General features: G+C 67.7%; 54 protein-coding genes, 1 pseudogene and 1 riboswitch (2 of these 56 cut by a window edge). Of the genes and pseudogenes, 15 read left to right on the forward strand and 40 right to left on the reverse strand.

Annotation, left to right across the window (positions count from 1 at the left end; all coding sequences use genetic code 11):
* Both JYG32_RS13575 and JYG32_RS13580 read right to left on the reverse strand, forming a co-directional pair.
* Nucleotides 1–22, reverse strand: partial view of an SIS domain-containing protein gene (locus JYG32_RS13575; RefSeq protein ID WP_174383410.1) — the beginning only. The gene continues 563 nt to the left of window position 1, outside the view; the window shows 22 of its 585 coding nt (coding positions 1–22); its start codon is at nt 20–22; its stop codon lies beyond the left edge, outside the window.
* A gap of 126 nt (nt 23–148) precedes the next feature.
* Entirely contained in the window at nt 149–577 is a 429-nt protein-coding gene (locus JYG32_RS13580) for a YraN family protein (protein WP_174383415.1), read from the reverse strand.
* A gap of 46 nt (nt 578–623) precedes the next feature.
* On the opposite strand from JYG32_RS13580, the gene rsmI reads away from it, so the two are divergent.
* Nucleotides 624–1,502 carry a 16S rRNA (cytidine(1402)-2'-O)-methyltransferase gene (rsmI, locus tag JYG32_RS13585; protein ID WP_213263812.1) on the forward strand — a complete coding sequence of 293 codons (879 nt, stop codon included), beginning with the start codon at nt 624–626 and terminating at the stop codon, nt 1,500–1,502.
* Nucleotides 1,503–1,580: 78 nt separating this feature from the next.
* Here rsmI and JYG32_RS13590 read toward each other — a convergent pair whose 3' ends face one another.
* A complete protein-coding gene (locus JYG32_RS13590) occupies nt 1,581–2,192 on the reverse strand; it encodes a septal ring lytic transglycosylase RlpA family protein (RefSeq protein ID WP_174383412.1) in 612 nt (203 codons plus the stop codon).
* A gap of 653 nt (nt 2,193–2,845) precedes the next feature.
* Between JYG32_RS13590 and JYG32_RS13595 the strand changes: the two genes are divergently transcribed.
* The 3 genes from JYG32_RS13595 to JYG32_RS13605 all read left to right on the forward strand — a co-directional run bounded on the left by JYG32_RS13595 (nt 2,846) and on the right by JYG32_RS13605 (nt 4,696).
* Nucleotides 2,846–3,490: an MBL fold metallo-hydrolase gene (locus tag JYG32_RS13595; RefSeq protein WP_174383413.1), complete on the forward strand. Its 645-nt coding sequence runs from the start codon at nt 2,846–2,848 to the stop codon at nt 3,488–3,490.
* The gene (locus JYG32_RS13600) at nt 3,487–4,146 is read left to right on the forward strand and encodes an exonuclease (protein ID WP_213263813.1); all 660 of its coding nucleotides are present in this window, start codon (nt 3,487–3,489) and stop codon (nt 4,144–4,146) included. The genes JYG32_RS13595 and JYG32_RS13600 overlap by 4 nt, the downstream gene beginning before the upstream one ends.
* A gap of 79 nt (nt 4,147–4,225) precedes the next feature.
* Nucleotides 4,226–4,696, forward strand: coding sequence for an Lrp/AsnC family transcriptional regulator (locus JYG32_RS13605; RefSeq protein WP_006477376.1), 471 nt, complete (start codon nt 4,226–4,228; stop codon nt 4,694–4,696).
* 42 nt (nt 4,697–4,738) lie between these two features.
* Here JYG32_RS13605 and JYG32_RS13610 read toward each other — a convergent pair whose 3' ends face one another.
* The 3 genes from JYG32_RS13610 to JYG32_RS13620 form a co-directional block, all read right to left on the reverse strand.
* A complete protein-coding gene (locus JYG32_RS13610) occupies nt 4,739–5,896 on the reverse strand; it encodes a cation diffusion facilitator family transporter (protein ID WP_213263814.1) in 1,158 nt (385 codons plus the stop codon).
* A gap of 240 nt (nt 5,897–6,136) precedes the next feature.
* Nucleotides 6,137–6,430: an H-NS family nucleoid-associated regulatory protein gene (locus JYG32_RS13615; RefSeq protein ID WP_006491875.1), complete on the reverse strand. Its 294-nt coding sequence runs from the start codon at nt 6,428–6,430 to the stop codon at nt 6,137–6,139.
* Between the two features lie 355 nt (nt 6,431–6,785).
* Nucleotides 6,786–7,445, reverse strand: a complete 660-nt coding sequence (locus JYG32_RS13620; protein ID WP_213263815.1) for a HugZ family protein — start codon at nt 7,443–7,445, stop codon at nt 6,786–6,788.
* 317 nt (nt 7,446–7,762) lie between these two features.
* Here JYG32_RS13620 and JYG32_RS13625 point away from each other — a divergent pair, with 317 nt between their 5' ends.
* The gene (locus JYG32_RS13625; protein ID WP_174383761.1) at nt 7,763–8,980 is read left to right on the forward strand and encodes an MFS transporter; all 1,218 of its coding nucleotides are present in this window, start codon (nt 7,763–7,765) and stop codon (nt 8,978–8,980) included.
* A gap of 85 nt (nt 8,981–9,065) precedes the next feature.
* On the opposite strand, the gene JYG32_RS13630 is transcribed toward JYG32_RS13625, so the two are convergent.
* Nucleotides 9,066–10,208 (reverse strand): branched-chain amino acid ABC transporter substrate-binding protein, encoded by a 1,143-nt coding sequence (locus tag JYG32_RS13630; protein WP_174383762.1) that lies wholly within the window; start codon nt 10,206–10,208, stop codon nt 9,066–9,068.
* Nucleotides 10,209–10,626: 418 nt separating this feature from the next.
* Nucleotides 10,627–11,706: an NAD(P)H-dependent flavin oxidoreductase gene (locus JYG32_RS13635; RefSeq protein WP_213263816.1), complete on the reverse strand. Its 1,080-nt coding sequence runs from the start codon at nt 11,704–11,706 to the stop codon at nt 10,627–10,629.
* A gap of 247 nt (nt 11,707–11,953) precedes the next feature.
* Between JYG32_RS13635 and JYG32_RS13640 the strand changes: the two genes are divergently transcribed.
* Nucleotides 11,954–12,646: a dienelactone hydrolase family protein gene (locus JYG32_RS13640; RefSeq protein WP_174383764.1), complete on the forward strand. Its 693-nt coding sequence runs from the start codon at nt 11,954–11,956 to the stop codon at nt 12,644–12,646.
* An 81-nt stretch (nt 12,647–12,727) separates the two neighbouring features.
* On the forward strand, nt 12,728–14,206 hold the full coding sequence (locus JYG32_RS13645) for an amidase (RefSeq protein ID WP_213263817.1): 1,479 nt from the start codon (nt 12,728–12,730) through the stop codon (nt 14,204–14,206).
* A 90-nt stretch (nt 14,207–14,296) separates the two neighbouring features.
* On the opposite strand, the gene metF is transcribed toward JYG32_RS13645, so the two are convergent.
* From metF to flhD, 24 genes are all read right to left on the reverse strand, one after another.
* A complete protein-coding gene (gene metF / locus JYG32_RS13650) occupies nt 14,297–15,127 on the reverse strand; it encodes a methylenetetrahydrofolate reductase [NAD(P)H] (RefSeq protein WP_213263818.1) in 831 nt (276 codons plus the stop codon).
* A 51-nt stretch (nt 15,128–15,178) separates the two neighbouring features.
* Nucleotides 15,179–15,532: a phage holin family protein gene (locus JYG32_RS13655; RefSeq protein ID WP_006477367.1), complete on the reverse strand. Its 354-nt coding sequence runs from the start codon at nt 15,530–15,532 to the stop codon at nt 15,179–15,181.
* Nucleotides 15,533–15,636: 104 nt separating this feature from the next.
* Complete coding sequence (ahcY, locus tag JYG32_RS13660) at nt 15,637–17,055, reverse strand: adenosylhomocysteinase (protein WP_174383767.1); 1,419 nt, start codon at nt 17,053–17,055, stop codon at nt 15,637–15,639.
* Between the two features lie 32 nt (nt 17,056–17,087).
* A riboswitch (S-adenosyl-L-homocysteine riboswitch) is annotated at nt 17,088–17,215 on the reverse strand.
* 94 nt (nt 17,216–17,309) lie between these two features.
* The gene (locus JYG32_RS13665; protein WP_034183990.1) at nt 17,310–18,044 is read right to left on the reverse strand and encodes an RNA polymerase sigma factor FliA; all 735 of its coding nucleotides are present in this window, start codon (nt 18,042–18,044) and stop codon (nt 17,310–17,312) included.
* 22 nt (nt 18,045–18,066) lie between these two features.
* Entirely contained in the window at nt 18,067–18,885 is an 819-nt protein-coding gene (locus JYG32_RS13670) for a MinD/ParA family ATP-binding protein (RefSeq protein WP_213263819.1), read from the reverse strand.
* Nucleotides 18,878–20,626 carry a flagellar biosynthesis protein FlhF gene (gene flhF, locus JYG32_RS13675; protein ID WP_213263820.1) on the reverse strand — a complete coding sequence of 583 codons (1,749 nt, stop codon included), beginning with the start codon at nt 20,624–20,626 and terminating at the stop codon, nt 18,878–18,880. The genes JYG32_RS13670 and flhF overlap by 8 nt, the downstream gene beginning before the upstream one ends.
* On the reverse strand, nt 20,623–22,722 hold the full coding sequence (gene flhA / locus JYG32_RS13680; RefSeq protein WP_174384083.1) for a flagellar biosynthesis protein FlhA: 2,100 nt from the start codon (nt 22,720–22,722) through the stop codon (nt 20,623–20,625). The genes flhF and flhA overlap by 4 nt, the downstream gene beginning before the upstream one ends.
* Entirely contained in the window at nt 22,719–23,918 is a 1,200-nt protein-coding gene (gene flhB, locus JYG32_RS13685) for a flagellar biosynthesis protein FlhB (RefSeq protein WP_213263821.1), read from the reverse strand. Before flhB ends, flhA begins: the two co-directional genes overlap by 4 nt.
* A 329-nt stretch (nt 23,919–24,247) precedes the next feature.
* Nucleotides 24,248–24,628: a DUF805 domain-containing protein gene (locus tag JYG32_RS13690; RefSeq protein ID WP_174384085.1), complete on the reverse strand. Its 381-nt coding sequence runs from the start codon at nt 24,626–24,628 to the stop codon at nt 24,248–24,250.
* Between the two features lie 440 nt (nt 24,629–25,068).
* Nucleotides 25,069–26,325 carry a DUF3443 domain-containing protein gene (locus JYG32_RS13695; RefSeq protein ID WP_213263822.1) on the reverse strand — a complete coding sequence of 419 codons (1,257 nt, stop codon included), beginning with the start codon at nt 26,323–26,325 and terminating at the stop codon, nt 25,069–25,071.
* Between the two features lie 16 nt (nt 26,326–26,341).
* Nucleotides 26,342–26,845 (reverse strand): DUF2844 domain-containing protein, encoded by a 504-nt coding sequence (locus JYG32_RS13700; RefSeq protein WP_174384087.1) that lies wholly within the window; start codon nt 26,843–26,845, stop codon nt 26,342–26,344.
* Between the two features lie 263 nt (nt 26,846–27,108).
* Complete coding sequence (gene cheZ / locus JYG32_RS13705) at nt 27,109–27,840, reverse strand: protein phosphatase CheZ (RefSeq protein WP_213263823.1); 732 nt, start codon at nt 27,838–27,840, stop codon at nt 27,109–27,111.
* A gap of 1 nt (nt 27,841) precedes the next feature.
* Nucleotides 27,842–28,237, reverse strand: a complete 396-nt coding sequence (cheY, locus tag JYG32_RS13710; protein WP_034183905.1) for a chemotaxis response regulator CheY — start codon at nt 28,235–28,237, stop codon at nt 27,842–27,844.
* A gap of 67 nt (nt 28,238–28,304) precedes the next feature.
* Nucleotides 28,305–29,396 (reverse strand): protein-glutamate methylesterase/protein-glutamine glutaminase, encoded by a 1,092-nt coding sequence (locus tag JYG32_RS13715; RefSeq protein WP_213263824.1) that lies wholly within the window; start codon nt 29,394–29,396, stop codon nt 28,305–28,307.
* Complete coding sequence (cheD, locus tag JYG32_RS13720; protein ID WP_213263825.1) at nt 29,393–30,172, reverse strand: chemoreceptor glutamine deamidase CheD; 780 nt, start codon at nt 30,170–30,172, stop codon at nt 29,393–29,395. The genes JYG32_RS13715 and cheD overlap by 4 nt, the downstream gene beginning before the upstream one ends.
* Nucleotides 30,169–31,161, reverse strand: a complete 993-nt coding sequence (locus JYG32_RS13725; RefSeq protein ID WP_213263826.1) for a CheR family methyltransferase — start codon at nt 31,159–31,161, stop codon at nt 30,169–30,171. The genes cheD and JYG32_RS13725 overlap by 4 nt, the downstream gene beginning before the upstream one ends.
* Before the next feature lie 3 nt (nt 31,162–31,164).
* Entirely contained in the window at nt 31,165–33,129 is a 1,965-nt protein-coding gene (locus tag JYG32_RS13730) for a methyl-accepting chemotaxis protein (RefSeq protein ID WP_213263827.1), read from the reverse strand.
* 37 nt (nt 33,130–33,166) lie between these two features.
* On the reverse strand, nt 33,167–33,682 hold the full coding sequence (gene cheW, locus JYG32_RS13735) for a chemotaxis protein CheW (RefSeq protein ID WP_166963782.1): 516 nt from the start codon (nt 33,680–33,682) through the stop codon (nt 33,167–33,169).
* A gap of 47 nt (nt 33,683–33,729) precedes the next feature.
* Entirely contained in the window at nt 33,730–36,000 is a 2,271-nt protein-coding gene (gene cheA, locus JYG32_RS13740; RefSeq protein ID WP_213263828.1) for a chemotaxis protein CheA, read from the reverse strand.
* A gap of 37 nt (nt 36,001–36,037) precedes the next feature.
* Nucleotides 36,038–36,415, reverse strand: a complete 378-nt coding sequence (locus JYG32_RS13745) for a response regulator (protein ID WP_174384117.1) — start codon at nt 36,413–36,415, stop codon at nt 36,038–36,040.
* A gap of 107 nt (nt 36,416–36,522) precedes the next feature.
* Entirely contained in the window at nt 36,523–37,542 is a 1,020-nt protein-coding gene (gene motB, locus JYG32_RS13750; protein WP_213263829.1) for a flagellar motor protein MotB, read from the reverse strand.
* A 13-nt stretch (nt 37,543–37,555) separates the two neighbouring features.
* Complete coding sequence (motA, locus tag JYG32_RS13755; protein ID WP_011350592.1) at nt 37,556–38,416, reverse strand: flagellar motor stator protein MotA; 861 nt, start codon at nt 38,414–38,416, stop codon at nt 37,556–37,558.
* A gap of 168 nt (nt 38,417–38,584) precedes the next feature.
* Nucleotides 38,585–39,139: a flagellar transcriptional regulator FlhC gene (flhC, locus tag JYG32_RS13760; protein WP_011350591.1), complete on the reverse strand. Its 555-nt coding sequence runs from the start codon at nt 39,137–39,139 to the stop codon at nt 38,585–38,587.
* A 92-nt stretch (nt 39,140–39,231) separates the two neighbouring features.
* Nucleotides 39,232–39,552, reverse strand: a complete 321-nt coding sequence (flhD, locus tag JYG32_RS13765) for a flagellar transcriptional regulator FlhD (protein ID WP_249744545.1) — start codon at nt 39,550–39,552, stop codon at nt 39,232–39,234.
* 667 nt (nt 39,553–40,219) lie between these two features.
* Here flhD and JYG32_RS13770 point away from each other — a divergent pair.
* Nucleotides 40,220–41,284 (forward strand): glycosyltransferase family 4 protein, encoded by a 1,065-nt coding sequence (locus tag JYG32_RS13770; RefSeq protein ID WP_213263830.1) that lies wholly within the window; start codon nt 40,220–40,222, stop codon nt 41,282–41,284.
* Between the two features lie 111 nt (nt 41,285–41,395).
* Here the strand turns inward: JYG32_RS13770 and JYG32_RS13775 are convergent, their stop codons facing one another.
* Entirely contained in the window at nt 41,396–41,692 is a 297-nt protein-coding gene (locus tag JYG32_RS13775; protein ID WP_174384121.1) for an H-NS histone family protein, read from the reverse strand.
* 299 nt (nt 41,693–41,991) lie between these two features.
* On the opposite strand from JYG32_RS13775, the gene aqpZ reads away from it, so the two are divergent.
* The gene (gene aqpZ / locus JYG32_RS13780; protein ID WP_213263831.1) at nt 41,992–42,732 is read left to right on the forward strand and encodes an aquaporin Z; all 741 of its coding nucleotides are present in this window, start codon (nt 41,992–41,994) and stop codon (nt 42,730–42,732) included.
* Nucleotides 42,733–42,863: 131 nt separating this feature from the next.
* Here the strand turns inward: aqpZ and JYG32_RS13785 are convergent, their stop codons facing one another.
* Both JYG32_RS13785 and JYG32_RS13790 read right to left on the reverse strand, forming a co-directional pair.
* Nucleotides 42,864–43,688: a Cof-type HAD-IIB family hydrolase gene (locus JYG32_RS13785; RefSeq protein ID WP_213263832.1), complete on the reverse strand. Its 825-nt coding sequence runs from the start codon at nt 43,686–43,688 to the stop codon at nt 42,864–42,866.
* 148 nt (nt 43,689–43,836) lie between these two features.
* Nucleotides 43,837–44,718 (reverse strand): BadF/BadG/BcrA/BcrD ATPase family protein, encoded by an 882-nt coding sequence (locus JYG32_RS13790; protein WP_213263833.1) that lies wholly within the window; start codon nt 44,716–44,718, stop codon nt 43,837–43,839.
* Between the two features lie 142 nt (nt 44,719–44,860).
* Here JYG32_RS13790 and JYG32_RS13795 point away from each other — a divergent pair, with 142 nt between their 5' ends.
* Nucleotides 44,861–45,463 carry a DNA-3-methyladenine glycosylase I gene (locus tag JYG32_RS13795; protein ID WP_174383233.1) on the forward strand — a complete coding sequence of 201 codons (603 nt, stop codon included), beginning with the start codon at nt 44,861–44,863 and terminating at the stop codon, nt 45,461–45,463.
* A gap of 48 nt (nt 45,464–45,511) precedes the next feature.
* On the opposite strand, the pseudogene JYG32_RS13800 reads toward JYG32_RS13795, so the two are convergent.
* Both JYG32_RS13800 and rpsU read right to left on the reverse strand, forming a co-directional pair.
* Nucleotides 45,512–45,721 (reverse strand): annotated as a pseudogene (locus tag JYG32_RS13800) (PepSY domain-containing protein); the annotation flags it as partial.
* Nucleotides 45,722–45,917: 196 nt separating this feature from the next.
* The gene (rpsU, locus tag JYG32_RS13805) at nt 45,918–46,130 is read right to left on the reverse strand and encodes a 30S ribosomal protein S21 (RefSeq protein ID WP_006401410.1); all 213 of its coding nucleotides are present in this window, start codon (nt 46,128–46,130) and stop codon (nt 45,918–45,920) included.
* Between the two features lie 519 nt (nt 46,131–46,649).
* Between rpsU and JYG32_RS13810 the strand changes: the two genes are divergently transcribed.
* From JYG32_RS13810 to vioA, 5 genes are all read left to right on the forward strand, one after another.
* Nucleotides 46,650–47,807 carry a flagellin gene (locus tag JYG32_RS13810; protein ID WP_174383234.1) on the forward strand — a complete coding sequence of 386 codons (1,158 nt, stop codon included), beginning with the start codon at nt 46,650–46,652 and terminating at the stop codon, nt 47,805–47,807.
* Between the two features lie 132 nt (nt 47,808–47,939).
* Complete coding sequence (gene fliD, locus JYG32_RS13815) at nt 47,940–49,457, forward strand: flagellar filament capping protein FliD (RefSeq protein ID WP_213263834.1); 1,518 nt, start codon at nt 47,940–47,942, stop codon at nt 49,455–49,457.
* Nucleotides 49,458–49,482: 25 nt separating this feature from the next.
* Nucleotides 49,483–49,782, forward strand: coding sequence for a flagellar protein FliT (locus JYG32_RS13820; RefSeq protein ID WP_174383236.1), 300 nt, complete (start codon nt 49,483–49,485; stop codon nt 49,780–49,782).
* Between the two features lie 252 nt (nt 49,783–50,034).
* Entirely contained in the window at nt 50,035–52,383 is a 2,349-nt protein-coding gene (locus JYG32_RS13825) for a tetratricopeptide repeat protein (RefSeq protein WP_213263835.1), read from the forward strand.
* Nucleotides 52,384–52,411: 28 nt separating this feature from the next.
* Nucleotides 52,412–53,554, forward strand: coding sequence for a dTDP-4-amino-4,6-dideoxy-D-glucose aminotransferase VioA (gene vioA, locus JYG32_RS13830; RefSeq protein WP_213263836.1), 1,143 nt, complete (start codon nt 52,412–52,414; stop codon nt 53,552–53,554).
* A gap of 10 nt (nt 53,555–53,564) precedes the next feature.
* Here vioA and JYG32_RS13835 read toward each other — a convergent pair whose 3' ends face one another.
* The 3 genes from JYG32_RS13835 to JYG32_RS13845 all read right to left on the reverse strand — a co-directional run.
* A complete protein-coding gene (locus JYG32_RS13835; RefSeq protein WP_213263837.1) occupies nt 53,565–54,227 on the reverse strand; it encodes an acetyltransferase in 663 nt (220 codons plus the stop codon).
* An 88-nt stretch (nt 54,228–54,315) separates the two neighbouring features.
* Nucleotides 54,316–56,265 carry a tetratricopeptide repeat protein gene (locus tag JYG32_RS13840; protein ID WP_213263838.1) on the reverse strand — a complete coding sequence of 650 codons (1,950 nt, stop codon included), beginning with the start codon at nt 56,263–56,265 and terminating at the stop codon, nt 54,316–54,318.
* Between the two features lie 228 nt (nt 56,266–56,493).
* On the reverse strand, nt 56,494–56,577 hold the end of the coding sequence (locus JYG32_RS13845; RefSeq protein ID WP_213263839.1) for a TIGR04222 domain-containing membrane protein. The gene runs 1,587 nt beyond the window's last position; the window shows 84 of its 1,671 coding nt (coding positions 1,588–1,671); the start codon falls outside the window, past its right edge; the stop codon is at nt 56,494–56,496.

The raw sequence follows: 56,577 nt of genomic DNA on the forward strand, positions 1-56,577 counted from the left end.
GCTGAATACGTTCGACTGACATCGATTCCTGGTGAACTGGGCGCGTGGCACGCATCGCGCGACATCGTGGGTGCGGCGAGTTTACCGTACTCCGGCGCCCTCTCCGGGGGTCCGGCAAGAACTCTTTACATCTCGTCACAGCTCGCGGCTACGCATCGTCGGTACGAAATGCGTCGCGCAGCCACACGAGCCGCCCGGCCTCGAACGCGACGACGTCGAAACGGCACGCGGCACCGGCACCGTGCCGCGCCCAGAACTGGAGCGCCGCCGCGACCAGACGCCGACGCTTGCGCCAGCCGACGCTCGCGGCCGCGCCGCCATGGCGGACGCTGCGGCGCGCGCGCACTTCGACGAACACGAGCACGCCGTCAGGCTCGCGCATCACGAGATCGAGCTCGCCGCCGCGCATCGTCACGTTCGCCGCGACGAACACGAGACCGCGGCGTTCGAGAAACTGCCGCGCACGCTGCTCGAATGCCGCGCCGACCGGTTTGGATCGCGCCGCACCGGAAAAGTTGTCGCCCGCGCGCGGCAAACCGCGCCCGCCATCCGGCCGCACCGGCGCCGCGTGGCACAATGCCGTCCTTGTTCCGCTTGCGCCGCGATTGCGCGCATTGCCTGCCATGACTGCCCTCCTCGAACTCGCGCATACGCAGCACTACCCGAGCGCCACGCTCTACGTGGTCGCCACGCCGATCGGCAACACCGCCGACATCACGCTGCGCGCGCTGCACGTGCTCGGCCTCGCCGACCGCATCGCGGCCGAAGACACCCGCAACACGGGCCAGCTCCTCGCCCGCTACGGGATATCGAAGCCGCTCGTCGCCGTGCACGAGCACAACGAACGCGAAGCCGCGCAGCGCGTGATCGAACTGCTGCGCGCCGGCGAACGCGTGGCCTACGTATCGGACGCCGGCACGCCCGGCATCTCCGACCCCGGCGCACGACTCGTCGACGCGGTGCGCGACGCGGGCTTCACGGTGATCCCGCTGCCGGGCGCGAGCGCGGCCGTGACCGCGCTGAGCGTGGCCGGCGACTGGGCCGGCGCATTCACGTTCGCGGGCTTCCTGCCGCCGAAGGCCAAACAGCGCGCGACCGCGCTGCAGGCGCTGGTGTCGCACCCGTATGCACTGGTGTTCTACGAAGCGCCGCACCGGATCGCCGAATGCGTCGCCGCGCTCGCCGACGCATTCGGCCCCGCGCGCCGGCTGCTGATCGCGCGCGAGCTCACCAAGCTACACGAGCAGTTGTTCCAGGGCACCCTGGCCGAAGGACAGACCTGGCTCGCCGGCGACGCGAACCGGCAGCGCGGCGAATTCGTGCTGGTCGTCGAAGGCGCGCCGGCGACGAGCGGCGAACCCGACGACACCGCGCACGACGCGCTGCTCAGGCTGCTGCTGGAAGAAGTGCCGGTGAAGAGCGCGGCCAAACTCGCGGCCGCGCTGACGGGCGCGTCGCGCAACTCGCTGTATGCGCGTGCGCTCGTGCTGAAGGAAGGCTGACGCGCGGCGGCACCGCGCGGAAACGACAAAGGGCTGCCGGAAGGCAGCCCTTTGTGCATGTGCGGACGATCCGCCGCGTTACTTCGTCGAAACCGACGCGAGCATTTCGTCGCGTGCGTCGCGCGCTTCCTGCGGCGACAGCCCTTCGATCTTCACGCGGCCCGTGCCGGCGTGCACGAGGCCGATCACTTTGGCGGCCGCATACGACAGGTCGAGCACACGGCCGCGCTTGAACGGCCCGCGATCGTTGACCTTCACGACGACCCACTTGCCGGTCGACGCGTTCGTCACCTTGATGTACGACGACAACGGCAGCGTGCGGTGCGCGGCGGTGAGCGCGTTCATGTTGAAACGCTCGCCGTTCGCGGTGCGGCGGCCGTGGAAATCCCTCCCGTACCACGACGCCCGGCCGGTCTGGCGGAAGTCGGACACGTCCTTGCCGTCGATCGGCTCAGCCTCCGCCAGCGACGACTTCTTCGCGTCCTTGGCGTCGGCAGCCGGCATCGATGCCAGCGCGGAATCGAAATTCAGTTGCTGCTTGTCGTTGTCCGCCTTCGCGGCAGCGGCCGTCTTGTCGACCGCGTTCTTCTGGTTCGCGCTTCCGGTGGTCTGGCTGGGTGGCACCGCGCAGCCCGTCAACGCAAAAAATAATGCAATGGTCCCGAATCGACTCGGAAATCGTACGTTCATCGACGTGTCGCCTTCTGGTTCGGGCCGCTTCTTCAACGCGCTGCTTCGCAACGCAGACACGCGGCCCGGACGGCAAATGCGTGCACGCCCCGCTCGGATGCGAGCAGGCGGCTAGCATGGGCGCGGCTTTCGTCTTGCCGCAACCGTCCTGATTAGCTTTCACGTCTGGCGCAACCTGTCCCCAACAGCCTGACCAGACCCCACATGCCGCCATCGAACATGGCTTCACGTTCGCGCGCGTCGATACGACCAACGCACAGGAACGGCGGCACAGGCCTCATCCGGCGGCGCGGCAGCAGGGCCGCAGGCGGGCGCGCAGCACCCGGCCGGACAAGACGTGAGCACCGAATGCTCGGTGCTGGATACACCGCCGGACTCCCCGGCGGCTGATGCTTGACGGCGAATTCGACGCCCATTTAACGGGGCCGAAACACCAGCGAATTGCGCGAAACTCACGCTCAATGGGGCGCATTATACATAAATCAAAACACCATCTCGAAAAGCGGCCCGGCCGGACCATTGATTCTCTCTATGGCGGTAACAATCGACATGCCCCGGGATTGCCCGTAGACGCGCGTCGCGCGGTGCGCCACTCGGGCGGCAGGCAGCGCGCGCGACCGGTACAATCGCTCCTTTTAGCCGCCGGTGCCTCCATGAAAGTCACGCTCATTCCGGTCACGCCGTTCCAGCAGAACTGCTCGCTGCTCGTCTGCGAGAAGACGGGCCGCGCCGCCGTCGTCGATCCGGGCGGCGACCTCGACCGGATCGAACAGGAAGTCGCGCGGCAGAACGTGCAGGTCGAGAAGGTGCTGCTCACGCACGGGCACATCGATCACTGCGCGGGCGCGAAGACGCTCGCGACGCACTACGGCGTGCCGATCGAGGGGCCGCAGGAAGAGGAGCGCTTCTGGATCGAGAAGCTGCCGATGCAGAGCGAGCGCTTCGGCTTCCCGGCCGCCGAAACCTTCGAGCCCGACCACTGGCTGAACGACGGCGACACCGTGCAGTTCGGCGACGAGACGCTCGAGGTCTATCACTGCCCGGGCCACACGCCGGGCCACGTCGTGTTCTTCAGCCGCGCGCATCGCGTCGCGATCGTCGGCGACGTGCTGTTCGCCGGCTCCATCGGCCGTACCGATTTCCCGCGCGGCAATCATGAGGATCTCGTGCGTTCGATCAAGGAAAAGCTGTGGCCGCTCGGCGACGACGTCACGTTCGTGCCGGGCCACGGCCCGGTGTCGACGTTCGGCGACGAGCGCCGCACGAACCCGTTCGTGTCCGACAAGGTGTACGGATGAACCAGACCGCGATCCAGGAAATCTACGTCAGCACCGACGTCGAGGCCGACGGCCCGATTCCCGGCCCGCACTCGATGCTGAGCTTCGCATCGGCCGCCTATACCGAGGACAAGCAGTTGATCGCGACGTTCTCGGCGAACCTCGAGACGCTGCCCGGCGCGCAGGCGCATCCGGTGCAGGAAGCGTGGTGGAAGACGGAGCCCGACGCATGGGCCGCGTGCCGGCGCGACCTGCTGGCGCCCGAGGCGGCGCTGGTCGCGTACGTCGACTGGGTCGAGGCGCTGCCCGGCAAGCCCGTGTTCGTCGCGATGCCGGCCGGTTTCGACTTCACGTTCATGTTCTGGTACATGATGCGCTTCGCGGGACGCTGCCCGTTCTCGTGGTCGGCGCTCGACATCAAGACGCTCGCGTTCGCGATGACGGGGCTGCCGTACCGCAAGGCGATCAAGCCGCGCTTTCCGAAGCACTGGTTCGACGACCATCCGCACACGCACGTCGCGCTCGACGACGCGATCGAGCAGGGCGCGCTGTTCTGCAACATGCTCGCCGACCTGCGCCGGCAGCAGGCCGCGCTCGCGGGCCTCGCCGTGTCGGACACCGATCGGTCGGAAAACGCGGGGGCGGGACAAAACCCCACGGATCCACGAGCAAATTAGCGAATCTCGCTCAACAGCGCCACGCCAGATTGCCTTTCCTTTCCCGGCCCTCTAACATTCAGCGTGTTGTAGCTGCCGCATGGAGGCGCAGGTGACGCTCGATTCCTTTTCGCAAAAAATCCTTCGCCTGTTGCAGCTCGACGCGCGCCGCTCCGTGCAGGAAATCTCCGACCAGGTCGGCCTGTCGAGCACGCCGTGCTGGCGCCGCATCAAGGACATGGAACAGTCGGGCGTGATCCAGCGCTACACGGCGCTGCTCGATCGCGAGAAACTCGGCCTGCACGTCTGCGCGCTCGCGCACGTGCACCTGACCCGCCACAACGAAGGCGGCGTCGAGCAGTTCGAGCGCGAAATCGCGACCTGCCCGGAAGTCACCGAGTGCTACAGCACGACCGGCGAAGCCGATTACATCCTCAAGATCGTCGCGCCCGACATCAAGGCCTACGACGTGTTCCTGCACGAACGCATCTTCAAGATCCCGGCCGTGTCGCAGGTGCGCACGAGCGTCGTGCTGCGCGAAATCAAGTTCGACACGCAACTGCCGCTGTAACGCGCGGGCCCGCACGGTCCGCCCGCATTCGCGGGCGTCACGTCACGCCTGCACGGGCATCGCGCGCGTGAAGCCGATCCGGCGCGCGCCGAACTCGCGCTTGAGCGCGTCGACGTCGAGCCGGCCGGCCAGCGCCGCATCGGTGTCGCCCGGCTCGCTGGCGAGCGTCACGTCGATCTCGAGCCCCGTACTCAGGTAATGCAGGTTGATCGCCTCCGCACGCAGCCGGCGCTGCGCGAGCGCGGCCTCGAGCCGTGCCGCGATCTCGCCGCGCGGCGGCAGCGCGAGCGCCGGACGGCGCGCCGCGTCGTTCTCGGGGTCGACGTGGATCAGCGCATCGAGCACGCGCGAGTCGGTCAGCACGCGTGCGCGCGCGGTCTCGGCGATGTAATGCCCTTCGGAGACGGAGATCTTCGGATCGACGAGGATGTGCGCGTCAACGAGCGCGGCATCGCCCATCTTGCGCGTGCGCAAGTCGTGCACGTCGCGCACGCCGGGCGTCGCCGCGAGCAGCGCGCGAATCTCGGCCGTGTCGGTCGTGTCGAGCGCGCGGTCGGAGAGGTCCTGCAGCGCGTCATAGCCGAACGTCCAGCCCATCCGCGCGACCATGAAGCCGACGATCGCCGCCGCGATCGGGTCGAGCAGCCGCACGCCGGCCAGGCTGCCGACGATGCCGATTGCGACGACGAGCGACGACGCGGCGTCCGAGCGCGCATGCCATGCATTCGCGACGAGCATCGCCGAGCGCACGCGCCGCGCCTCGCGCAGCATGTAGCGAAACAGCGCTTCTTTCGACACGAGCACCGTCAGCGCGACGATCAGCGCGGAAAAATGGACGGCCGGGATGTTTTCGAGATTAACGAGACGATCACCGGCGCGCCAGAGCATGCCGATTCCGACCGCAATCAGGATCGCGCCGAGAAACAGCGACGCGACCGTCTCGTAGCGGCTGTGTCCGTAATTGTGGTCGGCATCCGGCGATGCGCCGCTATGCCGATTCGCAACCAGCACGACGAAATCCGAGATCAAATCGGAAATCGAATGCACACCGTCGGCAATCAATGCCTGCGAATGCGCAATCGTACCGACGACGATCTGAAATGTCGCAAGCACGACATTCAGCACAATACTGACGAACGTGCTCTTGCGCGCAACCGCGTGCTTTTCTGCGCTTTGCGCGTCGCTGGAAAACGTGGACATGAAATATGAGATATCGGTGTGCGGTACGCAATTCTATCAAAGGCGCCTCGCGCCCCCCGCCAATACCCACAAATTTCTTATTTAAATCAACCGCTTATACGAACGTGTCGCATTTTCATTCACACGGAATTATTACGTTTCCATGACACTTTCCGCGTACCGGCCGGGCGTCCGGAAACAAAAAAGCCGCGCTCCTGAACGGACACGCGGCTCTTTTGAGCAGACAATTTAAACAAACGTTTAAATTGCGAACTGTTCGCGGTTCTTGCCTGCGATCCAGCGCGGCGGCTTGCCGCGGCCCGACCACGTCGCGCCCGTTTCCGGATCGCGGTATTTCGCGGCCACGCCTGCGCGCGGACGGCCAACCTTACCTGCCTTCGCGCGGCTGAGACCGAGTTCGGCGAGCGAAAAGCCGTAGTCGGCAATTTTCTGCTTCACGTCATTCAGCACTTCAGCGTATTCACGCGACTTCGCTTCTTCGATTTGCTTCTCCAGCTTCTCCCGCTGGGCCAGCAGGTCCTTGTAAGAAGACATAGTTTCCCTTTCTATCTGACTAATGGCGCCGGTCTACAGCCAGCTCACCATTCATGAAATATATGTGCCTCGGATTTTCGAAGGCAGAGATTAGCACAAAAAAGATTTGATAGAAGCGAGATTCATGGAAATCCCGAGACCAATTGTAATTGGCACATGTCATTTTGACCGGCCGCGGCCTTTTCTCAAATTTTTACGTTCCTCCACAGAGATTAGGACATTAGCGATTGCCTATTAGGTCTATCAACATACGCAATTACCCTGCATATGAAAAATCAAAGCTTTCATAGGACGACAGGTTTGCGAAAATCGGATGGCGCAGCTTGCCGAACGGACAAACCTGCTACCCGCGACGTCACGCCACATCCCGCGCACATGCGAGCAGCCGCTCGCGCAACGCGCCGGCATCGGCCGGCGGCGCGTCGAACGGCGTGCGCACGCGGCGGCCGTCGCATCGCCAGTCGGCGCCGTGGCGATCGACGCCGAGCAAGTCGAGCCCGTCGCGGCGCGCATCGCCGGCATCGTATGCGTCCCACAGCGCCTGTTCCTGGTCGAACCCGAGCGGCGGCAGCGCATCGAGATGCGTGCCGTCGACCCAGCCCATGCGCCCGAAGCCGCCGATATAGCGCAGCCGCTCGATATCGAGCGCCCAGAACGTGAAATCGCCGAGCGCGAGATAGCGCGCGGCATCCGGCTCGTAGCGCCGGTATCGCGCGGTGACGTGCGGATCGTCGCCGAGCGGCACGAACCGGCCGAGCAGCGTCGCGCGTTCGGCGTTCAGCACGTCGCCGTCGGGCGCGTCGACGACGAGGAAACCCGCGCGCGGATCGGCGGCGAGATTGCGCGTGTGCTCGGCGAGGTCGCTTACGAGGATCACGGGCCGATGGTTTGCATCGGGTGCAAACGGGACGACCGTCGGATACGGGAAGCCCTGCGGATCGCGCGCATGGGTGGCAAGCGTGCCGAGCGCGCAGCGGTGCAGCAGATGCAGGGCGAAGGCGGGATCGATGTTCAAGAGGACTCCTGCGGTCGAAAGGCGGCGCGACGGGCACGCCGCGTGCGCTTCGATGTTACCCGCGGGCGCTGCGTGCGGCGTATCGGTCGAACGGCCGATGCGGCACCAGGCACCGGACGGGCGGTGCGCTGCCGCGACGTGGCCGGATCGCAGGATCGCAGGATCATCGGATCGCCCGTTCGCCCGTTCGCCCGTTCGCCCGTTCGCCGGATCATCGCCCGAACGGGCAGCACCCGGCAGGATCGTAAGCGGTTCGATAGAATCGGACGATTCCGACGGACGCCGCGTGCGTCCGCGCATTTCTTGACGAGCCTTCCGTGTCCGAATCCTCCTCCCCCGAATCGTCGTCCCCGTTCGCCGCGCCGCCCGACGCGCATCGCGTGCTGTCGCTCCCGGCCCGCCAGCGTGCGCGCACGGCGTCAATGGCGCTGTTCTTCGTCGCCGGCATGATGTACGCGTCGTGGGGCGTGCACGTGCCGACCGTGCGCGACAAGTTCGCGCTGAGCCCCGGGCTGCTGTCGATCGCGCTGTTCGCGGTCGCCGGCGGCTCGATCGCCGCGATGCTGACCATCGCACGCTGGATCGCGCGCGTCGGTTCGCGCACCGCATGCGTCGCGGGCGGGCTCGTGATGTCCGCGTGCGCGGCGCTGATCCTCGTCGTGCCCGACTACTGGATGCTGCTCGGCGTCCTCGCGCTGTTCGGCTTCTCGATGGCGACGCTCGACGTCGCGATGAACGCCGAGGCCAGCGCGGTCGAGATCGCGCTCGGCAAACCGATCATGTCGTCGCTGCACGGGATGTTCAGCATCGGCGGGATGTCGGGCGCGGCGGCCGGCGGCGCGCTGCTGTCGGCCGGCATGGCGCCGGCCGTGCATCTCGCGCTCGCGGCGGCGGTGAGCGCCGCTGTGCTCGTGGCCGCGAGCCCGGCCGTGCTGCCGCATGTGCCGCACCACGAACACGCGCACGGCGGCGGCAACCGCTGGCGCTCGCCCGCGCTGTGGATGCTCGGCGGCATCGCGCTCGTCGCGCTGATCGCCGAAGGCGCGATGTACGACTGGGCGACGGTCTACATGCGCGACGTCGTCGCGGCGAGCCCCGCGCTCGCGAGCGCCGCGTATGCGGCGTTCTCGGGCGGGATGGCCATCGCACGCTTCGCGGGCGACGCCGTGCGTGCCCGCTTCGGCGCGCCGCAGCTCGTGTTCGCGAGTGCGTCGCTCGCGTGTGCGGGAATGATCGGCGCGCTGCTGCTGCCTTATTCGGCCGCCGTGCTGACCGGTTTCACGCTGATGGGCCTCGGCCTCGCGAACATGATGCCCGTGCTGTTCGCAGCCGCCGCGCGCGTGAAAGGCATCCACGCGGCTGAAGGGCTCGCGCATGTGGCCGGGCTTGCGTATTTCGGACTGCTGTTCGGTCCGGTCGTGATCGGCGCGGTCGCGCAGGCCGCGAACCTGACGATCGGACTGTCGGTCGTCGCACTGTGCGCGGCGCTCGTCGCGGCGATCGCGCCGAGGGTGCTCGCGCACCTGAAGATCTGACGGCACGGCGCACGCCGCCCAAAAAGAAAGCGCGCATGCGTTGCCGCATGCGCGCTTTCGCCCCTTCTGTTGACCGCTTTTTGCGTTACATCTTCACTTCGTCGAGCAGCGTCTTCTTGCCGCCCTTGTAGTTGTACAGCGAGATCACGCCGTGCTGCAGATCGCCCTTCGAATCGAAGGTCGTCGTGCCGATCACGCCCGTGTAGTTCGTCGCCGGCATCGCCGCGAGGATCTTCGCGGGATCCGTCGAGTTCGAACGCTTCATCGCGTCGACGACGATGTACACGGCGTCGTACGTGAACGGTGCGTAGATCTGGATCGGCTGGCCGAAGCGCTTCTCGAACTTCGCCTTGAACGCGCTGCCGCCCGGCATCTTCTCGAGCGAAGCGCCCGCTTCCGAGCACACGACGTTGTCGGTCGCGTCGCCGGCCAGGTCGGCCAGCTTTTCCGTGCACACGCCGTCGCCCGCGAAGATCTTCGCGCGCACGCCAAGCTGCTTCGCCTGCTTCGCGAACGGGCCGCCGGTGGCGTCCATGCCGCCGTACATGATCGCGTCGGGGTTCTCACCCTTGATCTTGGTCAGAATCGCGCGGAAGTCGACCGCCTTGTCGTTGGTCGCGTCGTGCGACACCACCTTCAGGCCGAGCGCCTTCGCCTTCTTCTCGAACTCGTTCGCGAGACCCTGGCCGTACGCGGTCGAATCGTCGACCACCGCGACGCTCTTGATGCCCTTCGAATGCGCGTAGTTCGCGAGCGCCGGGCCCTGCTGCGCATCGGTCGCGACGACGCGGTACGTCGTCTTGAAGCCTTGCAGCGTGTAGGCCGGGTTGGTCGCCGACGGCGAGATCTGCACGATGCCCGCATCGCTGTAGATCTTCGACGCCGGGATCGACGTGCCCGAGTTCAGGTGACCGATCACCGCGACGACCTTGTCGTCGACGAGCTTCTGCGCCACTTGCGTGGCCTGCCGCGGGTCGGCCGCGTCATCCTGCGGGTCGAGTTGCAGCGTGATCTTCTGGCCGCCGACCGTGAGACCCTTGGCGTTGATCTCCTCGACGGCGAGACGCGCGCCGTTTTCGTTGTCCTTGCCCAAGTGTGCAATGCCGCCCGTCAAGGGCGCGACGTGGCCGATCTTGACGACTTGATCGGCGGCCGCGTTGCTTGCAGCAGCAACGCACAGCATCGCCGCAGCGGTGATCGGCAACAGCTTCTGCATTTTGATATTCATGTAAGTCTCCAGTTTCGGTCCCAATAAACGCCATCGCCCGGTGCCCCGCTGCCATCCCTGTGTTTGCAATCACTGGACGATTCGCCGGTTGCATCGTTCATGCACTTGGCCTCAAGCACGTGAAAACAGCCGCTTTTAGCAGCCACCCGCCCGTACTTGCGCGCAAGTGTAGGTGATCAAATTAATTTGTGGGACTTTTTTGGGGTAGTGGTAACACTACTGATATCCGCACTTTGGAACGATGACTCGAATATCTCCGCAAGCCCCGCCGGATAAGGGTTTCCGCTAATTTCCGGCGGCTTGTCGAAAGGTCGTTTCAAAAGATTCCCGGGACATTTCGATTCGGTATTTTGTGCCCGCGATCATTGAATGAAACGCGCGTGACAACGCGCGCGTTTCGTCGTTCGATACGAACGATTCAGGCGGCCGACGCGCGCCATTCTGTGTCGAGCGCAGCGACGAGCTGCGACGTCGTCAGCGCATCGCCGCGCCGCCGCGCGAGCGGCGCGCCCTGCCCGGCCCACAGCGACAGGTAGTCGCCATCGTTCGCGCGTGCGGCGGCCTGGCGCAGCGGCTGCGTCAGCGCGTTCTGCACCGGGTACGGCGCGGCGTCGGCCACGCGTTCGCCGAGCCGCGCCATCAGCGTGTTGCGCAGCCCGCGCGCGTGGCGGCCGGTGATCGCGCGCGTGACCTGCGTCGACGTATCCGCGCTCGCCAGGAGGCGCGCCTTCCAGTCCGCCGCGATCGCGCTTTCCGTGCAGGTCAGGAACGCCGTGCCGAGCTGTGCGCCCTGCGCGCCGAGCGCGAGCGCGGCCGCGATCCCGCGGCCGTCCATGATGCCGCCCGCGGCGAGCACGGGCAGCCCCGTCGCGTCGACGAGCTGCGGCACGAGCGCGAACGTGCCGATCAGCGCATCGTCGGCAGCACCGATGAACGTGCCGCGATGGCCGCCCGCCTCGGCGCCCTGCGCGGACAGCGCGTCGGCGCCGGCCGCCTGCCACGCGAGCCCTTCGGCGACGTGCGTCGCGGTGCCGATCACATAGGTGCCGGCGGCCTTCAGGCGCGCAACATCGGCCGCGTCGAGCACGCCGAACGTGAAGCTCGCGACCGGTACGCGCAGCGACACGAGCGCATCGAGCTGCGCGCGGAAGTCGGGCGCATAACGCGCGGGCGCGGCGCCCGGCGGCAGCCCGAGCGCCGCGTTCAGCGGGTCGATCGCCGCGAGTGCGCGCGCGACGGTTGCCGCGTCGGGCGCGGCGTCCGGCAGCACGAACAGGTTGACCGCGAACGGGCGATCGGTCGCCGCGCGGATCGCCGCGACCTCGGTCGCGAGACGATCGGGCTCGAACGCGCCGGCGCCGAGGCTGCCGAGCGCGCCGGCGTTCGATGCGGCGGCGACCATCGCGGCCGTGGTCGCGCCGACCATCGGCGCCTGCACGAGCGGCAGGCGCAGGCCGAAGCGTTCGGAAAAGGGCGTGGAATACGGACGGGCAGGCATGACGAATCCTTCGATGACGATGCGCGAAAGCGCTTTGTAAAAGCCGGCACATCGACTCTATCGAAGCGGCTCGACGCCGAAAAATGAATAATCGAGATCGAAACGATCGCTGCGCGAGAAGCGGGCGCGCGCAGCAGGCGCGCACTTTGCGCGTGCCCTGCAACGGCAGACGATTGGTGGCACACTAGGCCGCCCTCTTCCACCCCGGGGCGCGCGCGGCGCACCCCGTTCGCCAGGAGTTCAAAACGTGACAGCCCAATGGATCGACATCCCGACCGGTAACGACAGCTTCGGCGGCTATCTCGCGCTGCCCAAGCGCGGCAAGGGCCCTGCCGTCATCATCATCCAGGAGATCTTCGGCGTGAACTCGCACATCCGCGCGGTCGCCGACCAGTACGCGTCCGACGGCTTCGTCGCGCTCGCGCCGGACGTGTTCTGGCGCACGCAGCCGCGCGTCGAGCTGACCTACGAAGGCGCGGATCGCGACAAGGGCATCGAGCTGATGAAAAAGACCGACGTGGGCCTCGCGGTCGCGGACATCGGCGCGGCCGCCGACGCGCTGCGCGCGCGCCCGGAAGTGGCCGGCAAGATCGCCGCGATCGGCTACTGCTTCGGCGGCCAGCTCGCATACCGCGCGGCCGCGACCGGCAAGCTCGACGCGGCGGTCGCGTATTACGGCGGCGGCATCCAGAACGCGCTCGACCTCGCCGGCAAGGTCACGCAACCGATCCTGTTCCACTACGCGGAAAACGACCACGGGATCCCGCTCTCGGCCGTCGACCAGGTGAAGGCCGCGTTCGCCGGCCACGGCCACGCGTCCTTCCACGTGTACCCGGGCGCCGAGCACGGCTTCAACTGCACGGACCGCGCGTCGTACAACCAGCGCGCGTCGGCGCTCGCGCACGGCCGCACGCTGACGTTCCTCGCCGAGCACCTGTAAAAATGCCCCGCCGCGGGCCCATCGCGCCGGGCCCGCGTTATGCTCCCACCATTGCCACGCGTCACAACGGGGGTGACAGCGATGCACTCGGACTATCTCGCGCATGACGCGATCGGCCTCGCCGCGCTCGTGCGCGACCGCAAGGCAAGCCCGCGCGAACTGCTCGATGCCGCGATCGGCCAGGCCGAAGCGGTCAATGGCGCGATCAACGCGATCGTGCTGCAGGACTACGAAGCCGCGCGCGAGCGCGCAACCTCCACGCCCGAACCCGGCGCCGACGCGCCGTTCGCGGGCGTGCCGTATCTCGTCAAGGATCTCGGCGCGGCGGTCGCCGGGCTGCCGCTGTCGATGGGCAGCCGGCACTACCGGTACTACGTGCCCGCCGACGATTCGCCGGTGATCGCCCGTAGCCGCGCGGCCGGCCTCAACGTGTTCGGCAAGACCAACACGTCGGAGATCGGCCAGATGCCGTACACGGAACCCGAACTGTTCGGCGCGTGCCGCAACCCATGGAATCTCGATCACACGCCGGGCGGCTCGAGCGGCGGCGCGGCGGCGGCCATCGCGGCCGGCATCGTGCCGCTCGCGCATGCGTCCGACGGCGGCGGCTCGATCCGCATTCCGGCATCGTGCTGCGGGCTGTTCGGCCTGAAGCCGAGCCGCAATCCGGTACTCGTCGACCAGCCGTCGAACGGCGAGCTCGTCGTCCAGCATGCGGTGTCGCGCAGCGTGCGCGACAGTGCGCTGCTGCTCGACGTGACGACCGGCCAGACGCTGCCGCACGGCGCGCCCGGCACGTTCCTCGGCGAACTCGATACGCCGCCCGGCCCGCTGCGGATCGGCCTCGTCGTCGACCCGATGCTCGCGCCGGCACTCGCCGACGACACGCGCGCGGCACTCGACGACGCGGCCGCGCTGCTCGAATCGCTCGGCCACCACGTCGAGCCGGCGACGCTGCGCGTCGACTACGCGCGCGCGGCCGAAACCTTCCTCACGCTGTGGGCGACGATCGCCGAGGAGATGGTGCTCGGCGCGCGTGAGCTGACCGGCCGCGTGCCGCGCCGCGGCGAATTCGAAGCGGCGACGTGGGCGATGGCCGTGGTCGGCCGGCGCCTCGCGCGCACACGCCTGCCGGACGTGCTCGAGTGGCAGCGCCAGCTCACCGTGCAGGTCGCCGGCCTCGTGTCGCGCTACGACGCGATCCTGTGCGCGTCGCTCGCGGGACCGCCGGTGAAGATCGGCGAATTGCAGCCGACGCCGTTCGAATCGGCGCAGATGAAGCTGCTCGCCGCGCTGCCGGTGAAGCCGCTGCTGAAGGAAATGCTCGCGAAGTCGTCGGAGAAGGCGTTCGCGTGGGCCGGCTGCACCGAGCTGTTCAACCTGACGGGCCAGCCGGCGATGTCGGTACCGCTCTACTGGAATGCGCGCGGGCTGCCGATCGGCGTGCAGTTCGTCGCGCGCCACGCCGACGACGCGTTGCTGCTCAGGCTCGCGCGGCAGCTCGAACAGGCGCGGCCGTGGTTCGACCGCCGCCCGCCGCTGATGCGGGCGCAGCGCTGACGCGCGCGGCCGCTTCTCAACGCAAGCAGCAAAAAAAGCCCCGCCGGCAACACCGGTGGGGCTTTTGCGCATGCAATCGCGTGACGGTGCTTACACGTCGAGCCGTTCGCAGATCGTCCGCGTCGCGGCCGCTGCGTTCAGCGTGTAGAAATGCAGCCCCGGCACGCCCGCGTCGATCAGGCGGCGGCACAGATCGGTGACGACATCCGCGCCGAACGCGCGGATCGCTTCGCGATCGTCGCCGAAGCTTTCGAGCCGGCGCGCGACCCAGCGCGGCACTTCGGCGCCGCACATCTCGGAGAAGCGCATCAACTGCGAGAAGTTCGTGATCGGCATGATGCCCGGCACGATCGGCACGTCCACACCCAGCTTGCGCGCATCGTCGACGAAGCGGAAATACGCGTCGGCGTTGAAGAAGTACTGCGTGATCGCGGAATTCGCGCCGGCTTTCACCTTGCGCGCGAAATTCTCGAGATCGGCCTTCGGCGAGCGCGATTGCGGGTGGTACTCCGGATAGCCGGCGACCTCGATGTGGAACCAGTCGCCATGCTCGGCACGGATGAAGCTGACGAGCTCGGACGCATAGCGCAGTTCGCCGACCGCGCCCATCCCCGACGGCAGGTCGCCGCGCAGCGCGACGATATGCCGGATGCCGTAGGAGCGGTACTGGTCGAGGATCGCGCGCAGGCTGTCGCGCGACGAACCGATACACGACAGGTGCGGCGCGGCCTCGAGGCCGTCCTTCTGCATGTCGAGCACGGTATCGAGCGTGCCCTGCTGCGTCGAGCCGCCGGCGCCGAACGTCACGGAGACGAATTTCGGCTTCAGCGGCAGCAACTGCGCACGCGTCGCGCGCAGCTTTTCGACGCCTTCCGCCGTCTTCGGCGGGAAGAATTCAAACGAGAGTTCGATCGGTTTCATGATTCGATGGGTTAGGGCCCGTTCCCGCTAATGACGGGCTGGCACTGCGCCTCAGCCGATGTCGCGCTGGCCGAAGATCAGCGCGGACAGCAGCCACGACACGATGCTGTACAGGATCGAACCGAAGAACGCGGACCAGAACCCCGACACCTCGAAGCCCTTCAGCAGCGACGACGCGAACCAGAAGCACAGCGCGTTCACGACGAGGATGAACACCCCGAGCGTGACGATCGTGACGGGCAGCGTCAGCAGGATCAGCACCGGGCGGATCACCGTGTTGATCAGGCCGAGCACGACCGCGATGATCAGCGCCGTGCCGAAGCTCTTGATGTGGATCGACGGCACGAGGTACGTGATGATCAGCAGCGCGAGCGCGTTGATGACCCAGGTGAGGATGACGCTCATGGAGTGCTCCGGTTCGGTTGTCGATCTTCGGTACGGTCAGCGGCCGCCGCCCCGCGTGCGCCGCATCGTCGGCGACGCGGCGCGCTCGGGACGGCGGCGGCGCATCAGTAGCGGTAGTGGTTCGGCTTGAACGGGCCGTCCTTCTGCACGCCGATGTACGAAGCCTGCTCGTCCGACAGCACCGACAGGTTCGCGCCGATGCGCGCGAGGTGCAGGCGCGCAACCTTTTCATCGAGATGCTTCGGCAGCACGTACACCTTGTTCTCGTACTCGCCGCCGCGCACGAACAGCTCAATCTGCGCGAGCGTCTGGTTCGCGAACGAGTTCGACATCACGAACGACGGGTGGCCGGTCGCGCAGCCGAGGTTCACGAGGCGGCCTTCCGCCAGCAGGATCACGCGCTTGCCGTCCGGGAAGATGATGTGGTCGACCTGCGGCTTGATGTTTTCCCACTGGTACTGGCGGGTCGACGCGACGTCGATTTCCGAGTCGAAGTGGCCGATATTGCAGACGATTGCGTTGTGGCGCATCGCCTTCATGTGATCGTGGCCGATCACGTGGAAGTTGCCGGTGGCCGTCACGAAGATGTCGGCCTTGTCGGCCGCGTATTCCATCGTCACGACGCGGTAGCCTTCCATCGCCGCCTGCAGCGCGCAGATCGGATCGATTTCGGTGACCCACACGGTAGCGCCCAGGCCGCGCAGCGACTGCGCGCAGCCCTTGCCCACGTCGCCGTAGCCCGCGACGACCGCGACCTTGCCCGCGATCATCACGTCGGTCGCGCGCTTGATGCCGTCGACGAGCGATTCACGGCAGCCGTACAGGTTGTCGAACTTCGACTTCGTGACCGAATCGTTCACGTTGAACGCCGGGAACGGCAGGCGGCCGTCCTTTTCCATCTGGTACAGGCGGTGCACGCCGGTCGTGGTTTCTTCGGTCACGCCCTTGATGTGCGCGAGGCGCTTCGAGTACCAGGTCGCGTCGATGTCGAGGTGCTTCTCGATCGACTTGTACAGCGCGACTTCTTCCTCGTTGGTCGGCTTCGCGATCACCGAACGGTCCTTCTCGGCCTTCGAGCCGAGGATCAGCAGCAGCGTTGCGTCGCCGCCGTCGTCCAGGATCATGTTCGCGAATTCGCCGTTCGGCCATTCGAAGATGCGGTGCGAGAACTCCCAGTATTCGTCGAGCGATTCGCCCTTGAACGCGAACACCGGCGTGCCGGCTTCGACGATCGCGGCCGCGGCGTGGTCCTGCGTCGAGAAGATGTTGCACGACGCCCAGCGGACGTCCGCGCCGAGCGCCTTCAGCGTCTCGATCAGCACGCCCGTCTGGATCGTCATGTGCAGCGAACCGGCGATGCGTGCGCCCTTCAGCGGCTGCTGCGCCTTGTATTCGTCGCGGATTTGCACGAGGCCCGGCATTTCGGTCTCGGCGATGTTCAGTTCCTTGCGGCCCCAGCCGGCCAGCGCCATGTCGGCGACGACGTAATCCTTGGAAGCTTGCGAATCGATAATGGCGTTCATCACGCCCTCCTTTCTAAAAAGTTTCTAGATTGGTGACGTGAGCGCCGTTCAGGAAGCGGAGCCGGCGCGACGGTCGCGAAACGCGCGCCGCACGGCTGCTTGGTGAAGCCTTCCGAGCCTGGCGGACGCTGAATGGTCCGTCGCAACGCTCCTCGGAAAACGGGAGGGATTGTAGCAAATCGGCGCGCACAATGCGCAAGCGACTCGAGCGATTCAAGCGCGCCGCGTCGGCGCGCGTCGCCGTCCGGAAAGGGTCAGGACTCCGCGCCGACCCACGCCTGTTCGCGCAGCCGCGCGCGCAGGCGCGCGACGGCCTGGCTGTGCAACTGGCACACGCGCGATTCGCTCACTTCGAGCACCGCGCCGATCTCGCGCAGATTCAGACCCCGTTCGTAGTACAGCGACATCAGCAGCTTCTCGCGCTCCGGCAGCCGCTCGATCGCCTCGACGAGCGCCTCGCGCAGGTGCTCGTCGAGCAGCGCCGACAGCGGATCGGCGTGATCGACGCGATAGCGGTCGAGGAACGGCTCGTCGTCGGCCGCGCGGTCGAAATCCTCGTAATAGATGAGCTGGCTGCCGTGCAGGTCCTGCAGCATCCCCTGGTATTCGTCGAGCGGCATGTTCAGGTGCAGCGCGATCTCGGTCTCGCTCGCCGAGCGGCCGAGATGCTGCTCGACCTGGTGCACCGCGTGCTCGACCTCGCGCGACGTCTTGCGCAGGCTGCGCGGCAGCCAGTCGTTGCTGCGCAGCTCGTCGAGCATCGCGCCGCGGATGCGCTGCGTCGCGTAGGTCTCGAACTGCGCGCCCTGGTCTTCCTTGTAGCGGCCGGCCGCGTCCATAAGGCCGATCATGCCGGCCTGGATCAGGTCGTCGAGGTCGACGCTCGCCGGCATCTTCGCGACGAGCTGCAGCCCGAGGCGACGCACGAGCGGCGCATATTGCGCGAGCACGTCGGCCTGGGACATCTTTCCTTGAGCGTTGTACATCATGGCCCCCTCCTTCCGGTGGCGCTCACGCGGCGTGTGCCGCGCCCGCCTCATACGACGGCTTGCCGCCCGCGTGGACGGCGCGGCCCGCACCCGAACGCGGGCGCATCGGCCAGTACAGCAGGTCGGCGGCAATCTGCCGGTAGTCGCGCGCGGCCGACGACGACGGGAACGCGTCGACCACCGCATGCATCAGTTCGCGCGCGTGCTCGACGAGCGGATCGGCGCTCACGCAGCCCGCATCGGCGATCGACACCGTCAGGTAGCGGCTCGCGACGCCCGCGAGGTTGTCGAAGGCCGTCTTCGCGTCCGCATGGCTGCCGACGTGATTGGTCAGCACGCGGAACTGCGCGAGCGCGTGCGCGAAATGCAGCCGCTTCATGCACGCGTACGCCTCGGTGATCGCCTGCGCGGCCACCCGCGTGACAACCAGCACGTCGTGCGCTTCGCGCGCGAGTGCCGAGAACGAGCCGTCGGCGCCGAGCTGCGCGTCGACGAGGACGATGTCGGCCGGGCCGTCGATGAAGTCGCTCAGTTGCGCGTCGCTGTAGCCGGCGCGCGCGAGCCGCGCGGCCGCGCACAGGCCGAACCCGGCGGCCACCCGCGTGCGCTCGCCGTCGCGCAGCCATGCGCCCGCGAGGGTCGCGCTGGCCGAATGCACGTCGGCGCGCTCGTCGACGACGAGCACATCCTTGCCGAGCGACGCGAGCGCCGCCGCCAGGTTCACGATGGCGGACGTGCAGCCGACACCCGCCGGCCCGCCCGTCACCGCGACGATGCGCGACGTGCGCCCGGCCAACAGGCGCCGCAGCCCTTCGGCCTGGTCGATGGTTCGTTTATCCAAATCGCACCTCGTGCAGCTCGGCGGTGGAACGTGCGGTCAGGGCGGAAAGCAGCGTCGGCATGTCCTCGTCTTGCGGCACGAAGGGCGAGCCGTCGCGCGGCACGCAGAACGCGCTCTTCAGCAGGAATCTGGTCGATGCGACATACAGGTTCTCCGGCACCTTCTGGCCGGTCGACACGTAGTGGACCGGCAGCTTGTAGCGGATCACCGTGTCGAGCACGCCGCCGAGGTGGGTCGCTTCGTCGAGCTTCGTGAGGATGCAGCCGGCGAGGTCCGGATGCTCGCCCGCGCTGCGGTACGCCTGCACGACTTCGTTGAGCGTGTCGCCGTGGCTGGTCGCGTTGAGCAGCAGCAGGCGCTGCACCGGCGTGTTCGCGCCGTGCAGCATTGCGATCTGGTCGGACACCGCGCGGTCGCGCTGGCTCATGCCGATCGTGTCGATCAGCACGATGTGCTTGTTGCGCAGCTCGGACAGCGCGAGCGCGAGATCGCCCGCATCCTTCACCGCGTGCACCGGCACGCCGAGGATCTTGCCGAAGATGCGCAGCTGCTCGTGGCCGCCGATCCGGTAGCTGTCGGTGGTCAGCAGCGCGACCTTGCTCGCGCCGAAGCGCATCACGCACCGCGCGGCCAGCTTCGCGGTGGTGGTCGTCTTGCCGACGCCCGTCGGCCCCATCAGCGCGAACACGCCGCCGCGCTCCATCAGCGCGTCCTCGCTGTCGAGCACCGGCAGGTTCGCCGCGAGCACCGACTGCGCCCATTCGGCGGCCTGTTCGAAGGTCTGCGCGCCGTCGCCGGACGGCAGGTTGTCGACGAGCATCCGCACGAGCTGCGCGGACAGGCCGGCCGCGAACAGGTGCTTCGTCAGCGCGCCATGCACGGCGCTGCGACGCTGGCGGTCGTGCCACTTCAGGCTGTCGAACTGCTCTTCCATCATTCCGCGCAGTTCGCCGAGCTCCTGCATCACCGTATCGTTGACGATCCGCTCGATGCGCGACTTCACCGCATCGGCCACCGCGGCGGCCGCGTCGGCGGACAGCCGCGTGCGCTCGGCCGCCTTTGCGGCGTTCGCGGTGCTCGCGTCGGGCGTGCGCGGCGCGGCTGCCGGCATCCGGCGTTCGGCATCGCGCACGATGTCGCGTGCCCAGTCGGGCGACGGCGCGCTCGCGGCGCCCTGCGGCGCGGGCGCGCTGGCTGGCGGCGCGGCAGGCGGCGCCTGGGTACGCGCGATCAGCGCGTCGCGCTGCTGCGTCAGGCGCTTCGCGTGCTCGACGAGCCACGGCGCGGGTTCGGAAGCGGGGGCAGGCCATCCTGCGGCCGGCGCGGCGATCGACGGCGCTGCCGCAGCCGGCGCGTCTGCATCGATCGTCGAGGATTGCGCGGCTGCTTCGTCCGCTTCGGCGCTTGCACCGAACACGGACGAGAACACGTCCGGCAGCCCGCCTTCACCTGCCGCATACGGATTGACGCTCGGGCGCGCGAGCGCGCCGCCCGGGCGCGACACGATGCCCGGCACCGCCGCGGCCGGCACGGATTCCGGCACGCGCGGCGCGGCGATCCGCGGCCGCGCGGCGGCCGGCGGCGTCACCGCGGCCAGGTCCGAATCGGCGAGTGCGACGATTTCGACGCTGCCGTCATCGAGCGTGCGGTTCGACAGCACGACCGCGTCGGCGCCGAGCGCCTCGCGCACCAGACGAAGCGCGTCGCGGCTCGTCGCGCCGGTGAATTTGCGAATGTTCAAGCGGAACCCCCGATGACGTTAACGACTTTGATCGTGCGTGTGTCCGGCACTTCGGCATACGACAGCACTTTCAATTGCGGCAGGCTGCGGCGCAGGAAACGCGCGAGCATCGCGCGCAGCGCGTGCTGCACCAGCAGCACGGGCGGCAGCCCGAGATTCTGTTGACGCAGCATCGCTTGCTGCGTGCCGGTCAGAAGGTTGTGCGCGAGGCCGGGTTCGAGGCCCGGATTCGCGCCGGTGGCGAGCGCCTGCGACAGCACGCGCTCGAGATTCGAGTCGAGGCCCATCACCTGCATCTCGCCCGCGCCCGGATACCACTGCTGCGTGATCGCGCGGCCGAGCGAGAGCCGCACCGCGGCGGTGATCTCGAACGCGTCGCCGCGGCCCGCATGTTCGGACACGGCCTCGAGGATCGTGCGCATGTCGCGGATCGGCACGCCTTCCTCGAGCAGGTTCTGCAGCACCTTCTGCAGCGTCGTCAGCGAGATCGTCTTCGGCACGAGGTCCTCGACGAGCGACGGCGCGTCCTTGCCGGTACGCTCGACGAGCGCCTGCACTTCCTGGCGGCCGAGCAGCTCGGCCGCGTGCTGGACGACGAGATGGTTCAGGTGCGTCGCGACGACCGTGCTCGCGTCGACCACCGTGTAGCCGTACACCTGCGCCTGTTCGCGCAGCGCGACGTCGATCCACACGGCCGGCAGCCCGAACGCGGGATCCTGCGTGACGGCGCCCGGCAGCGCGGCCGTCACCTGGCCGGGGTTGATCGCGAGCCACTGGCCCGGGAACACTTCGCCGACGCCGATCTCGACGCCCTTCAGCGCGATCCGGTACGCGTTCGGCCGCAGTTCGAGGTTGTCGCGGATATGGATCACCGGCGGCAGGAAGCCGATTTCCTGCGCGAATTTCTTGCGGATGCTCTTGATGCGCTTGAGCAGCTCGCCGTCGCTGTTCTTGTCGACGAGCGGGATCAGCCGGTAGCCGACTTCGAGGCCGAGCGGGTCGATCAACTGCACGTCGTCCCAGGTCGCCTCGTGGCTATCGGACGGCAGCACGGCGGGCGGCGCGATGTCGGTCAGGTCGCCGGCCGCCTTGCGGGCCGCCGCACGCCGGGTCTGCGTGCGGGCCAGCCAGATCGCGCCGCCGCCGAGCGCGAGGAACGCGAAGTGCGGCATCCCCGGGATCAGCCCCATGATCACGATGATCACGCCGGTGATCGTCAGCACGCGCGGGTTCGTGAACAGTTGCCCGGTGATCTGCGTGCCGATGTCCTCGTCGGTCGCGACGCGCGACACGATCACGCCGGCCGCGGTCGAGATCACGAGCGACGGGATCTGCGCGACGAGGCCGTCGCCGATCGTCAGCAGCGTGTAGTTCGTGCCGGCCGCCGCGAAGCTCATGTCGTGCTGGACCATCCCGACGATCAGCCCGCCGATCACGTTGATCGCCATGATGATCAGGCCGGCGATCGCGTCGCCGCGCACGAACTTCGACGCGCCGTCCATCGACCCGTAGAACTCGGCTTCCTGCGACACGGACAGGCGGCGCTTGCGCGCCTGTTCCTCGTTGATGAGGCCGGCGTTCAGGTCGGCGTCGATCGCCATCTGCTTGCCGGGCATCGCGTCGAGCGTGAAGCGCGCGGACACTTCGGCGATCCGCCCCGCGCCCTTGGTGATCACCATGAAGTTGATGATCATCAGGATCACGAACACGACGATGCCGACCGCGAAGTTGCCGCCGACCAGGAAGTGGCCGAATGCCTCGATCACCTGGCCTGCCGCGTCGGGGCCCGTGTGGCCCTCGAGCAGCACGACGCGCGTCGACGCGACGTTCAGCGACAGGCGCAGCAGCGTCGAGAACAGCAGCACGCTCGGGAACGCCGCGAAGTCGAGCGGCTTCATCGTGTACATGCTGACGAGCAGCACCATCACCGACAGCGCGATGTTGAACGTGAACAGCAGATCCAGCAGCATCGGCGGCAGCGGCAGGATCATCATCCCCAGGATCATGCAGATGAGGACGGGGCCTGCGAGCGCGCGCAGGTTGGTGCCCGCGAACGGGTTCGTGCGCTTCGCGAACAGGCCGGTCGGGGTGCTCATGCGGAGGCTCCTTGCTTGCCGAGCGTGTCCTCGGCTTCCTCTCGTTCATCGTCGACGGGCACCGACGTGCCCTTGTCGAGTTCGGCCGGCACGTCGAGATCGACCGGCACTGCGGGGAACGCGCCGCCTTCCGAACGGAAGCGCTTGAGCTGGTAGACCCACGCGAGCACTTCGGCGACGGCCGAGTACAGCGAACCGGGAATCTCGCGCTCGAGTTCGACGTTGTGATACAGCGCACGCGCGAGCGGCGGCGCCTCGAGCAGCGGCACGTTGTGCTCGGCCGCGAGTTCGCGGATGCGCACGGCGACGAGGTTCACGCCCTTCGCGACGACCTTCGGCGCGCGCATCTCGCCGTCCGTGTATTGCAGCGCGACGGCGAAGTGCGTCGGGTTCGTGACGACCACGTCGGCCTTCGGCACGGCCGCCATCATCCGGCGGCGCGCGATCGCGCGCTGCTGCTGGCGGATCCGCCCCTTCACGTGCGGATCGCCTTCGTTCTCGCGATGCTCGCGCTTCACTTCGTCCTTCGTCATGCGCAATTTCTTGTTGTACTGCCAGATTTGATAAGGCACATCGAGCGCGGCGACCACCAGCATCCCGGCGACCGTCGTGCCGCAGCACACGGCGACCAGGTGCAGCGCGTCGGGGAGCGCCGTGCCGAGCGGCTGCGTCGCGAGGCCGAGCAGCTCGTCCTTGCTGCGCCAGATCGCGATGCCGCCGATTCCGCCGACGACCAGCGTCTTCGCGAGCGACATCCCGAGCTGGATCGGCCCCTGGATCGAGAAGATCCGGCCGAGGCCCGAGATCGGGTTCAGGCGGTCGAACTTCAGCTCGAAGGTCTTCTGCGAGATCAGCCAGCCGCCGAGCGCCATCGGCGCGAGCAGCGCCGCGAGGCCGGTGAGCGCGAGGATCGGCAGCAGCGCGGCGAAGCCTTCGAGGCTCGCGCTGCCGGCCGCCGAAAGCATCCGGTTCGTGTCGAACGCGGTCGCGCGGTCGAACGTGAACGCGCCGCGCAGCATCGCCTGCAGATGCGCACCCGACGGGCCCGCGAGCAGCCACGCGCCGTAGAATCCGGCCGCGAGCAGCGCGAACGAAGCCAGTTCGCGCGAACGCGCGACCTGCCCCTCCTCGCGCGCCTTCTCGCGGCGTCTGGGAGTGGCGGCTTCGGTCTTGTCGAGATCGCTCTCGTCTGCCACGGGGCCTCCAGTCGGGTACGGCGGAATGCCGCTTTCCAGTGACACCGATTATTCATGGAGGCGTCAAACGCCGATCGGTCGAGCAAAGCCGGGAAAGGGGGGTATTTCGGGGAATCGGGCGAGCCCGCGCGAACGGGGCTGGATGGGAGGTGGAACGGCGCGCGACGGGGTGCGAGGCGGCGGAAAAACGCGGCGATCGGCACAACGGTGAAACGCGGCTCCCGGACGGGACGGTGACGGCGCGAAGCGGGAACGGTGAAGCGGAGGAACGGGAAAACGGGGAAGTCGGGCCCCGACGCGACGGCGTCGCGCGTCGGGGCAGGCGGCGCTCAGAGCGCCGGGATCGGATTCGCGCCGAAGCGGTTCGTGCCTTCGGTGCCGCGCGAGCACATCCACACGAGCAGCAGGATGGCGCCGACGATCGGAATCAGCCCGATCAGCAGGAACCAGCCCGAGCGGCCCGTATCGTGCAGGCGGCGCACGCTGACCGCGATGCCCGGAACGATCAGCGCCAGCGAAATCAGGAAGAGCACGCCCAGCAGCAACAGCGTAACCAGACCCGCGTTGCGGCCGACCGCGCCGATTACCTGGGAGACGACCGAAAGAATGCAGCTCAGCAGCGCGAAATACCAGTATTCGGCACGACGCGCACGGCCTTCGAATTTCGCGTATTGATTGAGTACGGAACGAATGGCTTCGGAAAAATTCATCTTATTACCCTCCTGTTTTATATTGGCACCCCGGAAACAACGCCGGCATTATAGGTTTGAATTTCGACAGACTCCATCTCTTTTCGCATGCCGGCCGGCGCGCACACCCCGTTGCACCGTCGCGGGAACGGCTGCCCTAACGTAATGCGGCGCCGCAGGTTTGCATATCGCGTCATTTTAATAATCTTGAAGACCGGACAGGAACACCAGCCCCAGATAATCAAGCGTTTGATTACAACCGAATGAATCCGGACGCGATCGATAATCGATCCGGTCGCGCGGCATTCGATTTACCGGCCGGCCGGCATTACGCGGGCGCGCCAGTCGCGCTGCCCTTCGCCATTCCCGCTCCCGATCCCATTCGTAGTGCGCGCGGTCTCCGGATAAAAAAAAAGGGGGCGATCGCTCGCCCCCTCGTTGCCGCCTGCGGTCGTGCCGCGTCAGAACGCGACGAAAGGCGCCGCGCCGCCGCTCGAGCGCTTGTCCATCCCGAAGTAGATCGTCTTGCCGTAGAAGTGCGGAATGCCGATGTCGAGCCATCCGGCCGAGCCGAACGGCCCCGCGATGTCGTTGAACGCGAACGTCGACGCGTTCGCGAACAGCGTATCCGCGTTCGCGACGGGCATCGACACGGTGCCGCTCGCGCTGTTCTGGCCGGTCAGCGTCGCCGTATAGGTCGTCGTGGACGACGGGCAGTAGAACTGCGTGTTCCTCGAACAGACCGTCTGCGACGAATCGTTGAAGAAATACGCGTTCGAACCCGTATCGAAGAACGCCGTCACCGTACTGCCGAGGAAGGACGCGCTGACGTCGCCCGTCGTGGTCGACGTCATGACGGTCGACGCGCCGAGCGCATTGTTGCTCTGCGTGCCGATCCCGAAGATCAGCTGGCCCGTCGCGCTCGCCTGCCCGCTGCTCGAGATGGCCGGCATCTGCACGATCACGCCGTTGTTGTCGGTCGCGAAACGATGAACCGGATTGGCCACCTGCTGCGCGACCGGCACGAGCGCAACCGCGCAGCTTGCATTGCCGTTCGGGCATGCGTAGTAGTTGTTGCTCGACGACGACGTCGACGTCGCGCAGGTCGTGCCGCAGTCGTTCGGCGCCGGCCCGATGCCGAGGATGCCGTTCGCGCCGAGCGCGCTCGCCGAGTTGGCCGACGCGCCGCCGTTCGTGCACGAGCTCGGCACGTTCGTCGTCCCGAGGTCGCCGATGATCTGCACGGGCAGCGAGCTCGCCTGTTCGGTGCCCATCGACAGGTCGACCGTGCGCACCGAGCCCCATGTGTAGCTCGACACGAACTTGCCGCACTCGGCGACCGGCGCGCCGCCGCTCGTCACCTGCGGCAGGCTGCCGAGCACGCCCGACACCGCGCTGCCTACGAGCCGCAGCCCGTAGGACGCGGTATCGACGAGCACGTTGTTGACCACCTGGCAGTTCGACGTGCCCGGTGCGCAGATCGTCACGCTGACGGTCGGGATGTTGATCACGTTCGCGACGCCGGTGCCGACCGTGATGACGGCGGTGTTCGCGGTATTGCTGCCGGAGCCGCCCGAGCCCGAGCCGGAACCGCCGCCGTTGTTGCCGGAACTGCCACTGCCGCCGTCGCCGCCGCCGCATGCGGTCACGAGCACCGCCGTTGCGGCCGCGAGGCCCAGCACGCCGAGCCAGCGCTTGAAGGTACGAGGAATTCTCAAGATCGCTCTCCCGCTGTCACTGAATGTCGTTGCCGGCGAGGCCGGCAGGCAGCGCCGCCGGCAGCCACGCCTGGCCCGAGAAGGCGCCCATGTGGCCGCCCGTCCGGATCACGAGGCCGCTCGTGTCGACGGACACGGGCGCGCGCCAGCCGCGCGTCGCGTGCGCCACCTGGACGCCGGCGGTGTACTGCGGGAAATAGCTGCCGAGCAGCGAGGCGAGATCCGGCATCGTCGGCCCGCGCCATGCGAGGCCGAACACGCTGCCGGCGGCCGACGTGTATTCGTGGATGACGGTGCCCGATCCGAGCGTGATCTCGCGGACGGTATAGGCGGCCGTGCTCGTCTGCACGCCGTCGGCCGAACGCATCGCGCGCTGCATCGCGCGCACGGTTGCGGCCTGATCGTCCGCCGGCGGCGACATCGGCGCGCCGCCCAGTTCCGCGTGTGCGTGGACGGTCCACAGCACACCCATTGCAGCCGCCGCGTGCGCGACGGCCCAGCCCAAGCGTTCCAGCTTCACGTTCCCTCCCAAGGGACTGGCTTCGTTGCCGGAGGCGCAGCCATCGTGCCCGCGCCGCCAGCCAACATATGAAAGTCGTATGAATGACGCTCCGTTGCTGCTGACGCGTAGTATGCCTGCTGAGTGTATCCAAGTGTCAATTCGACACAGCCCGCACAGGGTCGCGCATGCGTGGCGAGCGCGGGGAAACGTGGTGGGAACGGCGTGGCGCGCGCATCGGGCGGCCCCGCGAAACGGGGCGCGCCGATGCGCTGCGCGCGGAGTCAGAAACCCAGGCTCGCGAGCAGGTCGTCGACCTGCCCCTGGTCCTGGACCACGTCGGATTTGCCTTCCGGCGCGATCTGCGGGCCGTTCAGCAGCGACTCGGGGCTGCCGGTCGCGCTCACCTGCTCGGCCGCGAGCGCGGCCGCGGTGGCCGCGAACTGTTCGCGCCGCTCGGGCGCGATGTTCTCGACGAGCACGGTGAGGAGCTGCTGCTCGATCAGGTAGACCATGTCCATGATCTTCTTGATCACCTGTCCGGTCAGGTCCTGGAAATCCTGCGCGAGCATGATCTCGAGCAGTTGCGCGCCGGTCGCCGACGTCGACTCGGGCAGCGCGCGCAGGAACGCGCGCGTATCGTCCATCAGCTCGCGCACTTCCGCGTGCTCGATCGGCGCCGCGTACCACTGCGCCCAGCGCGTGTCGAGCGCCTCGGCCTCGTTCTGGATGCGCTCCTGCACGGGCTTCGCGATCTCGATCGCGTTCAGCACGCGCACGGCGGCCTGCTCGGTCATCGTCGCGACGTAGCGCAGCCGGTCGCGCGCATCGGGCACGGCTTCCGCCGCGCGCTCGACATGCTTGTCGAGCCCGAGCTCGCGCATCGAATCGCGCAGCGCACGCGTGACCTGGCCGATGCGCGCGAGGATGCGGTCGCTCGCGAGATCGGCGCCTTCTGGGTGGCTGTCGGCGCTGAACCCCGCGCAGGCGAGCGCCGCATGGATCGGCTCGTTCACGTCAGCTCCCGGTCTTCGCCATCTTGTCGATGATCTTGTTCAGCTTCTCGTCGAGCGTCGCGGCCGTGAACGGCTTCACGACGTAGCCGCTCGCACCCGCCTGCGCGGCCGCGATGATGTTCTCCTTCTTCGACTCGGCCGTGACCATCAGCACCGGCAGGTGCGTGAGCGTCGCATCCGCGCGGATTTCCTTCAGCATCGCGAGGCCGTCGAGGTTCGGCATGTTCCAGTCCGAGATGACGAATTCGAAGCCGCCGCCGCGCAGCCGCGCGAGACCGGCCGCGCCGTCCTCGGCCTCGTCGACGTTCGTGTAGCCCAGTTCCTTGAGCAGATTGCGGACGATCCGGCGCATCGTCGGGAAATCGTCCACCACCAGGATTTTCATGCTCTTGTCCATCGTCGTTCCTTTCCAGATTCGTTTCCGTCAGGACGCGTATCGTGGCACGCGCCCCGTGACATTCCATTCACACGCGCTGCACGCGGTCGCCCATCGTCGCCAGTCGCGCCATCACGCGGCGGCTCATGTCGGCGAGCGGTGCGATCTCGTCGGCACCGCCGAGCGCGATCGCCTCGCGCGGCATCCCGAACACGATGCAGCTCGCTTCATCCTGCGCGAAAGTGTGCGCGCCCGCGCGTTTCATTTCCAGCAGGCCGGCCGCGCCGTCGCGGCCCATCCCGGTGAGGATCACGCCGATCGCGTTCTTGCCCGCGTGCGTCGCCGCCGAGCGGAACAGCACGTCGACCGACGGGCGGTGGCGATTCACCGGCGGTTCGTCCGACAGTTGCGCGATGTAGTTCGCGCCGCTTCTCGCGAGCAGCAGGTGCGCATGGCCCGGCGCGATGTACGCGTGGCCCGGCAGCACGCGCTCGCCGTGCTCGGCTTCCTTCACCGCGATCCGGCACAGGCCGTTCAGCCGCTGCGCGAACGATTTCGTGAAACCCGGCGGCATGTGCTGCGCGATCAGCACGGCCGGCGCATCCGGCGGCAGCGGCGTCAGCACTTCGCGGATCGCCTCGGTGCCGCCCGTCGACGCGCCGATGATGATCAGCTTCTCGGTACTGACGAGCGGGTTGTTGAGCATCGGCGCAGCCGGCTGGCTGTCCGCCTCGCGCGCGACGGCCTGCGGCTGCGGCGCCTGGCGCACCCGCGCGCGCGCCGCCGCGCGGATCTTGTCGGCGAGCTTCTCCGCGTAGTCGAGCATCCCGTCGCGAATCCCGACGCGCGGCTTCGTGACGAAATCCACCGCGCCCAGTTCGAGCGCGCGCAGCGTGATTTCCGAGCCGCGCTCGGTCAGCGACGACACCATCACGACCGGCATCGGCCGCAGGCGCATCAGCTTCTCGAGGAAGTCGAGCCCGTCCATGCGCGGCATTTCGACGTCGAGCGTGAGCACGTCGGGGTTGTGCTGCTTGATGAGCTCGCGCGCGACGAGCGGATCGGGCGCGGTCGCGCACACCGTCATGTCGGGCTGGCTGTTGATGATCTCCGTCATCAGGCTGCGGATCAGCGCCGAATCGTCGACGCACAATACTTTGATCTTCTGCACTGCGGTCATGCCTCCTGCTTTTTCGATAGGTTCGCCGCATAAGGGCTCCCGGCGGACGGGGTCGCCGCCCGCACGCCGCCGGTACTGCCCGCGCTGCCGGTGCCGCCCGGCGTCGCGCCGCGCGCGCCGAACAGTTCGATGCGCGGGCGCGTCGGCTGCGGCGCGGCCGGCCGCTTCGCCGCGAACAGCTCGACGTGCGCGCGCGGCCGTGCGGCGCGCTCGCGATCGGCCTCGCGCGCGAGCGCAGCTTCGCGCTCGGTGACGCCCGGCACCTGCAGCCGCAGCTTCTTCACCATCGCGCGCCCGGTGTTCGGCATGAACGCGACCTTGCGCGGGTGCACGCCCTGCAAGTCTTCCGCCGTGATGCGGATGCGTTCGAGCGCGAGGTAGCGGCGCACGAAATCCGCGTTGCGATCGCCGATGTTGATCGTCGTCATCCCGGCCAGCACGGCCGCGCCGCCGAACACCTTCGCCTCGATGCGCTCGCGGCGCCCGCCGGCCTTGATCAGCTCGTTGATCAGCACTTCCATCGCGTACGCACCGTAGCGCATCGATTCCGACGCGGCCGCGCCCGGATCGGCGCCATCGTCGGGCAGCATGAAGTGGTTCATCCCGCCGATGCCCGCGTACGGGTCGTGCAGGCACGCGGCAACGCACGAGCCGAGCACGGTCATCAGCACCATGTCCTCGGACGTCGTGTAGAACTCGTTCGGCAGCAGCTTCACGCCGGGCCGGCCGAAGTGGTTGTCGAAATAGCGATTGGTCGCGATCGGCAGTGCGCTCATCCGCGATCTCCATAGGCGGGCGCGGCACCCGCGGCCCGCGCACGCACGGGCGACGGCATGGCAGCCGCCGCGGGCGCCTGCGCGCCACGCGGCCGCGCGCCCTGCGCGGCGTCGCGGGTCAGTTCGTACACCGTCTGCCCGCGCAGCCGGAACGCCTGCGTGACATACGTGAAGTTTTCCGAATGGCCGGCAAACAGCAGCCCGCCCGGCTTCACGAGCGGCTCGAAGCGCGACAGCACCTGCCCCTGCGTCGGCTTGTCGAAATAGATCATCACGTTGCGGCAGAAGATCGCGTCGAACGGCTTCGCGATCCCGTAGTCCGCATCGGTCAGGTTCAACTGCTCGAAGCGGATCATCGCGCGCAGCTCGGGGCGCACCTTCACGCGGCCGGCCTGCGCGCCCGTGCCCTTCAGGAAGAAGCGCTTCAGCCGCTCGGGCGACAGGTGCTTGACCTGGTCGTACGTATAGATCCCGGCTTCCGCCTTCGCGAGCACCTGCGTGTCGAGATCGGTCGCGAGGATCGACGCGCTGCGCGCCGCCGATTCGCCGAGCGCCTCGATCAGCGTGATCGCGATCGAGTACGGCTCCTCGCCGGTCGACGCCGCCGAGCACCAGACCGACACGGGCGCCGGCCGCCCTTTCACGAAGTCCGACAGGATCGGGAAGTGGTGCGACTCGCGGAAGAACGCGGTCAGGTTGGTCGTCAGCGCGTTGGTGAACGCTTCCCACTCGAGCGGATTGTCTTCCTGCTCGAGCAGGTCGAGGTAGTCGCGGAACGTGTCGAGGCCGCGCGCGCGCAGCCGCCGCGCGAGACGGCTGTACGCCATGTCGCGCTTGTGCTCGGACAGCGAGATCCCCGCGCGTTGATGGATCAGCGCGCGGATGCGGGCGAAATCCGCGCCCGTGAACGCGAAGTCGCGCCCCGGCTCGCCCGCGCGAGGCGAGGCATCCGGTGCATCGGGTCGAAACGGCGCGCGCGCGTGCGGCATGGCTTAGAAGGTCTCCCAGTCGTCGTCGGACGTGCCGGCCGCGGCCAGCGCCGGCTTCTCGCCGTTCAGCGCCGGGCGCACGAGCGCGGGCTTCGCGGCCGGCTTGTCCGCCGGTGCGGCGGCCGCCTTCGCGAGACGCGGCCCGTAGCCGCCGGCGGCGGCGCCGCGGGAAGCAGGTGCGTCCTTCGGCGTGCGCGCACCGTGGTCCGCCGCGCGCTTCGGCTGGCTCGCGCCCGCTGCGGCCGACACGGCCGCATGCGACGCCGGCGCGGCGCGCCGTGCGGATTGCGCGGCAGCCTGCGGCGCCGGCAGCGCGGCGACCGGCGCAGCGTCGTAGCGCGGTTCCGACGGCAGTGCCGCCGGTTCATGCGCGACCGGCCGCGCGACGCCGCGCGCCGGCGCGAGCACGATGCCGCCCGCCACGCGCCAGCCCGACACGATCGCCTTCATCTGGCGCGTCTGCTCCTCGAGCGACGCGGCCGCGGCCGCCGCCTGCTCGACGAGCGCCGCGTTCTGCTGCGTGACCGAATCCATCTGGCCGACCGCGCGGTTGACCTGCTCGATGCCGGTCGACTGCTCGTCCGACGCGGCGCTGATCTCGCCCATGATGTCGGTCACGCGGCGCACGGCCTGCACGATCTCGTCCATCGTCGAGCCCGCGCGCGCGACGAGCGCCGACCCGCTGTCGACCTTCCCGACCGAATCGCCGATCAGCTGCTTGATTTCCTTCGCGGCGCTCGCGCTGCGCTGCGCGAGCGAGCGCACCTCGCCCGCGACCACCGCGAAGCCGCGGCCCTGCTCGCCCGCACGCGCGGCTTCGACCGCCGCGTTCAGCGCGAGAATGTTGGTCTGGAACGCGATGCCTTCGATCGTGCCGATGATGTCGACGACCTTGCCCGAGCTCGTCGCGATGTCCTGCATCGTCGACACGACCTGGCCGACCACCTCGCCGCCCTGCGTCGCGATGTCCGACGCGTTCACCGCGAGCTGGCTCGCCTGCCGCGCGTTCTCCGCGTTCTGCCGTACGGTGCCCGTCAGTTGCTCCATGCTCGACGCGGTTTCCTGCAGCGACGCGGCCTGCTCCTCGGTGCGCTGCGACAGGTCGATGTTGCCGGTCGCGATCTCGCGCGCGCCGACGTCGATCGACTCGGTGCCGCGATGCACGGCCTGCACCATCGTCGTAACGGCGTCCTGCATCCGCTTGATGCCGCCGAACAGGCGGCCGATCTCGTTCGTGCTGAACACGTTCACCGGCTGCGTGAGGTCGCCGCCGGCGATCCGCTCGAAGTGCGCGATCGCGTCCTCGAGCGGCTTCACGATCAGCCCGCGCAGCGCGAAGCGGATCGCGATCACGACGACGAACGCGATCGCGATGCCGGCCGCGATCAGCGCGACCATCAGCGAGATCTGCGACTGCGTCGCGGCCTGGCGCTCTTCCGCGCGCTTCTGCAGCGACGCGACCACGGCCGACGCGGCCTGGTCGTACGCGACGAACATCGGGCTGATCCTGGTGTCGGCGACCGCGTGGTACGCCGCCATGTCGCCGGCGCGCGCGGCCGCGAACTCGGGCTCGACGCCCTCCTTCACGATCGTCGTATAGCGTGCCGACAGCTCGTCGACGAGCGCCTGCTCGACCCCGAGCTTCGGCGTCGACTGGAACGCCTGCCAGTTCTGGTTCGACTTCGCGTACAACTCCTGCGCGCGGTCGAGCACCTTGGCCGCGTCGGCCGTGTTGCCGGCTTCCGTCAGCGACCTGAAGCGATCGAGCGACACGCGCGCGCGCAGCAGGTACGACGACGTGTCGTCGAGCGTATGGATCGCCGGCAGGTCGACGTGCGCGATCTCGTCGAGCGAGCGGCTCGCCTGATTGAGCGCGTAGAGGCCGAGCCCGCCGACCGAGGCGGCCAGGCACACGAGGATGAGTCCGACCGCCGTGAGCGTCGTGCGGATCGACCAGTTATGCAACATTGCAGATTCTCCCGAAATTCCTGCGCACGCGGCGCACTTACCCGCCGAGCGACTCGATCAGCGCCATTTCACGGCTCGACATCAGCTTCTCGATGTCCATCAGGATCAACATCCGGCCGTCGACCGTGCCGAGGCCCGTCAGGTACTCGGTCGTCAGCGTCGCGCCGAATTCCGGCGCCGGCATGATCTGGTCGGTCTGCAGCGTCAGCACGTCCGACACGCCGTCGACCACCATCCCGACCACGCGATGCGCAACGTTCAGGATGATCACGACGGTCTGGTGGTCGTACTCGACGCGGCCGAGATGGAACTTGATCCGCATGTCGACGATCGGCACGATGATCCCGCGCAGGTTGATCACGCCCTTGATGAACTCCGGCGCGTTCGCGATGCGCGTGACGCTGTCGTAGCCGCGGATCTCCTGCACCTTCAGGATGTCGATCCCGTATTCCTCGTCGCCGAGCGTGAACACGAGGAATTCCTGGCCCGTCGCGTCGCCTTGCGCCGCGTCGCGGCGGCTCGTCGCCGCGTTCGCCGCGGCCGGATTGATCATTTGGACTTCAGCAGACACGTTTGCCCCCAATCGGTTGATGGCGAGAGTCAGAACATCGCGAGCTCGGCGCCGGCACGGGCGCCGTGCATCGCACGGGTTTCGCGGTTCAGTGCCGCGACGTCGACGATCAGCGCGACGCTGCCGTCGCCGAGGATGGTCGCCGCCGAGATGCCGTGCACCTTGCGGTAGTTGGTTTCGAGGTTCTTCACGACCACCTGCTGCTGGCCGACCAGCTCGTCGATCAGCATCGCGAAGCGGCGTCCCTCGGTTTCCATGATCGTGACGATCCCCTGCGTCGGGTCGGTGCGCGCGTCCTCGACCGAGAACACTTCGTGCAGCGCGACCAGCGGCAGGTATTCGCCGCGCACGCGCACCACGCGCTCGCCGTTGCCGACCGTGTAGATGTCGTCGTTCGACGGCTGCAGAGACTCCATCACGAAGTTCAGCGGCAGGATGAAGATCTCGCTGCCGACCTTCACCGACATCCCGTCGAGGATCGCGAGCGTCAGCGGCAGCACGATCCGCGTGGTCGTGCCGCGGCCGGCCTGCGACGTGATCTCGACGTGGCCGCCCATCGACTGGATGTTGCGCTTCACGACGTCCATCCCGACGCCGCGGCCCGACACGTCCGTCACCGTCTCGGCGGTCGAGAAGCCCGGCGCGAAGATCAGGTTCCACACCTCTTCGTCGCTGATGTTGTCGGACACCTGCATGCCCTGCTTCGCGGCCTTCGCGAGGATCCGTTCGCGGTTCAGGCCCGCGCCGTCGTCGCTGACCTCGATCACGATGTTGCCGCCGTGATGCGCGGCCGACAGCACGAGCTGGCCGACCGCGTCCTTGCCGGCGGCGACGCGCTTGTCGACGGTTTCGATCCCGTGATCGAGGCTGTTGCGCACGAGGTGGGTGAGCGGATCGATGATCCGTTCGATCAGGCTCTTGTCGAGCTCGGTCGCCTGGCCGAACGTGACGAGCTCGACCTGCTTGCCGAGCTTGCCGGCGAGGTCGCGCACGAGCCGCGGGAAGCGGCTGAACACGTAGTCCATCGGCATCATGCGGATCGACATCACGGCTTCCTGCAGGTCGCGCGCGTTGCGCTCGAGCTGCGCCATCCCGTTGAACAGGCGATCGTGCAGCGCCGGATCGAACGCGCTCGCGGTCTCCGCGAGCATCGCCTGCGTGATCACGAGCTCACCGACGAGGTTGATCAGCTGGTCGACCTTCTCGACGCCGACGCGGATCGAGCTGCCTTCGGCGCCCGATGCGGCCGCGGCGGCCGGGCGCGCGCGCTTGTCGTCGTGATGCGCGGCGGCCTGCCCCGCGTGGTCGGCCTGCGGCTGTTGGGGGTGCTGCTGCGGTTGGGCTGCTGCGGCGGCCGCGGCCGGCTCGGCGGGAGCGGGGGCCGGCGCCGGTGCGGCCGGTTGCGGCGCGGCGGCCTGCGGCGTGAATACCTCGACCCGCGCGGGTTGCGCGGCGGCGGCCGGTTCGGCAGCCGGTGCAGCGGCATCCTGCGCGGCAGCCGTTGCCGCCGGCGCGGCCGGCGCCGTGCCGTGCGCGACGCAGATCTGGCTTTCGTCGATCACGAAGCAGCACACGGCGACGATGTCGTCGGATGGCACGTCCGATTCGAGCCACAGCGTCAGGTCGGCGCCCGCTTCCTCGCGGCCGACGATCCGGCCGAGGTTGCCGAGTTCTTCGGTGAGCAGCGTCTGGTCCTTCGCGTCCACGCCCACGAGCGTGATCTTCAGGTGCGGGCCTCCAACGCCTGCGTCGGCCGCCGGATGCGCGGCCGCGACGGCCTGCTCGACGACGTGATCGGGCGCGCGATCGCCGCCGGCGGCGGGCGCCGCGGCCGATGCGACGGCAGCGGCGGCCGGTGCGGCATCAGCGGCGACCGGCGCAGCCGCAACGGCTGCCGGCGCGCCCGCGCCGCTCTCGGCCTTCAGCCGTTCGAGCTTCGCGCAGATCGTCGCGGCGGCCGCCGCGTCCGGTTCGGCGCTCGCGCGGTAGTCGACGAGCTGGTCGGACAGCACGTCCTTGGTCTCGAGGAACGCGTCGACCATGTCCTTGGTCAGCGTCAGCTCATGGTTGCGCGCGCGGTCGAGCAGCGATTCGAGGATGTGCGTGGTATCGGTCAGCGCGGAAAAGCCGAACGTCGCGGCGCCGCCCTTGATCGAATGTGCGGCGCGGAAGATCGCGGCCAGGTCTTCGGGGTCGGGCGAGTCGACGTCGAGGTTCAGCAGAAGCTGCTCCATCTGCGCGAGCAACTCGTCCGCTTCGTCGAAAAAGGTCTGATAGAACTGCGTGATGTCGAGAGTCATGCCCGGTCACCGGTTGGATTCGTCGCGTTCATTCATGTCAGGATGCAGCCGGCTCGGACAGCGTCGCGACCAGGTCGACCAGCACGGCCGGGTCGATCGGCTTCTCGATCCAGCCGGTCGCGCCCGCGTCGCGCGCGGCGTCCTTGAACGCATCGCTGCCTTCGGTCGTCAGCACGAGGATCGGCGTGTCCGCATACGCGCTCAGCTTGCGCAGCGCGGCGATCACCTCGAGCCCGCTCTTGCGCGGCATGTTCTGGTCGGTCAGCACCAGGTCGTACGGCGCGGTTGCGGCCATGTCGAAGCCGGCTTCGCCGTCCGGCGCCACCGTCACGTCGTAGCCGGCCTGCGCAAGCGTTGCCTGCAGCAGCGCACGCATGGTCGCGGAGTCGTCGATGGCGAGAATGGTTCGGATCATGTCAGCCTCCGCAGGGCCGCCCCAAGGTGGCTGACCGCCCCCTCGGGGGGCAGCGAACAAAGTGAGCGTGGGGGTTGTTTCATGCGTGTCTCGGAATCTTGTGAACGTCAGGGTTTCGGCGCCGCGACGGCGGCGCTCGCAACCACCGGACGCGCGGCCGGCGCCGGGCCGGCGAGCTGCTGCGCAAGCAGCTTCGAGCCCGCCGCGTCGGCCGACAGCGTCGTGGTCGTCGCGTCGTCGCGCATCAGCGCTTCTTCGGATTTGCGGTTCAGCACGATCACGCTGATCCGGCGGTTTTCCGGATCGAGCGGGTCGGCCTTGTTCAGGTTCTGCGTCGACGCGAGGCCGAGCACACGCAGCACTTTCGCCTCGTCCATGCCTCCGGAGATCAGTTCGCGGCGCGACGCGTTCGCGCGGTCGGCCGACAGCTCCCAGTTGCTGTAGCCGCCCTCGCCGCCCGCGTATGGCACGGCGTCGGTGTGGCCCTGGACGATGATCCGGTTCGGCACGTCGTTCAGCGTCTTGCCGATCTCGCGCAGGATGTCGCGCATGTACGGCTCGACGTGGTCGCTCGACATCGCGAACATCGGCCGCTTCTGCGTATCGACGATCTCGATGCGCAACCCCATCAGCGTCGAGTCGATGCGGATCTGCTGCTTGAACTGGCGCAGCGTCGGGTTGGCCTCGATCGCGGCCATCAGCTTGATCTGCAGGTCGTGCAGGCGCGCCTGCTCGCGCCGCTCGATCGCGCCCTGCGCCTGCGCTTGCGCCTGCTCGTCGACCGGCTTCGCGACGCGCTCGGCGAGCGACGTCGTGCCGTCGGTGCGGCGCAGCGTGCCGGCGTCGGCGCTCGACAGGTCGCGGCCGCCGGCGTTGATGATGCTGGAGTCCTGCGAGCTGCGGTCGCCGCTGCCGAACAGCGCGGCCTTCAGCGGCGTGTTGAAGTATTCGGCGATCCCCTTCAACTGCACCGGCGTGACCGAGCTGAGCAGCCACATCAGCAGGAAGAACGCCATCATCGCGGTCATGAAGTCCGCGTACGCGAGCTTCCATGCGCCGCCGTGATGGCCCTTCTTTGCCGGGGCCACCCGCTTGACGACGATCGCGCGATCCTTGCTCTTGCTCATCGGGCGCTCCGCGTCACTTCGCCTTCACGCGGCGCACGTGCTCTTCGAGCTCGGAAAACGACGGCCGCTCGGTCGAGAACAGCACCTTGCGGCCGAACTCGACCGCAATCGCCGGCGCATAGCCGTTCAGCGTCGCGAGGATCGTCACCTTGATGCACTGGAACATCTTGGTCGACTCGGCGACGCGCTGCTCCGCGAGGCTCGCGAGCGGCCCGATCAGCCCGTACGACAGCAGGATCCCGAGGAACGTGCCCACCAGCGCCTGCGCGATCATCGCGCCGAGCACCGCGGGCGGCTTGTCGGCGGACGCCATCGTGTGCACGACGCCCATCACGGCCGCGACGATGCCGAACGCCGGCATCGCGTCGCCGACGCGCATCAGCGCGTGCGCGGGGCCTTCGCCTTCCGCGTGATGCGTCTCGATCTCCTCGTCCATCAGGCTCTCGATCTCGAATGCATTCATGTTGCCGCCCACCATCAGGCGCAGGTAGTCGGTCAGGAATTCGACGATGTGGTGATCGGCGAGGATCTTCGGGTATTGCGTGAAGATCGGGCTCTTTTCCGGATCGTCGATGTCGGCCTCGAGCGTCAGCGTGCCTTCCTTGCGCGCTTTCGCGAGCAGCACGTACAGGAGCGCCATCAGCTCCATATAGACGTCCTTCGTGTATTTCGAGCCCTTGAAGAGCGTCGGCAGCACGCGCAGCGTCGCCTTGATGGTCTTGCCGCCGTTGCCGAGGATGAATGCGCCGACGCCGGCACCCACGATCATCAGGATCTCGACGGGCTGGATCAAAGCGCCCAGATGCCCGCCTGCCAGCGCATAACCGCCGAAGACGGACAACAGCGTCACGAGTGTTCCCACGATAATCAGCACTGCCTGTCCCTCATGAAAGACCGGCGGGAAGATCGCCGTTAAGCAGGTTTACGGCAGTCGGCAGGAAAACTTTCGCGACCGCCCGGCAGCGGCCCGACGGTGTTTACCAGCAATCGGCAGACGGTTCGCGCGGCCCGCGGCAGCCGCTCGCGCCCCGCCCGGCGGCGCTCAGGCCGCGGCGGCGGCCAGCTCGGCGCGCGCGGCGGCGGCCTTGCGGGTCTTGCCCGCACGCGACGGCGGCTGGCACAGGCCGCAGACGAAACCTTGATGCGGATCATGCGCATGCGCGACGAAGTGGCCGCCGCAGCGCGTGCACGGGGTCATCTGCAGCATCCCCGAATCGAAGAAGCGCACGAGCGTCCACGCGCGCGTGAGGCTCAGCGCGGCCTCGTCGCCGGACAGGTTCACGTGCTCCTGATAGAGCCGGTACGCCTTCACGATCGACTGGATCGGCTCGCAGCGGCCGTGGTCCTGCATGAACCGGTAGATGTTGTAGAACAGCGACGAGTGGATGTTCGGCTGCCACGTCATGAACCAGTCGGTCGAGAACGGCAGCATCCCCTTCGGCGGCGACACGCCCTTCAGTTCCTTGTACAGCTTGATCAGGCGATCCCGCGACAGGCTCGTCTCCGCCTCCAGCAACTGCAGCCGGGCGCCCAGTTCGATCAGTTCGATGGCGAGGGTGATTTCCTTCACCTCGATCACGACGCTTTTGCTTGCCATGGTGAAAACCGTCCGCTTGACGTTGTTCGGATGGATGGCCAATACGCTGCCGTCCGGCGCGGCACGCCGGGACAAACGCAAGGCGGGATGGATCAGCGGACGCTTTCGACCTGCTGCCCGGCCATCAGGATGGCCGAGTGCGCGTGCGCGACGACATCGCTGCGGCCTTTGTCGGCGAGCGAGGACAGCAGCGCGTGATCGTCGAAGCGGAAGCGGCACAGCATCTGGTTCGACGCGGCGAGCTTCACGGTCTGGGCGAGCGTGAGGTTCGCGAGCATGTCGGCCAGTTCCTGGGAAACGCCCATGCGGAACATGCCCATCGCCTTGTCTTCCCGCAGCAGGCGCTGCGCGAGGAGGAGGTACGACAGGTTGACCTCTTTGATCTCACTGAGCATTTCGCTGGTAGCGCTCATGATTCCCCCGTTAAAGAGCTTTGCTTTGGCCATTCGTGTTATGGAAACGTTTGCTCGATCAGAGCGCTCTTGGCGCGCAGCCGGCTCGTTTATAGTCTTACAGGGCGAATTTTGGCCAAACGGCATTTATGCCGGTATCAGCGAAGTGGCGTATGCCGTGCAGGATTTGTCTGTAAACCGTGTAGGAATTTTTCCGACAAGGCGAATTGAAAGCGGCAATCGGGAAAGCGGGTGACAGCACGGATTCGGCTGCGATCGGTCCGACGGCCGCCGCACAGTGGCGGAAGGCGTGCCGGCAAGGCTGCCGACAATCGGATCGGTAAAAATTATAGTGGTTTTTCACGATGGCGCAACAATAGTTGCGGCTATCTCGATTTATGTTTCCGCACCCTTTTTCTCGGGGTTTTCGCGTATTTCATCGTGTAACAAGCCTTAAGTGTTTGAAAAAACACTCGAACCCTACAGGGCGATATCGATAATGGACTCCAATGGGCGGCGGCGCGAGCCGTGCCGGCCCGCCCCGCAGCTTGCCGTCCGGCGCCCCGCGCACCCCGCCCAGGGCCCCGCCACGTACCGCCAACCGCGTGTGTCGGCAAGTTCCGCAACCTTGTAAGGGAACCGCAGCGGCGCCGCAACGCCCACCCGGATCGACTCAGGAGAACACCCCATGCGAATTGCCCAGATCGCGCCGCTTTACGAAGCCGTCCCGCCGAAACTCTACGGCGGCACCGAGCGTGTCGTGTCCTACCTCACCGAGGCGCTCGTCGAACTCGGGCACGACGTGACGCTGTTCGCCAGCGGCGACTCCGTCACGTCGGCCCGCCTCGAGGCGGCCTGGCCGCGCGCACTGCGGCTCGACCCGTCGATCCGCGATTCGATGGCGCCCCACATGCGGCTCCTCGAGCAGGTCGCCCGCGTCGCGCACGAATTCGACGTGCTGCACTTCCACCTCGACTACCTGCCGTTCCCGCTGATGTCGCGCCTCGACACGCCGTACGTGACGACGCTGCACGGCCGCCTCGACCTGCCGGAACTGCAGCCCGTGTTCGACGCGTTCCCGGACGCGCCGGTCGTGTCGATCTCGAACAACCAGCGCAAGCCGCTGCCGCAGGCCGCGTGGGCCGGCACCGTGTACCACGGGCTGCCCGACACGCTGCTCACGCCGCGGCCGGGCGTGAAACCCGAATACCTCGCGTTCCTCGGCCGGATCTGTCCCGAAAAGCGCGTCGACACGGCGATCCGGATCGCCGCGCAAAGCGGGCTGCCGCTGAAGATCGCCGCGAAGGTCGACAAGGCCGACGCCGACTACTTCAAGGACGTGATCGAGCCGCTGCTCGGCCAGGCGCACGTCGAATTCATCGGCGAGATCAACGAAGCGCAAAAGCCCGCGTTCCTGTCCGGTGCGAAGGCGCTGCTGTTCCCGATCGACTGGCCGGAGCCGTTCGGCCTCGTGATGATCGAGGCGATGGCCTGCGGCACGCCGGTCGTCGCGTTCAACCGCGGCTCGGTGCCGGAAGTGATCGAGGACGGCGTGACCGGCTTCATCGTCGAGGACGTGCAGGGCGCGGTCGGCGCGCTGCACCGGATCGACAGCCTGTCGCGCACCGCGATCCGCGAACGTTTCGATACGCGTTTCAGCTCGAAGGCAATGGCGCGGCGTTATGTCGAAACTTACGAATCGCTTTGCACGGCGACCAAGCAACCGGCATTGCGCCGGGTCGCGGGCGCCTGACGCGGAAATCCGCGCGGAAATATTCCGTAAAATCCACGCCGAAATCGGCGCGCAAAACCGCAAAACAAAAGAGCCGCATCGACGATGCGGCTCTTTCCATTTGGCTTCCAGTCATTCGATCACGAAACGATCGCGGTTTTTCCCGACGATCCAATTCGGCGGTTTGCCGCGCCCGCTCCAGGTCGCGCCCGACTTCGGATCGCGGTATTTCGGGGGCAGCGGCGCCTTCTTCGGCGGGCGGCCGCGCCGCGCCCGCTCCGCGAAGCCCAGGTCCTGGGCCGTCAGGCCGTATTCGGCAATCATCCGCTGGACGTCGGCAATCACCGCCGCCACTTCCTGGCGGCGCACATCGTCCGCCTGGGCCTGCAGATCGGCGATCTGCGCCTTGAGTTTCGCGTATTGAGACATTTTTCGACTCCCTTTTTCGATGATGCGGCCCCGGCGAACCCGGCCGGGACACAAACATCCGTTACGTCATCCGCACTGCCGCCCTGCCCTTCGAAATAAATACTGTCATCTTTAACCGATTCGGCTATATCGAGAATGCGGGCTTATTCTAATAAAAGGCATTCGTCAGCCATTCAAATTTAACAATCGTTGACCCTCCCGGACCCGATTCATTTCCTATAATCCAGACCAATTCGGGCGATGGAATAAATTCGTCGTGTCGTCCGGTTGTCTTCAATCCACTTGAACAAGGTCCTTACATGAATCTTTCTCAGCGTCTCGCTGCAGAGGTATTCGGCACGTTCTGGCTGGTGCTCGGCGGGTGCGGAAGCGCCGTGCTGGCCGCCGCCTTTCCGGGCCTCGGCATCGGCTTTGCCGGCGTCGCACTTGCCTTTGGCCTGACCGTGCTGACGATGGCATTCGCGATCGGCCACATTTCGGGCTGCCACCTGAATCCGGCGGTGAGCGTCGGCCTGACGGTCGCCGGCCGCTTCCCGGCACGCGATCTCGCGCCGTACATCGTCGCGCAGGTTGTCGGCGCAACGCTCGGCGCGTTCGTGCTGTACCTGATCGCGACCGGCAAGCCGGGCTTCGACGTCGTCGGCAGCGGCTTTGCGACGAACGGCTTCGGCGAGCGCTCGCCCGGCCACTACTCGCTGGCCGCGGCGTTCATCTGCGAAGTCGTGATGACGGGCTTCTTCCTGTTCGTGATCCTCGGCGCGACCGACAAGCGCGCGCCGGCCGGCTTTGCGCCGATCGCGATCGGCCTGTGCCTGACGCTGATTCACCTGATCTCGATTCCGGTCACCAACACGTCGGTGAACCCGGCGCGCTCGACCGGCCCGGCGCTGTTCGTCGGCGGCGACGCGATCGGCCAACTCTGGCTGTTCTGGGTCGCGCCGATCATCGGTGCGGTACTCGCAGGGATCGTCTACCCGCTGGTCGCGGGGCGTGACAACGCCGTCGACCTGCTGCCGGCATCGGCTCGCACAAGCGAATAAAACACTACGGGGTCGCGCGAGCAGAGCAGCGAGCCTCACGCTGTCCAAGAACATCGAGGCAGGCAATTTCGACGGGCGCCACTGGCGCCCGTTTTTCATTGCTGCCCGGAAAGCGTGCTCGGACAGGTCGCTCAGGAAGCGGCGACGTTGTCCGCGAGCGAGAACAGCGAGCGCAGGTGGCGGGCGACGCCCGCATCGAAGTTGTTGCCGATCCGCGGGATGTGCGGCAGCCGTGCGATCAGGTCGGGGTTCGCGTTGTTCATCATGAACGCGTGACCGGCGGTTTCGAGCAGGTCGATGTCGTTCATGTTGTCGCCGAACGCGATGCAGTGGCCGGTATCGACGCCAAGCCGCGCGAGCACGGTGCGCAGCGCGCGCCCCTTCGACACGTTCGCGGTCATCACTTCGAGACAGTCGGGCAGCGAGTACGTGACGTACAGCGCATCGCCGAACCGCACGCGCATCTGCTCGGCGACCACCGCCAGATCGGTCGGCTCGCCGATATACAGCACCTTCGCGATGTCCGCGCCGTCGTGCGCGGGCATGTCGACCACGTCGTACCGGAAGCCCGAATCCTGGTGGAATTCGAGCAGGTGCGGCGCATCGCGGTCGATCAGCCAGCCCTGGTCGGTGAACAGGTTGACGATCACGCGGCCGTGCGCGCCGACGACGTCCGGCTGCACGAGGCCGCGGACGATCGCGGGATCGATGTCCTGCGCGTGGATCGTCGTGTCGTCCGGCGCATGCACGCGCGCACCGTTCGACGTGATCAGGTACGGCCGGATGCCGAGTACATCGCGAATGCCCGCGACGTCCGCGTAATGGCGCCCGGTGGCGATCACGAACTGCAGGCCGTCGCGCTCGAGCCGGCGGACGGTGTCGATCGTGTACGGGTCGAGTTGGTGGTCGCTGTTCAGCAGGGTACCGTCGAGATCGGTGGCGATGACTTTGTACATGGGACGGAAGAATGGCGCTCAGGGCTCTGCGGAACGGCCATTCTAACGTCGTGCCCGGCTGCGCGCCGGGCGGTTCCCGGGCAAGCGCCGCCTGCGGCGCTGCTTCGGCGCAACTTCAACACGCCTTCAACACGCCTTCGACACGCCTTCAACCGCCTTCCGCCGCACGCAGCGCCTGCAGCGCGAGCCGCAGCGCGCCGTGCGCGGAATCGTCGAGCGGCGCGCGCAGCCGCGCGGCGTGGCGCGCCGGCACGGCCGGCGCGAGCGCGTCCGCGAGCCCGCCGCACAGCGCCACCGGCAGCGCCTGCTGCGGATCGAGCGCGTCGATCATCTTGCCGATCTCGTCGCCGGCCTGCGCGATCAGCGCGCCTGCGACCGGATGCGAGCGGTGCGCGAACACGATCGGCGCGAGCCGCGCGTAGATCGTCTGGTTCGCATCGCACGACCACTGGACGAGCGCGTCGCGATCCTGCGCGCCCGTTTCCGCGAGCAGCGCGTCGGCGAACGCGTCGCGCGGCACGCGGCCGTCGAGCGCCTGTTGCGCGTACGCAAGCGCGCGCACGCCGAGCCACGCGCCGCTCGCCTCGTCGCCGGACGGAAAGCCGAAGCCGCCCGCGATCCGACACGCGCCGCCCGCATCGAGCGCCGCCGCGATGCTACCGGTGCCGAGCGCGACGATGAGCCCCGGTGCGCCGCCATGCGCGCCGACGACCGTCGTATACGCGTCGCTCTCGATCGCGAGCGCGCCGAGCGGCGCCTGCGCGCGGAACGCGGCGAGCCACGCCGCATTGTTGACGCCCGCGAGCCCGCAGCCGAGCGCGCACTGCGACCACTCGAACGCGAAACCGGCCTGCGTGAACGCATCCGCGCAGGCCGCGCCGATCGATGCCCACGCGCGCTCGATGCCGAGACCGAGCCCCGACGGGCCGCCGCGCCCCTGCGCGAGCTCGCGCCCGTGCCGGTCGGCCAGCACCGCGCGCGTGCCCGTGCCGCCGCCGTCGATGCCGATCGCAAAAAGTAATGCCGCCATGCCTTCATCCCGCTGATTCGAACAGGCGCCAAGCTTAACCGGATCGGCGCCGCGCGCCCATCTGCCGTTCGGCCGGCTACCCCGCGAAAAGGGCTTCCGCTATGCTGGCGCGATCGAATCGACACTGAAAACGAGGCAAACGATGTCGCAGCGGTGCAACTGGGTGAAGACGGAAGCGGACGCTCACTATCACGATACCGAGTGGGGCGTGCCGTCGCACGACGATCGCCACCTGTTCGAAATGCTGATCCTGGAAGGCGCACAGGCCGGGCTGTCGTGGTCGACGATCCTGAACAAGCGCGCCGGCTATCGCGAAGCGTTCGCGGATTTCGACGTCGACGCCGTCGCGCGCTTCACGCCGAAGCGCATCGAGAAACTGCTGGAGAACCCCGGCATCGTGCGCAACCGCGCGAAGGTCGAATCGGCGGTGACCAACGCGCGCGCCGTGCAGCGCATCCGCGACGAACACGGGTCGCTCGCCGCCTTCCTGTGGTCGTTCGTCGGCAACACGTCGGTGCAGAACGCCTGGCAGTCGTACCGCGACGCGCCCGCGTCGACCGAGCAGTCCGACGCGCTCAGCAAGGCGCTGAAGGCGTACGGCTGCAAGTTCGTCGGTTCGACGATCTGCTATGCGCTGATGCAGGCGACCGGGATGGTCAACGATCACGAGGTCGGCTGCCCGTGCCACGCGCAATGCGCGGCGCTCGGCGGCAAGCAGCCGGCACGCCGGCGCAAGGCGGGCTGACAGGCGCCAGCCATCACCCGGAGCCTGCATCGGCTCCGCCCCGTCCACTCACCGCGCAGCGCGTGACGACGCCTGCACGACCGAGTGCGCGCTCCGCTCGTCCCGCACGCGCGCACTGCGCTTCTTCACCCGGATGCAGATGCCCGCCACGCTCGGCATCGCGATGACGACGCCGAGCACGCTCACCGCGACGCCGGCGATCCGCCCCGAATGCAGCGGAAACTGCGCCTGCATGAACAGGCCGCCGGGCGGCCCGCGTACGGTGAACCTGAGCGCGAAGATCGACTTCTGAACGACGCGCCGCCGGGCAAAAGCCGGCGGACGTCGGCCGGCCGGCCCCGCCGCCTTCCCTTCCACCACGGCATCGGGGCTTTCCCGGCCGCCAAAAGCAAAACGGCGGAGCGGCCTCTTTCGAGGCACACTCCGCCGTTTCGCGGCGAACCGTAAGACGCTCTTAGTGGAGCTTCTTCGGCAGCATCTGGCTGCGCAGGCGCTTGTGCAGGCGCTTGACGGCTGCTGCCTTCTTGCGCTTGCGGACTGCGGTCGGCTTTTCGTAAGACTGGCGCTCGCGCAGTTCAGCGATCAGGCCATTTTTTTCGATAGCGCGACGAAAGCGGCGAATCGCCACTTCGAACGGCTCGTTTTCTTTCAGAAGAATCGTCGTCATGTCGTTCCTAAATTGCTTAAACGGTCAAAAACGTAGCGGCCAAGCGCCACGCACCGGCCATCCGAGCGTCCCCACAACAGGCGAAACGAGCGGAAATACGGCCTCGGAGGCCGGAAAAGAGAGGCGGAAAGCACCGCGAGTACGCTTCACAACCGCGTGCAGCGCCGCGTTTGACTGCCAGCAGACATGCCGAAAACGGCAAAGGCGTGACAGAAATCTCAATTCAGCCCGCCATCATATCAGGGAATCACAGACAAAACCATCCTTTTGTCGATTCCGTGTGCACAGCCTTGCAACTCCGTCGAAGGGCCGGTCTCCGCCCCCGTTAATCGGGCGTCCGACCGGCCCCGTCCGAAATGACAAAGAAGGATAAAAAATCGGGCCGAATCTCAACTCGGCCCTCAAGTTTTGTTTTGGTACGCCGAAATCCTGCTCTGAGGCGGCCAGCAATGAACGAGTGCTTCCGCCGACGCCAAAAACGGCTTCCCAGGGCTTTCGGCTTAAACAGGAGATTTTTCCATGCTCGGAATCAATAGCAACATCAACTCGCTGGTTGCACAGCAGAACCTCAGCGGCTCGCAAAACGCCCTGTCGCAGGCAATCACCCGCCTGTCGTCTGGCAAGCGCATCAACAGCGCTGCGGACGACGCAGCCGGTCTCGCGATCTCGACCCGGATGCAGACGCAGATCAACGGCCTGAACCAGGGCGTGTCGAACGCGAACGACGGCGTGTCGATGATTCAAACGGCATCGAGCGCACTGTCGTCGCTGACGAACAGCCTGCAGCGTATCCGCCAGCTGGCCGTCCAGGCGTCGACGGGCACGATGTCCACGACCGACCAGGCAGCACTGCAGCAGGAAGTCTCGCAGCAGATCCAGGAAGTGAACCGTATCGCGTCGCAAACGACGTACAACGGCACGAACATCCTGAACGGCAACGCCGGCATCGTGTCGTTCCAGGTCGGCGCGAACGTCGGCCAGACGATCTCGCTGGACCTGAGCCAAAGCATGTCGGCCGCGCAGATCGGCGGCGGCGTCGTGCAGAGCGGCCAGACGGTCGGCACGGTCACGGGCCTGAGCCTCGACTCCGCCGGCAAGTACACGTCGTCGGGCGCAGCAATCACGGCCGTCAACGTGACGTCGGACGGCAAGGGCGGCTTCACGTTCACCGACCAGAACGGCACGGCGATCACGGGCGCAACGGCATCGGCAATCTTCACGACGTCGACCGCAGCCGCATCCAACGGCGCGACCGTCACGCAGATCGCGATCAGCACGAGCGCAACCAGCTCGAGCATGTCGGCAGCGTCGCTCACCGCGATCACGAACGCAGTCGCTCAGATCAACGCCGTCAACAAGCCGGCAACGGTGTCGGGCCTCGACATCAGCACGGTCAGCGGCGCCAACGTCGCGATGGTGTCGATCGACAACGCGCTGCAGACGGTGAACAACGTGCAGGCAGCACTCGGCGCGGCACAAAACCGCTTCACGGCGATCGCAACGGCGCAGCAGGCAGAATCGACCGACCTGTCGTCGGCACAGTCGCAGATCACCGACGCGAACTTCGCGCAGGAAACCGCGAACATGTCGAAGAACCAGGTGCTGCAGCAAGCTGGCATCTCGGTGCTCGCACAGGCGAACTCGCTGCCGCAGCAGGTCCTGAAGCTCCTGCAGTAATCGCGTAGCAACCGGCGGCCGGGCCCCGCGTAACGCGCGGCCCGGCCGCGAGCGCTTGGCACGCGGGGCCTTGCCCCGCGGCCAGGTCTTCACCCAGAACTTCACGGATCATCCGCCGCACGGAGCAATACGATGTCGACGATCAATTCCGCCGTCACTTCCGCCAACAATTCGGCCAACAGCCAGCTGCAGCAGGCTGCGCAATCGATCATCAGCGGTTCGACCGGCAACTCGTCGATGGACGTCAACTCGCTCGTGACGGCGCTCGTCAATGCGAAGACCGCCGGTCAGACCGCCGCGCTCAGCGCGCAACAGACCAGCGACAACACCCGGATTTCCGCGTACGGCGCGCTTTCGGCCGCGCTGAGCGCGCTGCAGGCCGGCCTCACGACGCTGTCGAACGGCTCGCTGCAGAACACCTTCACCGCGACCGCGAGCGGCACCGGCCTCACCGCGACCGCGGGCGCCGGCGCCGTCGCCGGCAGCTATTCGGTCGGCGTCACGCAGATCGCGACGTCGCAGTCGCTGTCGTCGGCCGCGTTCGGTTCGTCGACGGCGCTCGGCACCGGCACGATGACGCTGTCGCTCGGCAGCCAGTCGTTCACGGTCGACGTGAACAGCACGAACAACACGCTGTCCGGCATCGCCGCCGCAATCAACAACACGACCGGCAACCCGGGCATCGTCGCATCGGTCGTCAACGGCAGTGACGGCGCGCACCTCGTGCTCAGCTCGACGCCGACCGGCGCGGCGAACACGATCAGCGTCGCGCTCGGCAACGTGTCCGGCGACCACGGCCTGTCCAGCCTCGGCGTCACGTCGACGGCCAGCACGACGGGCGGCCAGTCGACGTTTACGTCCGCGAACAGCGCCGCCGCATGGAAGCAAAGCACGGTCGCCCAGGACGCCGCGTACACGATCAACGGCATCGCCGGCACGAGCGCGAGCAACACCGTGACGAGCGCGATCACCGGCGTCACGCTGAACCTGACCACGGCCGCCGTCAACGCGACGCAACCGCAGACGCTGACGATCGCCACCGACACGAAAACCCAGGCCGCCGCGATCAACAACTTCGCGACGCTCTACAACACGCTCGTCACGACGATGGGCTCGCTGTCGAGCTTCACGTCCGGCGCGTCGTCGCAAGGCCCGCTGCTCGGCGACTCGACGCTGAACACGATCAAGAACGCGCTCGCGTCGATCGTCGCGAGCGGCGTGAACGGCGTGAACGGCAACGGCTCGACGGTCAACCTCGCGTCGATCGGCGTCACGCTGCAGGCCGACGGCACGCTGCAGGTCGACAGCACGGCGCTCAACAGCGCACTGCAGAACAACCCGACGGGCGTCTCGTCGCTGTTCAACTCGACGAACGGGATCGGCCAGAAGCTGACGACGAACATCACGAACTACACGCAGACGAACGGGCTGATCGCCGCACGTACGACGGCGCTCAGCAACGATCTGAAAAGCGTGTCGCAGCAGCAGACGACCCTGTCGAACTATGCGGCGCAGTTGACTAGCCAGTACCAGGCGCAGTTCACCGCGCTCAACTCGCTGATGGCGACGATGAACAGCAACTCGCAGTACCTGACGCAATTGTTCGGCGGCGCGAACAGCGCCGGCGCGATGTCGAACAACAAGGGCTGACCGCCAGCCGGACAGGAGAGCCACGATGGAACAGACCGGACTGATCGCGCAGCTCGACGCGCTCACCGATGCGATCGAGCATGCGGCCGAAATGGCCGACTGGACCGAGGCGGCGCGCCTCGTCGACGCACGCGAGCCGCTCGTCGCGTTGCTCGCGGCCGACCAGCCGCCGGCCGGCATCGCCGCGATCCGCCGCATGCAGACCAGCAACGATCGCATCTTCGCCGACGCGCATCGCGCGCAGCAGGAACTGACCGACGAATACCAGGCGGCGATGGGCCGCGTGCAGGCCGTCGGCCAGTACCAAAGCGTCGCGAGCCGCTGAGACGCACCCGGTGCCGCGCCCAATCGCGCGCACCCACCCGACAACAAGAACTACGCGCTGATGTGAGGGCGTGCTCGTTCGCCTCCGCCCGCCTCGTGCGGGCGTTTTTTTGCACGCCACCGGCCGCGTCGCCCGTGCCGCGGCGGCCCGTTCAATCGGCCAAACTGACCGGGCTTTTACCGTCACCTCGCGGCATCGGCGCGGCGGCCCGCTACCGATAATGGTATCGACCGACTTTCCGCAGATTTCATCATGCCCCCGTCCGATCTGTCCGCCCCCGCCACGCTTACGCCCGAACAGCAGCTCGCGCAGGACATTGCGCTCGTCATGGACAACGCGCTCGAACGCCAGCGCAGCGACGCATTCGACGATGCGAAAGCGCTGTACGAGGCGATCCTCGATGCGGTGCCCGCGCACGCGGACGCGCATTACAACCTCGCGGTGCTGCTGGTCGATTCGGGCCGCCCGGCCGACGCGGTGCCCCATTTCGAAGCCGCAATCGGCGCGAATCCGGCCAACGGCTACTACTGGGTCAGCTACATTCACGCGCTGTATCGCAGCGGGCAGACGCCCGCCGCGTGGATCGCCGTCGAGATCGCGCAGCAGCGCGGCGTGCGCGGCCCCGCGCTCGACGGGTTGATCGCGCAGATGGCGATGCCCGACACGGTGCTCGCGACCGCGGCGGCCGCCGTCGTCCCGAGCGGCATCGACGCGGCGATCGTCGTGGAAACCGCCGCCGCCGCGACCCGGCAGGACGACGCCGGCAGGCCGGTCCGCCGCGCGAATCCGAACCTCCTGCAAAAGCACGCGGCGCTGTTCGGCAAGGGCAAGTACGCGGAAGCCACCGCGCTGGCGCAACGGCTCGCCGCCGACCATCCGGACGACGGCGCATGCTGGCGCGCGCTGTCCGCGTCGCTGCACAAGGACGGCCGCTATGCGGAGATGATCGACGCCGGCCTGCGCACGGTCGAATTGCTGCCGGATGAAGTGCTCGTGCGCATCCTGCTTGCCGATACGCTGCGGGTGATGAGCCGCCTCGCGGAGGCCGACGAACAGTGCCGGCACCTGCTCGAGCTCAGGCCGGACCACCCGGAAGGGTTGCGGATCCACGGCCTCGTGCTGTTCGCGCTGCGCCGCCCGGACGAAGCGATCGCCGCCTGCCGGCGCGCCGTCGAGCTCGCACCCGGCCTCGCCGCCCCGAACGGCACGCTCGGGTTCGTGCTGCTCGAACAAGGGTCGACGCACGAGGCGCTCGGCTGGCTCCGGCGCGCGATCGAAATCGACCCGACCGACAGCGTGACCCACAGCAGCATGCTGTTCTGCATCGCACACAGCAGCGACTTCGATCCGCAAACGCTCGTTGCCGAACACCGCAAGTTCGGCCAGCGCTATGACAACCACAAGCGCAAGCGCACGGCCGTGTTCTCGAACCCGCGCGACCTGGCCCGCCAGTTGCGGATCGGCTTCGTGTCGGGCGATCTGTTCAACCACGCAGTCGCCTCCTACGCGGTGCCCGTGATCGAGCATCTCGCGACCGATCCCGGCATCGCGATGCACTTCTATCACAACCACGTCGAAGAAGATCAGACATCCGAACGCTTCAAGGCCCACGCGACGAACTGGCGCAACGTCGCCGGCATGAGCGATCAGGCCTTCCTCGAGCGCGTGCGCAACGACCGGATCGACATCGTGATCGACCTGTCGGGCCACACCGGCCGCAACCGGCTCGTCGCGCTGGCGCAGCGCGCGGCACCGGTGCAGGCGTCGTGGATCGGCTATCCGGCCACGACCGGCCTCGCCGAGATGGACTACTACCTGACGGACCGCTTCGTCGCGCCGCACGGCGCATTCGAAGACCAGTTCGTCGAGCAGATCGTGCGGCTGCCCGCGATCGCGCCGTACATGCCGCCGCCGAACTGCCCGCCCGTCAACGTGCTGCCGGCACTGCACAACGGTTATACGACCTACGGCAGCTTCAACCGCCTGAACAAGCTGAGCCCGCACGTGATCGCGGTCTGGGCGCGCGTGCTGCATGCGGACCCGACCGCGCGCATGGTGCTCGCCGCGATCAGCAACGACGGCGACCAGCACGCGCTGACCGAATGGTTCGCCGCGGCGGGCATCGATGCCCGCCGCCTGACGTTCCACCGGCGTTCGAACATTCCGGTCTACATGCAGCAGCATCACGGCGTCGATCTCTGTCTCGACACGTTCCCGTACACCGGTTCGACGACCACGCTGAACGCGCTGTGGATGGGCGTGCCGACCGTGACGATCCCCGGCGCGACGATGGCCGGGCGCGGCAGCGCGGGCTGGCTGCAGCACGTCGGACTCGACGCGTACATCGCGACGGGCGAGGACGATTTCGTCGCGAAGGCGCTTGCGCTCGGCCACGACACCGCCGCGCTGCAGGCGCTGCGCATGGGCCTGCGCGCACGTTGCGCGGAATCCGCCGCGTTCCGGCCGGCCGTCGTCGCGGCCGGGCTGTCGTCGGCGCTGCGCACGATGTGGGCCCGCTGGTGCGCGGGCGAGCCCGTTACCGCATTCGACACGCCGCTGTTCGAGGACACGGCCACCGCACAGGCCGCGGCCGAGGCCTGAACGCCACGCCAGATCGAGAGAGACCATCATGACCGCCAGCCTGCCCGCGTCGTCCGTCGCGCAACTGCCGCACGAACGCATCTACGTCACGCAACCGCACCTGCCGCCGCTCGAGGATTTCCTGCCGTACCTCGAGAAGATCTGGGAAAGCCGCACGCTGACCAACGGCGGTCCGTTCCACCAGCAGTTCGAACGTGCGCTGTGCGAGCATCTCGGCGTGCCGTACCTGTCGCTGTTCGCGAACGGCACGCTCGCGCTCCTCACCGCGCTGCAGGCGTTGCGCATCAACGGCGAGGTGATCACGACGCCGTACTCGTTCGTCGCCACCGCGCATTCGCTGCTGTGGAACGGCATCAAACCGGTATTCGTCGACGTCACGCCCGGCACGCTCAACCTGGACCCGGCACGCATCGAGGCGGCGATCACGCCGCAGACCACCGCGATCATGCCCGTGCACTGCTACGGCAACCCTTGCGACGTCGACGCGATCCAGAAGATCGCCGACAACTACAACCTGCGCGTGATCTACGACGCGGCGCACGCGTTCGGCGTGCAGACCGGGGCCGGCAGCGTACTCAACCACGGCGATCTGTCGGTGCTGAGCTTCCACGCGACCAAGGTCTTCAACACGTTCGAAGGCGGCGCGATCATCTGCCCCGACGCGAAGACGAAGCAGCGGATCGACCACCTGAAGAATTTCGGTTTCGTCGATGAAGTCACGGTCGTCGCGCCCGGCATCAACGGCAAGATGAGCGAGATCAACGCCGCGTTCGGGATGTTGCAGTTGCAGCACATCGACGGCGCACTCGCGCGCCGCCGCGAAATCGACGCGCTGTACCGCACGCTGCTGAGCGACGTGCGCGGCATCCGTTGCGTGCCGCTCGGCGGCCAGACCGTCGCGAACCACGCGTACTTCGCGATCCTCGTCGACGAAGACTATCCGCTCGACCGCGATGCGCTGTATCGCAAGCTGCGCGACTACGACGTGTACGCACGCCGCTATTTCCATCCGCTGATTTCGGAATTCCCGATGTATCGCGGGCTGCCGTCCGCGAACCGCGACAACCTGCCCGTCGCGACGGAAGCCGCGCGCAAGGTGCTGTGCCTGCCGATCTACCCGGCGCTCACCGACGACATGGTCCGCCGCATCGCCGAGCTGATCGCGCACTGACGCGCGGCGCCTACAGGTAACGCTCGCCGGCCGCGCGCGCGCGGATCCGGCGCGCCGGGTTGCCGTACGCGACCGTGTACGGCTCGACGTCGCGCAGCACGACCGCGCCCGCGCCGACGACGCTGTGCTCGCCGACCGCGATCCGGTGCCGCAGCATCGCGCCGAGGCCGATCGCGGCGCCCCGGCCGATCCGGCAGTTGCCGCCCGTGACGACGCCCGGCGCGAGGCTCGAGAAATCCTCCATCACGCCGTCGTGATCGAGCGACGCATTCGTGTTGACGATGCACGCTTCGCCGATCGTGCAGCACGGATTGATCACCGCGCCGGCCATCACGACCGTGCCCGCGCCGATCGTCGACGCCTTGCCGATGCGTGCGGCCGGATGCACCGCCGATACGCGCGGCAGGCCGGGCACAAGGGCTGCAAGACTGGCCGTCACCTTTTCGCGCGCGTGGTTGTCGCCGATGGCGACCAGCAGCCCGGTGATCCGGTGCGCGACGATCAGGTGCGGCAGGTCGTGCTCGGCGCCCAGCACCGCGTAGCCGAGCGTCTCCTCGCCGCGGGGCCGGAACGAATCGATCAGCCCGGCGATCCGGTACCGGCCGGCCTGTTCGACGATGTCGATCACGACCTTTGCGTGACCGGACGAGCCGACGATGACGATGTTTTCCACGAGGGCCTCGATTGATCTGAAAAGCAGGTAACGCATTGCCGCGTTCCGCGCAGCATGCCGCGTCTTCGTGCCCGTTCGGCACGCGCCATCACGTCAGGACGGCAGGCGCCGTTTCGTCCGCCGTTGCGCAACGAGCCGCAAAATGCGCGGCAAACGCTCCGCGCACGCGCTCGGCCATCCGGATCCAGTTGTCGTCGCGCCCGCGCCGGAACAGCCGCACCGTGCCGGGATACCACGGCGAATCGTCGCGGTCGTGCATCCAGCGCCAGTCGACGTCCTGATTCGGCAACAGCACCCAGCAAGGCTTGCCGAGCGACCCGGCCAGATGCGCGGTCGACGTGTCGACACACACCACGAGATCGAGTTGCGCGACGATCGCGGCCGTATCCGCGAAGTCGCCGATCTCCGAACCGAGATGCAGCAACGGCAGGCCGCCCGGCGGATCGCGCGCCTCGTCCTCGCCCTGCCCCTTCTGCAGGCTCACGAAATTCACGCCAGGCACGCTCCACAGCGGCGTCAGCAAAGCCAGCGACGGCAGCGAGCGGTGCGCATCGTTGTGATGCTTCGGGTTGCCTTTCCACACAAGCCCGACACGCGGGCCGGCCGGCAGCGCGTCGAGGCGCGTGCGCCAGCGCGCGACGCGGGCGGAATCGGGCACGAGCCGCACCGGCGGCGGGATCGTGTCGAGCGTCGTGCCGGCATGCATCGGCGCGCTCAACAGGCTCGTCCAGTAGTCGAATTGCGGGGCACGCGCCATGGCCGCGTCGTGATCGAGCACTTCGTCGACACCGTCGACCGTCTCCATCAGCCGATGCAGCGCGGGCTGGCACGCGAAGACCACACGCGCCGCATGCCGCGCGCGAAACTCGGCGAAATAGCGGCTGAACTGCAACATGTCGCCAAGGCCGTCTTCCTGCCAGACGAGCAGCGTCTTGCCGGCAAGCGGCTCGCCTTGCCACTGCGCACACTGCAGCACCTCGCGCGTCCGGCGATGCACGAAGGTCGACTGCTCGTAGCGCGATTCGTAGCGGCGCCAGCCTTCCTCGAACCGGCCGAGGCCGAGCAGCAGCGTCGCCAGCCCGAAACGCGCATCGCCGTAATCGGCACGCAGTTCGAGCGCACGGCGGTATGCGCGTTCGGCGTCGTCGTGGCGGCCGCTGTGCGCGAACGTCGTACCGAGGTTGTAGTGCGCTTCGGCCATCTGCGGCGCGAGCGCGAGCGCGTCGGCGAACGCGGCCGTCGCTTCGTCGTGGCGGCCCTGCGCGCGCAGGACGCAGCCGAGATTGTTGTGCGCATGCGGCAGGCCGGGACGGCAGCGGATCGCGTGGCGATAGGCCGCTTCCGCTTCGGACAGGCGATCGAGATTCTGCAGCGCGATGCCGAGGTTGTAATGCGCCTCCGGGTAGTCCGGGCATAACGCGATTGTCTGCCGGCTGGCCGCTTCCGCTTCGGGCAGCCGCTGCATGTCGACGAGGATCGCACCGAGATTCGCATGCGCGAGCGCGTGGTCGGCGCGAACCGCGATCGCGAGCCGGTACGCGAGTTCCGCCTCGGCCGGCCGGCCGAGAACGCGCAGCACGTTGCCGAGATCGGTCAGCACGTCGGGCGACTGCGGCTCGATCAGCAGCGCCTGCCCGAACGCCTGTTCGGCATCGTCGAACCGGCCGAGCATGTCGAGCACCTTGCCGAGCCGCTGATGGTGCGACGCCCGCAGCGGCGCGACGGACGCGAGTTGCCGGCGGAGGATCGCCTCGGCGTCGGGCAGGCGGCCCTGCGACACGAGCAGCGCGCCAAGTCCGTCATATGGCGGATCGAACGCCGGCATCGCATCGATCGCGCGCCGCCACCAGGCTTCCGCGTCCGCCGGCCGGTTCAGGCCGAGTGCGCAGACGGCCGCGACGTGCAGCGCCGCAACGGCCGGTGCCGGCGCGTCGAGCAGCGGCGCGACGAGCGACAGCGCGTCGGCGAACTGTCCGGTCTGGCACAGGGTCGCAGCTTGTTGAACGGGCGCGGAAACGTCGGCAGCAGGCGTCGTCATGGAAGGCTGGGCTAAGCGGCGGGAGTTCGTCGCGTCCGGCCGGCACGGCATGCGCGGAGTGCGCTGCGCCCGGGCGGCCGTTTCGGCACGGATAGCGTCGATTGACAGGTTACCGAAGCGTGCACGCGGGCGATGCGGCGATCTGAGCCCATTCCGCGCGGCTGTTCGGGCGATGGGCCGTGCCGCCCTGTCCGTGGCGGCCCGCGATGCGCGGTGCCGGCTACGCGCTCAGTTGCTCGACGAGCACCCGCCGCAACTGCTCGAACTGCATGAGCTGGAACTGGAGCTGCATGAACTCGACGAACTGCAACT

This window comes from Burkholderia pyrrocinia (assembly GCF_018417535.1).
Lineage (GTDB): Bacteria > Pseudomonadota > Gammaproteobacteria > Burkholderiales > Burkholderiaceae > Burkholderia > Burkholderia pyrrocinia_E.

What these genes read in the sequence shown, in the direction of transcription:
- rsmI (WP_213263812.1), top strand. Translation starts at nt 624, where the DNA reads ATGACTGCCCTCCTCGAACTCGCGCATACGCAGCACTACCCGAGCGCC.
- JYG32_RS13590 (WP_174383412.1), bottom strand. Translation starts at nt 2,192, where the DNA reads ATGAACGTACGATTTCCGAGTCGATTCGGGACCATTGCATTATTTTTT.
- JYG32_RS13595 (WP_174383413.1), top strand. Translation starts at nt 2,846, where the DNA reads ATGAAAGTCACGCTCATTCCGGTCACGCCGTTCCAGCAGAACTGCTCG.
- JYG32_RS13600 (WP_213263813.1), top strand. Translation starts at nt 3,487, where the DNA reads ATGAACCAGACCGCGATCCAGGAAATCTACGTCAGCACCGACGTCGAG.
- JYG32_RS13605 (WP_006477376.1), top strand. Translation starts at nt 4,226, where the DNA reads ATGGAGGCGCAGGTGACGCTCGATTCCTTTTCGCAAAAAATCCTTCGC.
- JYG32_RS13610 (WP_213263814.1), bottom strand. Translation starts at nt 5,896, where the DNA reads ATGTCCACGTTTTCCAGCGACGCGCAAAGCGCAGAAAAGCACGCGGTT.
- JYG32_RS13615 (WP_006491875.1), bottom strand. Translation starts at nt 6,430, where the DNA reads ATGTCTTCTTACAAGGACCTGCTGGCCCAGCGGGAGAAGCTGGAGAAG.
- JYG32_RS13630 (WP_174383762.1), bottom strand. Translation starts at nt 10,208, where the DNA reads ATGAATATCAAAATGCAGAAGCTGTTGCCGATCACCGCTGCGGCGATG.
- JYG32_RS13635 (WP_213263816.1), bottom strand. Translation starts at nt 11,706, where the DNA reads ATGCCTGCCCGTCCGTATTCCACGCCCTTTTCCGAACGCTTCGGCCTG.
- JYG32_RS13645 (WP_213263817.1), top strand. Translation starts at nt 12,728, where the DNA reads ATGCACTCGGACTATCTCGCGCATGACGCGATCGGCCTCGCCGCGCTC.
- metF (WP_213263818.1), bottom strand. Translation starts at nt 15,127, where the DNA reads ATGAAACCGATCGAACTCTCGTTTGAATTCTTCCCGCCGAAGACGGCG.
- JYG32_RS13655 (WP_006477367.1), bottom strand. Translation starts at nt 15,532, where the DNA reads ATGAGCGTCATCCTCACCTGGGTCATCAACGCGCTCGCGCTGCTGATC.
- ahcY (WP_174383767.1), bottom strand. Translation starts at nt 17,055, where the DNA reads ATGAACGCCATTATCGATTCGCAAGCTTCCAAGGATTACGTCGTCGCC.
- JYG32_RS13665 (WP_034183990.1), bottom strand. Translation starts at nt 18,044, where the DNA reads ATGATGTACAACGCTCAAGGAAAGATGTCCCAGGCCGACGTGCTCGCG.
- flhA (WP_174384083.1), bottom strand. Translation starts at nt 22,722, where the DNA reads ATGAGCACCCCGACCGGCCTGTTCGCGAAGCGCACGAACCCGTTCGCG.
- JYG32_RS13690 (WP_174384085.1), bottom strand. Translation starts at nt 24,628, where the DNA reads ATGAATTTTTCCGAAGCCATTCGTTCCGTACTCAATCAATACGCGAAA.
- cheY (WP_034183905.1), bottom strand. Translation starts at nt 28,237, where the DNA reads ATGGACAAGAGCATGAAAATCCTGGTGGTGGACGATTTCCCGACGATG.
- JYG32_RS13715 (WP_213263824.1), bottom strand. Translation starts at nt 29,396, where the DNA reads ATGACCGCAGTGCAGAAGATCAAAGTATTGTGCGTCGACGATTCGGCG.
- cheD (WP_213263825.1), bottom strand. Translation starts at nt 30,172, where the DNA reads ATGAGCGCACTGCCGATCGCGACCAATCGCTATTTCGACAACCACTTC.
- JYG32_RS13725 (WP_213263826.1), bottom strand. Translation starts at nt 31,161, where the DNA reads ATGCCGCACGCGCGCGCGCCGTTTCGACCCGATGCACCGGATGCCTCG.
- JYG32_RS13730 (WP_213263827.1), bottom strand. Translation starts at nt 33,129, where the DNA reads ATGTTGCATAACTGGTCGATCCGCACGACGCTCACGGCGGTCGGACTC.
- cheW (WP_166963782.1), bottom strand. Translation starts at nt 33,682, where the DNA reads ATGATCAATCCGGCCGCGGCGAACGCGGCGACGAGCCGCCGCGACGCG.
- cheA (WP_213263828.1), bottom strand. Translation starts at nt 36,000, where the DNA reads ATGACTCTCGACATCACGCAGTTCTATCAGACCTTTTTCGACGAAGCG.
- JYG32_RS13745 (WP_174384117.1), bottom strand. Translation starts at nt 36,415, where the DNA reads ATGATCCGAACCATTCTCGCCATCGACGACTCCGCGACCATGCGTGCG.
- motB (WP_213263829.1), bottom strand. Translation starts at nt 37,542, where the DNA reads ATGAGCAAGAGCAAGGATCGCGCGATCGTCGTCAAGCGGGTGGCCCCG.
- flhC (WP_011350591.1), bottom strand. Translation starts at nt 39,139, where the DNA reads ATGGCAAGCAAAAGCGTCGTGATCGAGGTGAAGGAAATCACCCTCGCC.
- flhD (WP_249744545.1), bottom strand. Translation starts at nt 39,552, where the DNA reads ATGAGCGCTACCAGCGAAATGCTCAGTGAGATCAAAGAGGTCAACCTG.
- JYG32_RS13770 (WP_213263830.1), top strand. Translation starts at nt 40,220, where the DNA reads ATGCGAATTGCCCAGATCGCGCCGCTTTACGAAGCCGTCCCGCCGAAA.
- JYG32_RS13775 (WP_174384121.1), bottom strand. Translation starts at nt 41,692, where the DNA reads ATGTCTCAATACGCGAAACTCAAGGCGCAGATCGCCGATCTGCAGGCC.
- aqpZ (WP_213263831.1), top strand. Translation starts at nt 41,992, where the DNA reads ATGAATCTTTCTCAGCGTCTCGCTGCAGAGGTATTCGGCACGTTCTGG.
- JYG32_RS13785 (WP_213263832.1), bottom strand. Translation starts at nt 43,688, where the DNA reads ATGTACAAAGTCATCGCCACCGATCTCGACGGTACCCTGCTGAACAGC.
- JYG32_RS13790 (WP_213263833.1), bottom strand. Translation starts at nt 44,718, where the DNA reads ATGGCGGCATTACTTTTTGCGATCGGCATCGACGGCGGCGGCACGGGC.
- JYG32_RS13795 (WP_174383233.1), top strand. Translation starts at nt 44,861, where the DNA reads ATGTCGCAGCGGTGCAACTGGGTGAAGACGGAAGCGGACGCTCACTAT.
- rpsU (WP_006401410.1), bottom strand. Translation starts at nt 46,130, where the DNA reads ATGACGACGATTCTTCTGAAAGAAAACGAGCCGTTCGAAGTGGCGATT.
- JYG32_RS13810 (WP_174383234.1), top strand. Translation starts at nt 46,650, where the DNA reads ATGCTCGGAATCAATAGCAACATCAACTCGCTGGTTGCACAGCAGAAC.
- fliD (WP_213263834.1), top strand. Translation starts at nt 47,940, where the DNA reads ATGTCGACGATCAATTCCGCCGTCACTTCCGCCAACAATTCGGCCAAC.
- JYG32_RS13820 (WP_174383236.1), top strand. Translation starts at nt 49,483, where the DNA reads ATGGAACAGACCGGACTGATCGCGCAGCTCGACGCGCTCACCGATGCG.
- JYG32_RS13825 (WP_213263835.1), top strand. Translation starts at nt 50,035, where the DNA reads ATGCCCCCGTCCGATCTGTCCGCCCCCGCCACGCTTACGCCCGAACAG.
- vioA (WP_213263836.1), top strand. Translation starts at nt 52,412, where the DNA reads ATGACCGCCAGCCTGCCCGCGTCGTCCGTCGCGCAACTGCCGCACGAA.
- JYG32_RS13840 (WP_213263838.1), bottom strand. Translation starts at nt 56,265, where the DNA reads ATGACGACGCCTGCTGCCGACGTTTCCGCGCCCGTTCAACAAGCTGCG.